General features: G+C 76.5%; 54 protein-coding genes (1 of these 54 only partly in view). 20 read left to right on the forward strand and 34 right to left on the reverse strand.

What is annotated here, in order from left to right; translation table 11 throughout:
• Positions 1–121: 121 nt before the first annotated feature.
• The 4 genes from ACI79G_RS14165 to ACI79G_RS14180 form a co-directional block, all read right to left on the reverse strand.
• On the reverse strand, positions 122–286 hold the full coding sequence (locus ACI79G_RS14165; protein ID WP_456881759.1) for a hypothetical protein: 165 nt from the start codon (positions 284–286) through the stop codon (positions 122–124).
• Positions 287–378: 92 nt separating this feature from the next.
• Positions 379–615 (reverse strand): WhiB family transcriptional regulator, encoded by a 237-nt coding sequence (locus ACI79G_RS14170; protein WP_456881760.1) that lies wholly within the window; start codon positions 613–615, stop codon positions 379–381.
• 244 nt (positions 616–859) lie between these two features.
• Positions 860–1,174 carry a hypothetical protein gene (locus ACI79G_RS14175; protein WP_456881761.1) on the reverse strand — a complete coding sequence of 105 codons (315 nt, stop codon included), beginning with the start codon at positions 1,172–1,174 and terminating at the stop codon, positions 860–862.
• Between the two features lie 184 nt (positions 1,175–1,358).
• Positions 1,359–3,383, reverse strand: coding sequence for an ATP-dependent helicase (locus ACI79G_RS14180; RefSeq protein WP_456881762.1), 2,025 nt, complete (start codon positions 3,381–3,383; stop codon positions 1,359–1,361).
• 149 nt (positions 3,384–3,532) lie between these two features.
• Here ACI79G_RS14180 and ACI79G_RS14185 point away from each other — a divergent pair, with 149 nt between their 5' ends.
• The 3 genes from ACI79G_RS14185 to ACI79G_RS14195 all read left to right on the forward strand — a co-directional run bounded on the left by ACI79G_RS14185 (position 3,533) and on the right by ACI79G_RS14195 (position 5,229).
• Positions 3,533–3,796 (forward strand): mycoredoxin, encoded by a 264-nt coding sequence (locus tag ACI79G_RS14185; protein WP_456881763.1) that lies wholly within the window; start codon positions 3,533–3,535, stop codon positions 3,794–3,796.
• Positions 3,797–3,982: 186 nt separating this feature from the next.
• Complete coding sequence (locus ACI79G_RS14190; protein ID WP_456881764.1) at positions 3,983–4,582, forward strand: ANTAR domain-containing protein; 600 nt, start codon at positions 3,983–3,985, stop codon at positions 4,580–4,582.
• A gap of 95 nt (positions 4,583–4,677) precedes the next feature.
• Positions 4,678–5,229: a uridine kinase gene (locus ACI79G_RS14195; RefSeq protein ID WP_456881765.1), complete on the forward strand. Its 552-nt coding sequence runs from the start codon at positions 4,678–4,680 to the stop codon at positions 5,227–5,229.
• A gap of 58 nt (positions 5,230–5,287) precedes the next feature.
• On the opposite strand, the gene nudC is transcribed toward ACI79G_RS14195, so the two are convergent.
• The 6 genes from nudC to ACI79G_RS14225 all read right to left on the reverse strand — a co-directional run bounded on the left by nudC (position 5,288) and on the right by ACI79G_RS14225 (position 13,183).
• Positions 5,288–6,250, reverse strand: coding sequence for an NAD(+) diphosphatase (nudC, locus tag ACI79G_RS14200; protein WP_456881766.1), 963 nt, complete (start codon positions 6,248–6,250; stop codon positions 5,288–5,290).
• Positions 6,247–7,602: a M16 family metallopeptidase gene (locus ACI79G_RS14205; protein WP_456881767.1), complete on the reverse strand. Its 1,356-nt coding sequence runs from the start codon at positions 7,600–7,602 to the stop codon at positions 6,247–6,249. The genes nudC and ACI79G_RS14205 overlap by 4 nt, the downstream gene beginning before the upstream one ends.
• Before the next feature lie 73 nt (positions 7,603–7,675).
• Positions 7,676–8,986 carry a M16 family metallopeptidase gene (locus tag ACI79G_RS14210; protein ID WP_456881768.1) on the reverse strand — a complete coding sequence of 437 codons (1,311 nt, stop codon included), beginning with the start codon at positions 8,984–8,986 and terminating at the stop codon, positions 7,676–7,678.
• A 278-nt stretch (positions 8,987–9,264) separates the two neighbouring features.
• Positions 9,265–10,128 carry a DUF2510 domain-containing protein gene (locus tag ACI79G_RS14215; protein ID WP_456881769.1) on the reverse strand — a complete coding sequence of 288 codons (864 nt, stop codon included), beginning with the start codon at positions 10,126–10,128 and terminating at the stop codon, positions 9,265–9,267.
• 35 nt (positions 10,129–10,163) lie between these two features.
• Positions 10,164–11,768, reverse strand: a complete 1,605-nt coding sequence (locus ACI79G_RS14220) for a serine/threonine-protein kinase (protein ID WP_456881770.1) — start codon at positions 11,766–11,768, stop codon at positions 10,164–10,166.
• Positions 11,765–13,183 (reverse strand): M20/M25/M40 family metallo-hydrolase, encoded by a 1,419-nt coding sequence (locus ACI79G_RS14225; protein WP_456881771.1) that lies wholly within the window; start codon positions 13,181–13,183, stop codon positions 11,765–11,767. The genes ACI79G_RS14220 and ACI79G_RS14225 overlap by 4 nt, the downstream gene beginning before the upstream one ends.
• A gap of 25 nt (positions 13,184–13,208) precedes the next feature.
• On the opposite strand from ACI79G_RS14225, the gene ACI79G_RS14230 reads away from it, so the two are divergent.
• A complete protein-coding gene (locus ACI79G_RS14230) occupies positions 13,209–14,045 on the forward strand; it encodes an alpha/beta fold hydrolase (RefSeq protein ID WP_456881772.1) in 837 nt (278 codons plus the stop codon).
• A 4-nt stretch (positions 14,046–14,049) separates the two neighbouring features.
• Here ACI79G_RS14230 and ACI79G_RS14235 read toward each other — a convergent pair whose 3' ends face one another.
• Both ACI79G_RS14235 and ACI79G_RS14240 read right to left on the reverse strand, forming a co-directional pair.
• A complete protein-coding gene (locus ACI79G_RS14235) occupies positions 14,050–17,481 on the reverse strand; it encodes a UvrD-helicase domain-containing protein (RefSeq protein ID WP_456881773.1) in 3,432 nt (1,143 codons plus the stop codon).
• Positions 17,478–20,666 (reverse strand): ATP-dependent helicase, encoded by a 3,189-nt coding sequence (locus tag ACI79G_RS14240; RefSeq protein WP_456881774.1) that lies wholly within the window; start codon positions 20,664–20,666, stop codon positions 17,478–17,480. The genes ACI79G_RS14235 and ACI79G_RS14240 overlap by 4 nt, the downstream gene beginning before the upstream one ends.
• A 187-nt stretch (positions 20,667–20,853) precedes the next feature.
• Between ACI79G_RS14240 and ACI79G_RS14245 the strand changes: the two genes are divergently transcribed.
• Positions 20,854–21,699, forward strand: a complete 846-nt coding sequence (locus ACI79G_RS14245; RefSeq protein WP_456881775.1) for a phosphotransferase — start codon at positions 20,854–20,856, stop codon at positions 21,697–21,699.
• 170 nt (positions 21,700–21,869) lie between these two features.
• On the opposite strand, the gene ACI79G_RS14250 is transcribed toward ACI79G_RS14245, so the two are convergent.
• The 6 genes from ACI79G_RS14250 to ACI79G_RS14275 all read right to left on the reverse strand — a co-directional run bounded on the left by ACI79G_RS14250 (position 21,870) and on the right by ACI79G_RS14275 (position 26,822).
• Positions 21,870–22,211 carry an MGMT family protein gene (locus ACI79G_RS14250; protein ID WP_456881776.1) on the reverse strand — a complete coding sequence of 114 codons (342 nt, stop codon included), beginning with the start codon at positions 22,209–22,211 and terminating at the stop codon, positions 21,870–21,872.
• A gap of 20 nt (positions 22,212–22,231) precedes the next feature.
• Positions 22,232–22,810 carry a TIGR03086 family metal-binding protein gene (locus ACI79G_RS14255; RefSeq protein WP_456881777.1) on the reverse strand — a complete coding sequence of 193 codons (579 nt, stop codon included), beginning with the start codon at positions 22,808–22,810 and terminating at the stop codon, positions 22,232–22,234.
• A 124-nt stretch (positions 22,811–22,934) separates the two neighbouring features.
• Positions 22,935–24,095, reverse strand: a complete 1,161-nt coding sequence (moeZ, locus tag ACI79G_RS14260; RefSeq protein ID WP_456881778.1) for an adenylyltransferase/sulfurtransferase MoeZ — start codon at positions 24,093–24,095, stop codon at positions 22,935–22,937.
• Positions 24,096–24,269: 174 nt separating this feature from the next.
• Positions 24,270–24,464: a hypothetical protein gene (locus ACI79G_RS14265; protein WP_456881779.1), complete on the reverse strand. Its 195-nt coding sequence runs from the start codon at positions 24,462–24,464 to the stop codon at positions 24,270–24,272.
• A gap of 70 nt (positions 24,465–24,534) precedes the next feature.
• Positions 24,535–25,326 carry a DUF3152 domain-containing protein gene (locus tag ACI79G_RS14270; RefSeq protein WP_456881780.1) on the reverse strand — a complete coding sequence of 264 codons (792 nt, stop codon included), beginning with the start codon at positions 25,324–25,326 and terminating at the stop codon, positions 24,535–24,537.
• Positions 25,327–25,763: 437 nt separating this feature from the next.
• Complete coding sequence (locus ACI79G_RS14275; protein WP_456881781.1) at positions 25,764–26,822, reverse strand: alpha/beta fold hydrolase; 1,059 nt, start codon at positions 26,820–26,822, stop codon at positions 25,764–25,766.
• Between the two features lie 69 nt (positions 26,823–26,891).
• Here ACI79G_RS14275 and ACI79G_RS14280 point away from each other — a divergent pair, with 69 nt between their 5' ends.
• Both ACI79G_RS14280 and ACI79G_RS14285 read left to right on the forward strand, forming a co-directional pair.
• Positions 26,892–27,542: a TetR/AcrR family transcriptional regulator gene (locus ACI79G_RS14280; protein ID WP_448617698.1), complete on the forward strand. Its 651-nt coding sequence runs from the start codon at positions 26,892–26,894 to the stop codon at positions 27,540–27,542.
• A gap of 153 nt (positions 27,543–27,695) precedes the next feature.
• Positions 27,696–27,932 (forward strand): DUF3107 domain-containing protein, encoded by a 237-nt coding sequence (locus ACI79G_RS14285; protein ID WP_091212895.1) that lies wholly within the window; start codon positions 27,696–27,698, stop codon positions 27,930–27,932.
• Between the two features lie 56 nt (positions 27,933–27,988).
• On the opposite strand, the gene ACI79G_RS14290 is transcribed toward ACI79G_RS14285, so the two are convergent.
• Positions 27,989–28,639 carry a ferritin-like fold-containing protein gene (locus ACI79G_RS14290; RefSeq protein WP_456881782.1) on the reverse strand — a complete coding sequence of 217 codons (651 nt, stop codon included), beginning with the start codon at positions 28,637–28,639 and terminating at the stop codon, positions 27,989–27,991.
• Positions 28,640–29,076: 437 nt separating this feature from the next.
• Here ACI79G_RS14290 and ACI79G_RS14295 point away from each other — a divergent pair, with 437 nt between their 5' ends.
• The 4 genes from ACI79G_RS14295 (at position 29,077) to ACI79G_RS14310 (ending at position 33,697) form a co-directional block, all read left to right on the forward strand.
• Positions 29,077–30,597 (forward strand): DEAD/DEAH box helicase, encoded by a 1,521-nt coding sequence (locus tag ACI79G_RS14295; protein ID WP_456881783.1) that lies wholly within the window; start codon positions 29,077–29,079, stop codon positions 30,595–30,597.
• A 111-nt stretch (positions 30,598–30,708) separates the two neighbouring features.
• Positions 30,709–31,797, forward strand: a complete 1,089-nt coding sequence (locus ACI79G_RS14300; protein WP_456881784.1) for an outer membrane protein assembly factor BamB family protein — start codon at positions 30,709–30,711, stop codon at positions 31,795–31,797.
• An 83-nt stretch (positions 31,798–31,880) separates the two neighbouring features.
• Positions 31,881–32,828 carry an alpha/beta fold hydrolase gene (locus ACI79G_RS14305; protein ID WP_456881785.1) on the forward strand — a complete coding sequence of 316 codons (948 nt, stop codon included), beginning with the start codon at positions 31,881–31,883 and terminating at the stop codon, positions 32,826–32,828.
• Complete coding sequence (locus tag ACI79G_RS14310; protein WP_456881786.1) at positions 32,825–33,697, forward strand: oxygenase MpaB family protein; 873 nt, start codon at positions 32,825–32,827, stop codon at positions 33,695–33,697. Before ACI79G_RS14305 ends, ACI79G_RS14310 begins: the two co-directional genes overlap by 4 nt.
• A gap of 90 nt (positions 33,698–33,787) precedes the next feature.
• Here the strand turns inward: ACI79G_RS14310 and ACI79G_RS14315 are convergent, their stop codons facing one another.
• The 5 genes from ACI79G_RS14315 to ACI79G_RS14335 all read right to left on the reverse strand — a co-directional run bounded on the left by ACI79G_RS14315 (position 33,788) and on the right by ACI79G_RS14335 (position 37,174).
• Positions 33,788–34,648: a RecB family exonuclease gene (locus ACI79G_RS14315; protein WP_456881787.1), complete on the reverse strand. Its 861-nt coding sequence runs from the start codon at positions 34,646–34,648 to the stop codon at positions 33,788–33,790.
• Between the two features lie 10 nt (positions 34,649–34,658).
• Positions 34,659–35,534: a PHP domain-containing protein gene (locus tag ACI79G_RS14320; RefSeq protein ID WP_456881788.1), complete on the reverse strand. Its 876-nt coding sequence runs from the start codon at positions 35,532–35,534 to the stop codon at positions 34,659–34,661.
• Complete coding sequence (locus tag ACI79G_RS14325; RefSeq protein WP_456881789.1) at positions 35,534–36,262, reverse strand: PH domain-containing protein; 729 nt, start codon at positions 36,260–36,262, stop codon at positions 35,534–35,536. The genes ACI79G_RS14320 and ACI79G_RS14325 overlap by 1 nt, the downstream gene beginning before the upstream one ends.
• Before the next feature lie 6 nt (positions 36,263–36,268).
• Positions 36,269–36,421, reverse strand: a complete 153-nt coding sequence (locus ACI79G_RS14330) for a hypothetical protein (protein ID WP_456881790.1) — start codon at positions 36,419–36,421, stop codon at positions 36,269–36,271.
• Between the two features lie 129 nt (positions 36,422–36,550).
• The gene (locus ACI79G_RS14335) at positions 36,551–37,174 is read right to left on the reverse strand and encodes a DUF6758 family protein (RefSeq protein ID WP_456881791.1); all 624 of its coding nucleotides are present in this window, start codon (positions 37,172–37,174) and stop codon (positions 36,551–36,553) included.
• A 76-nt stretch (positions 37,175–37,250) separates the two neighbouring features.
• Between ACI79G_RS14335 and ACI79G_RS14340 the strand changes: the two genes are divergently transcribed.
• The gene (locus tag ACI79G_RS14340; protein ID WP_456881792.1) at positions 37,251–37,676 is read left to right on the forward strand and encodes an NUDIX domain-containing protein; all 426 of its coding nucleotides are present in this window, start codon (positions 37,251–37,253) and stop codon (positions 37,674–37,676) included.
• Between the two features lie 25 nt (positions 37,677–37,701).
• Here the strand turns inward: ACI79G_RS14340 and ACI79G_RS14345 are convergent, their stop codons facing one another.
• Positions 37,702–38,211 (reverse strand): MaoC family dehydratase, encoded by a 510-nt coding sequence (locus tag ACI79G_RS14345; RefSeq protein ID WP_456881793.1) that lies wholly within the window; start codon positions 38,209–38,211, stop codon positions 37,702–37,704.
• A gap of 137 nt (positions 38,212–38,348) precedes the next feature.
• On the opposite strand from ACI79G_RS14345, the gene ACI79G_RS14350 reads away from it, so the two are divergent.
• Both ACI79G_RS14350 and ACI79G_RS14355 read left to right on the forward strand, forming a co-directional pair.
• Positions 38,349–38,849, forward strand: coding sequence for a hypothetical protein (locus ACI79G_RS14350; protein ID WP_456881794.1), 501 nt, complete (start codon positions 38,349–38,351; stop codon positions 38,847–38,849).
• Positions 38,846–39,772: an MFS transporter permease gene (locus ACI79G_RS14355; RefSeq protein ID WP_456881795.1), complete on the forward strand. Its 927-nt coding sequence runs from the start codon at positions 38,846–38,848 to the stop codon at positions 39,770–39,772. The genes ACI79G_RS14350 and ACI79G_RS14355 overlap by 4 nt, the downstream gene beginning before the upstream one ends.
• A gap of 34 nt (positions 39,773–39,806) precedes the next feature.
• Here ACI79G_RS14355 and ACI79G_RS14360 read toward each other — a convergent pair whose 3' ends face one another.
• Positions 39,807–40,100 carry a WXG100 family type VII secretion target gene (locus ACI79G_RS14360; RefSeq protein ID WP_456881796.1) on the reverse strand — a complete coding sequence of 98 codons (294 nt, stop codon included), beginning with the start codon at positions 40,098–40,100 and terminating at the stop codon, positions 39,807–39,809.
• Between the two features lie 150 nt (positions 40,101–40,250).
• On the opposite strand from ACI79G_RS14360, the gene ACI79G_RS14365 reads away from it, so the two are divergent.
• Entirely contained in the window at positions 40,251–44,420 is a 4,170-nt protein-coding gene (locus tag ACI79G_RS14365; protein ID WP_456881797.1) for an FtsK/SpoIIIE domain-containing protein, read from the forward strand.
• A 19-nt stretch (positions 44,421–44,439) separates the two neighbouring features.
• On the opposite strand, the gene ACI79G_RS14370 is transcribed toward ACI79G_RS14365, so the two are convergent.
• The 4 genes from ACI79G_RS14370 to ACI79G_RS14385 all read right to left on the reverse strand — a co-directional run bounded on the left by ACI79G_RS14370 (position 44,440) and on the right by ACI79G_RS14385 (position 48,753).
• Positions 44,440–44,952 (reverse strand): DUF6912 family protein, encoded by a 513-nt coding sequence (locus ACI79G_RS14370; RefSeq protein ID WP_456881798.1) that lies wholly within the window; start codon positions 44,950–44,952, stop codon positions 44,440–44,442.
• A gap of 72 nt (positions 44,953–45,024) precedes the next feature.
• A complete protein-coding gene (locus ACI79G_RS14375; protein ID WP_456881799.1) occupies positions 45,025–46,404 on the reverse strand; it encodes a WS/DGAT/MGAT family O-acyltransferase in 1,380 nt (459 codons plus the stop codon).
• Positions 46,405–46,489: 85 nt separating this feature from the next.
• A complete protein-coding gene (locus ACI79G_RS14380) occupies positions 46,490–47,788 on the reverse strand; it encodes an AAA family ATPase (protein ID WP_456881800.1) in 1,299 nt (432 codons plus the stop codon).
• Positions 47,788–48,753 (reverse strand): SAF domain-containing protein, encoded by a 966-nt coding sequence (locus ACI79G_RS14385; protein ID WP_456881801.1) that lies wholly within the window; start codon positions 48,751–48,753, stop codon positions 47,788–47,790. Before ACI79G_RS14385 ends, ACI79G_RS14380 begins: the two co-directional genes overlap by 1 nt.
• Positions 48,754–48,934: 181 nt before the next feature.
• Here ACI79G_RS14385 and ACI79G_RS14390 point away from each other — a divergent pair, with 181 nt between their 5' ends.
• Positions 48,935–49,210: a helix-turn-helix domain-containing protein gene (locus ACI79G_RS14390; protein ID WP_456881802.1), complete on the forward strand. Its 276-nt coding sequence runs from the start codon at positions 48,935–48,937 to the stop codon at positions 49,208–49,210.
• A 120-nt stretch (positions 49,211–49,330) separates the two neighbouring features.
• Here the strand turns inward: ACI79G_RS14390 and ACI79G_RS14395 are convergent, their stop codons facing one another.
• Positions 49,331–49,900 (reverse strand): hypothetical protein, encoded by a 570-nt coding sequence (locus ACI79G_RS14395; protein ID WP_456881803.1) that lies wholly within the window; start codon positions 49,898–49,900, stop codon positions 49,331–49,333.
• Positions 49,901–50,001: 101 nt separating this feature from the next.
• Between ACI79G_RS14395 and ACI79G_RS14400 the strand changes: the two genes are divergently transcribed.
• Both ACI79G_RS14400 and ACI79G_RS14405 read left to right on the forward strand, forming a co-directional pair.
• Positions 50,002–50,730 (forward strand): hypothetical protein, encoded by a 729-nt coding sequence (locus tag ACI79G_RS14400; RefSeq protein WP_456881804.1) that lies wholly within the window; start codon positions 50,002–50,004, stop codon positions 50,728–50,730.
• A gap of 41 nt (positions 50,731–50,771) precedes the next feature.
• Entirely contained in the window at positions 50,772–51,368 is a 597-nt protein-coding gene (locus ACI79G_RS14405; protein ID WP_456881805.1) for an Rv3235 family protein, read from the forward strand.
• Between the two features lie 87 nt (positions 51,369–51,455).
• Here ACI79G_RS14405 and secA read toward each other — a convergent pair whose 3' ends face one another.
• A complete protein-coding gene (gene secA, locus ACI79G_RS14410; RefSeq protein WP_456881806.1) occupies positions 51,456–54,602 on the reverse strand; it encodes a preprotein translocase subunit SecA in 3,147 nt (1,048 codons plus the stop codon).
• Positions 54,603–54,656: 54 nt separating this feature from the next.
• On the opposite strand from secA, the gene ACI79G_RS14415 reads away from it, so the two are divergent.
• Positions 54,657–55,049, forward strand: a complete 393-nt coding sequence (locus ACI79G_RS14415) for a pyridoxamine 5'-phosphate oxidase family protein (protein WP_456881807.1) — start codon at positions 54,657–54,659, stop codon at positions 55,047–55,049.
• Positions 55,050–55,059: 10 nt separating this feature from the next.
• Positions 55,060–55,620 (forward strand): GNAT family N-acetyltransferase, encoded by a 561-nt coding sequence (locus ACI79G_RS14420; RefSeq protein WP_456881808.1) that lies wholly within the window; start codon positions 55,060–55,062, stop codon positions 55,618–55,620.
• 42 nt (positions 55,621–55,662) lie between these two features.
• Here ACI79G_RS14420 and hpf read toward each other — a convergent pair whose 3' ends face one another.
• Complete coding sequence (gene hpf, locus ACI79G_RS14425; RefSeq protein WP_091212969.1) at positions 55,663–56,346, reverse strand: ribosome hibernation-promoting factor, HPF/YfiA family; 684 nt, start codon at positions 56,344–56,346, stop codon at positions 55,663–55,665.
• Between the two features lie 38 nt (positions 56,347–56,384).
• Positions 56,385–56,445, reverse strand: partial view of a ComF family protein gene (locus ACI79G_RS14430; protein ID WP_456881809.1) — the final stretch only. The gene runs 707 nt beyond the window's last position; 61 of the gene's 768 nt are visible here — the last part of the coding sequence; the start codon falls outside the window, past its right edge — the gene reads right to left on this strand; it ends in the stop codon at positions 56,385–56,387.

Raw genomic sequence — 56,445 nt, forward strand, 5'->3', positions numbered from 1 at the left:
CCCCCCCCCCCCCCCCACCCCCCCCCCCCGCCCCGCGCCGCCCCGCCCCGGCCCCCGGGCCCCCCCCCCCCCCCCCCCCTCGGCCGGGCGGCGGCGATCGCGCCGCCGCAGGGGGTCGCCGTCAGCGGACGGCGGCGCTGGCCCGTGCGGCACGCCGCGTGGCGTACTCGGCACGGCGGGCCCAGCGGCGGGCGGCCCGCAACCGGCGGGCGCGCGCCGCGGCGTCGGCCTCGGCACGCAGGTCGCGCAACCGGTCGACGGCCAGGTCGTACTCGAAGTCGTACACGTCAGGTCCTCACGTCGTCGTGGGTGGCCCGCCGTCGGCGGACCGGGGTGGGCCGGCTCGGGTGGGCCGGCTCGGGACTGCGTGCCGGTCGCTCAGGCGGCCGCCACCTTGCGGGGGCGACCCCGCGGGCGCTTGCGCGGGATGACCACACCCCGCTCGAAGATCTCCCCGCCCCAGACGCCCCACGGCTCGCCGCGGCGGAGCGCCCCGGCCAGGCAGGCGTCGCGGACCGGGCACTCCGTGCAGCGGACCTTGGCCTCCTCCAGCCCCGCCGGGGTGTCGGCGAACCAGAGGTCGGGGTCGGTCCGGCACGGCAGGGGACGCCGCACCGGTGCCGGCGCCAGCGGGGGCGCCGGCCGTCGGGGAAGGGAGCCGCCGGTCCGGGGGAGCCCGGTTCGGCGGTGGGACGTCGGACGGTCGGCCGTCGACTGCACTGCCGCTCCTCCTCGTACTCGTCGTCTGCGGCCGGCGGGGGCCCGCCGACCGGGAGTCGGGGCGGGTGCCGCGGCGGAGATGAGAGAGGCCGCGGAACCCGGTTCGGGTTCCGCGGCCTCGAGGAGGTCCTGTCGAGCGCTAGCTCGAGGGTCTCCTCGAGGAGTGGATCCCGAGGGTGGTGCCGTTGTGCTCGGTGGTGGTGCGCGTGCTGATCTGCTGCGCGTAGCCGGTGGTGCCGAAGGCGCCGGTCGCCGGGGTCACGAAGACGTCGATGCCCGAGAAGTCGAGGCCGGGGACACGGGTGCCGGGGCGCGTGGGAACGGCCGGGGTCACCGGGAGGGCGCGCAGACGCGCGACCACGGGCGGCTCGATGGCGCAGGCAGCCGTGCGCACGGCGAGGCCCACCGGGCCACGAGCCCCGGCGGGGGCGAGGGTCCACATCGTGCTGATCACGTCGCCCACCTCCTCCGGGGGTCGCATCCCGGCCGTGCGGCCGGTCTCGGGTCCTGGCGCGCTCGAGCTGTCCTCCGAGTGCGATCAGGACAGTAGGGGGCGGCCGCGGAGGCGGTCAACGCAATTAACCGGCCCGGGTTCGAGTGGCTCAGGACGTCCGACCGCCGTGACCGAGCGCGACGGCTCAGGAGCCGAGGGTGCTCAGCACGTCCTCGCCGTAGAGCTCGAGCTTGCGAGCGCCGATGCCCGGCAGGGCGGCCAGTTCGCGCAGCGACGCCGGCCGGGTCTCCGCGATGGCCTGCAGCGTCGCGTCGGTGAAGACGACGTAGGCGGGGACCGACGCCGACGCGGCCGTCTCGCTGCGCCAGGCGCGCAGCCGCTCGAACAGCTCCCCCGCCTCGCCCTCGAGCACGACCTTGGCGCGCTTCTGCCGCCGCTGGGGAGGCGCTGCGGTCGGTGTGGACCCGGGGACCAGCCCGTCGAGGAACCGGCTGCGCGGCCGGGACCGGCGGCCGCCGGGGTTGCGGGCCAGCGACCACGACAGCGTCAGCTGCTCCCGGGCGCGGGTGACGGCGACGTAGAGCAGTCGCCGCTCCTCCTCCACCGCGTCCGGCCGGGACAACGACTGCGAGATCGGCAGCACGCCGTCGACCAGGCCGACGACGAAGACGGCGTCCCACTCCAGGCCCTTGGCCGCGTGCATCGAGGCCAGCGTGACGCCCTGCACGGTGGGGGCGTGCTGCGCGTCGGCGCGGGCGGCCAGGTGCGACACGAAGCCGGCGAGGTCCATCGTCGGGTCCTCGGCGACCAGGTCGACGGCGAGGTCGACCAGCGCGGCGAGGGACTGCCAGCGGTCCCTCGCCGCTCCCCCGGGCGGGGGGCGGTGCTCGACCCAGCCGGTGGAGGCCAGCACGTCGCGCACGGTGGGCACCAGCGCGCCCGGCTCGGTGCCGCCGGCCGCGGCGCCGCGCAGCAGCAGGACGGCCTCGCGCACCTCCGGACGCTCGAAAAACCGCTCGCCGCCACGCAGCACGTAGGGCACGCCCACCGCGGCGAGCGCGTTCTCGTAGACCTCGGACTGCGCGTTGATCCGGAACAGGACGGCGATCTCCGCGGCCGGCGTCCCGGCCTCGACGAGTGCTCGGCAGGCCTGGGCGACCGCCGCGGCCTCGGTGGGCTCGTCGGGGTGCTCGAAGAAGCGGGGCGCGGGGCCCTCGGCGCGCTGGCCCAGCAGCCGGAGCCCGGGCAGCCCCTTGCGCGGCGGCGCCTGCCCGATCAGCTTGTTGGCCAGGGCCACGACCTGCGGCGTGGAGCGATAGTCGCGCTCCAGCTTGACCACCTCGGCGTCCGGGTACCGGTCGGCGAAGCCCAGCAGGTAGTCGGGGTCGGCGCCGGTGAACGAGTAGATGGTCTGGTTGGGGTCGCCGACCACGCAGACGTCGGCGCGACCCCCCAGCCAGGCGTCGAGCAGCCGCTGCTGCAGCGGGTTGACGTCCTGGTACTCGTCGACCACGAAGTGCCGGTACTGCCCGCGCACCTGGCGGGCGACGTCCGGGTGCTCCTCGAGGGCGAAGGCGGTGACCAGCAGCAGGTCCTCGAAGTCCAGCGCGCCGTCGCGCTGCTTGGCCGACTCGTAGCTCGCGTAGACCCGCGCCACCGCTGCGGGCTCGAACGGGGGCTCGCGGCCGGCGGCCTGGGCGCGGGCCGGGTAGTCGTCGGGCGTGGCCAGCGTGGTCTTGGCCCACTCGATCTCGCTGGCCAGGTCGCGCAGGCTGGTGCGGTCGGTGGACAGCCGGGACCGGGAGGCGGCCGCCGCCACCAGCCGCAGCTTGTTCTCGACCAGCTCCGGCATCGGCCCGCCGAGCACCCGGGGCGCGAAGTAGCGCAGCTGGCGCATGGCCGCGGCGTGGAAGGTGCGGGCCTGGACACCGCCCACCCCCAGGCCGGCCAGCCGGGACCGCAGCTCGCCCGCGGCGCGGGCGGTGAAGGTGACGGCGAGGACCTGCTCGGGCACGAACGCCCCGGTGTGCACGCCGTAGGCGATCCGGTGGGTGATCGTGCGGGTCTTGCCGGTGCCCGCACCGGCGAGGATGCAGACCGGCCCGGACACCGCCTGCGCGGCGGCGCGCTGCTCGTCGTCCAGCTGCGCGAGCACCGCCTCGGCGCCCTGCACCCGGACGTCCCCGGGCGCACCGGCGATCTGCGACATCGGCCTCCCCGTCTCCCGTCGATGGCCGTGACCCATCCTCCCAGCCCCCAGCGACAGACGGGGGAAGCATCCCCAGGGGCGCGGCGTTGTCGCCCCGTGACGGCCGGGCACGCGTGCCCGGACCCCGACCGACCAGGAGGAACGCCTCGATGACCGCCGCTCCCGCCGCCGTGACCATGTACACCACCACCTGGTGCGGGTACTGCCTGCGGCTCAAGAAGCTGATGCAGCGCGAGGGCATCGAGTACGCCGAGGTCGACATCGAGCGCGACCCGGCCGCGGCCGAGCTGGTCATGCAGGCGAACGGGGGCAACCGCACCGTTCCCACGCTGCTCTTCCCCGACGGCAGCGCCCTGACCAACCCCAGCATCGACCAGGTGAAGGCCCAGCTGGAGCAGTCCGCAGGGGCATGACGGCGGGTGGTCCCTCCGCTGCGCTGCGCGAGGGGGCATAGTCGTCGAGGACGGCTCGTTACCGTAGCCCCCTGCCCCCGGCTACCCGCCGGGCCCAGCCCCTCGCGGAGGCCGCCCAGTGAGTGAGCGCACCACCCCAGCGGAGTGCCCGCCGACATCGACGTCCTCCGGTGCCGGGGAGACGTCGTGAGTCCCGGACTGGAGCACGTCACGGCGGCGGACGACCCGTCGGGCGCGGAGCCCACCGTGGTGGTCGCCCGGACCGGTCGCGGCTGGTCGGTGTTCGCCCCCGGCCGAGCCGAGGACGTCGACGACCTCGTCGAGGGCATGACCCTCGCCGACCTGGTCAGCGAAGAGCTGGGCGCACGGGTCGAGCCCGACCGCGGCGCGCGTCGGGCCGCCCGCGGTGCCCCCGGGGACGCCGACCCCGACGCCGACCCGCGGGACGCCCGGCTGGCCGCGCTCGAGCGCACCGTCGCCCAGCTCGAGCACGCCCTGGCCGCCCGGGTCTCCACCGAACGCGCCATCGGGGTGCTCGCCGAGCGGCAGGGCACGACGCCGCAGGCCGCCTTCGAGCAGCTGCGACGGAACGCCCGCTCGCAGGGGCGGCCGGTGCCCGAGCTCGCCCGCGAGGTGCTCGACGACCTGGTGGCCCGGGCCGCCCCGGCGGGCGCCGAGGTCCCGGCCGCGCTGGCGCCGGTGCCGCGCACCCTGGTGCGGGACGCCGGCCGGGCGCCCCGCACCCGCAGCCGCGCCGGACGCGGCCCCGCGGAGGGCCGGTCCTGACCCGACCGGAGCCGCTCACCCCCGAGGCACTGGCCGACCGGCTGGCCGCACTGCTCGCCGGCACCGACCCCGAGCCCGGGGCGACCGCCCTGCGCGTGGCGGTGGACGGGCCCGACGTCGCCGCGCCGGCCGAGCTGGCGGCCGCGGTCGCCGAGCGGTTGCCGCCGCTGGGGCGCCCCGCCGTCGTCGTCCCCGCCGGCGGGTTCCTGCGTCCGGCGTCCCTGCGGTTCGAGCACGGCCGCACCGACCCCGACGCCCGCTACACCGACTGGCTGGACTCCGGCGCGCTGTCCCGCGAGGTGCTCGACCCGGTCGGTCCCGGCGGCTCTGGGCAGTACCTGCCGGTGCTCTGGGACGTCGACCGCGACCGGGCCGCCCGCGCCGTCCCCCGGCCGATGCCGCCCCGCGGGGTGCTGCTGGTCCCGGGTGCGCTGCTGCAGGGGCTCGGGCTGGCCTTCGACGTCGTCGTCCACCTGCGGGTGGCCCCGGCGGCCCGTCGCCGTCGCACGCCTCCCGAGCAGGCCTGGGAGCTCCCGGCGTTCGACCGCTACGACGACGAGGTGGACCCGGTGTCGCTGGCCGACGCCGTGGTGCTGGCAGACTCCCCGGACCACCCCGCGCTGGTGCTCCGGAACCGTTTCGGTTGACGGCCCGCCTGCAGGGCCCCGCCGCGAGCCTGCGAGTGGTGGGGGGCAGTCGGGTCCTTCAGTCGTCCTCCACCCAGCGGTCGATGATGTGCCGGGCGATGGAGACCGCCGGGGGCAGCGCCTGCGGGCCGGCGCCCGAGCGCAGCTCGTCACGGGTGAACCAGCGGGCCTCCTCGATCTCGGTCGGGTCCAGCCGCAGCGTCAGGTCGCCCTCGGCGCGGGCGGTGTAGCCGAGCATCAGCGACTGCGGGAACGGCCACGGCTGGCTGCCCACGTAGCGGATGTCGGTGACCCGCAGGCCGACCTCCTCGGCCACCTCCCGCGCCACCGCGCCCTCGGCGGACTCCCCGGGCTCGACGAAGCCGGCGAGGATCGAGAAGCGTCCCGGCGGCCACACCGCCTGGCGGCCCAGCACGCAGCGGTCGCCGCCGTCGTGGACCAGCATGATCACGGCCGGGTCGGTGCGGGGGAACAGCTCCGCGCCGGTCTGCGGGTCGCGCTGCACCCAGCCGGCCCGTTCGATCGTCGTCCGCGCGCCGGACAGCGGGCTGAACCGGTGCCGCTCGTGCCACTCGACCATGGCGACCGCCTCGGCGAGCAGGCCGGCGTCGAGGTCGTCGAGGTCGGCGCCGAGGTCGCGCAGGCCGGCCCAGGTGTCCGCGGGGCGGCCGCCGACGGTCAGCCGCCGGTCGCCGCGGACGGCGGCGTAGGGCACGCCGTCGGCCTCGCCGAGGTAGATCGCGCCCTCGGGCAGCCCGGTCCGCTCCTCCCAGAGCAGCCGCGGCCGGCCCCCGTCCTCCTCGACCGGCACGGTGCGCCGCTCGTCGACCGTGAGCACCCGCACCGCGCGGCCGCCGGTCGGGTCGGGCAGCGACCGGGCCAGGTGCCTGCGGTCGTGCGCGGAGCGCGACAGCACCGGGACCGCGCCGGCCGGCGAGGGACTGCTCTCCGGCCAGGGGACGCCGTCGCCCGACGGCGGCGGGTTGTCCGCCGGCGTGCTGCCGCCGTCCGGGACGCTCATGCCGCGTCCGCCGACGAGACGACCTCGACCGGGCCGAACGCGCGCAGCGGCTCGGCCACCTGCCCGGCGTCGCCGACGACGACGGCGGTGAGCCCGCTGGGCTGCAGGAACCGGCGCGCGGCCTCCTGCACCTCCTCGACGGTGACCCGGGCCAGCGCCTGCTGGTGCTCGGCCAGCCACTGCGGCGGCAGGCCCGACCCCGTGAGCGCCGACAGCGTGCTGGCCAGCCCGGCGTGGGTGGCGGTGGACAGCGCCATGCTGCCGAGCACGTAGCGACGGGCGGCGTCGAGCTCCTCCGCGCTGACCGGTGTGAGGGCCATGCGGCCCAGCTCGTACCAGGTCTCGAGGAACGCCGGCCCGGTGACCTCGGTGGCGACGTCGGCCTCGACGAGGAACGAGGAGGCGGCGGCGAGGTGGTCGACCGAGCTGCGCGGGCTGTAGCTGTAACCACGCCGCTCGCGGACGTTCTCCACCAGCCGGGAGGAGAAGTAGCCGCCGTAGACCATGTTGGCCAGCCGGACCGCGGGCAGGTCGGGGTCGGTGCGGCGGGGCGCGGTGCCACCCAGGCGCAGGTTGGACTGCACGGCGCCGGGCCGGTCGACGACCTGCAGCGCCCCGGGGGCCAGCTGCGGCACCGGTGGGGCGGCGACCGCCGTCCCCTCGCCGGTCCAGCCGGCCAGCGCGGTGCCGACGGCGTCGACGGCCGCCGCCGGGTCGAGGTCGCCGACGAGCACCAGCGTGCTGCCGGCGGGCAGCACCCGCTCGCGGTGCAGCTTGCGCAGCGCCTGGCTGCGCACCGCGGTGACCAGCTCGGCGGCGGGCAGCTGCTCGGCGTACGGGTGGGCGCCGTAGCGGCGGGCGGCCAGGGCGGTGCGCGCGATGACGCCGGGCTGGGAGCGGGCGATGGCGATCCGCTCGGCGACGCGCGCCCGCTCGGCCTCCACCCGGTCGGCCGGGTAGGTGGCGTCGGTGAGCACCTCGGCCAGCACGCCGAGCACGGGCGCGAGACCCTCGGCGAGCAGCGTGGTGGCGAACAGCAGCCGGTCGGGGTCGGTGGAGACCGACAGCTCCCCGCCGTGGGCCTGCAGCGCCTCGGCGATGCCGGTGGCGTCGTGCGCGCCGGTGCCGAGCAGGACGGCGCCGGAGAGCACCGAGGCGCGGGCGGTGTGCTGCGCGGCGGCGCGCGCGGTCGCGGCGGCGAAGGGCACCCGCAGGCGCAGCTCGACCAGCGGGACGCCGGGCCGCGGGACGACGACCAGCCGCAGTCCGTTGGGCAGCGTCTCCTCGGTGACGGCCAGCTCGGGCTGGGGCCGGGGCTCGCCCAGCGGCGGGATCAGCACGGGGGCGCTCACGAACCCTCCTCGCCGGCGCTCGTCGGCCGCGTTCGCGGCGCTGCTGTGTCCATGGAGGAGCTCCCGAGCTCGCTCATCGACGTCCCCCCGTGGCGCGCAGCTCGAGGACCGCGACGGTGCCGGGGTCCAGGCCCCGGGCGGCGGTCCGCACCTGCTCGGGGGTGACGGCTGCCAGCCGGGCGGCGAGCTCGCCGGCCAGCTCGGCGCGGCCGTGGATGAGTTCGGCGTTGGCGAAGGCCAGCGTGCGGCCGAGCACCGAGTCGGCCTGACGCAGCAGCTGGGCCTCGGTGCGGGCCTGCACCCGGGCGAGCTCGTCGGCGCCGACGCCGTCCTCGGCGATCCGGCCGATCTCCTCGTGCACCGCGGTGCTCACCTTCTCCGTCGGGACCGACGCCGGGTGGTGCACCTGCGTGGTGAGCAGCGTCGCGTCCCGGACGTCGAAGGGGTCGCCGAACAGGCCCACGTAGCTGCTCTGCGCGATGGCGAGCTGGTCGTCGTGGACCAGCCGCCGCTCCAGCCGGGAGGCGTCGCCCTCGCTGAGCAGCTCGGCCAGCAGCACCGTGCCGAGGTAGGAGTCGAGGTCGCCGACCGGGTCGGGCACCCGCCAGCCGAGGGCGACCGCGGGCGCGGGGGCGAGCGGGTCCTCGACCACGCCGGAGCGGACGGTGGTCGGCGAGGGCTCGCCGGTGGGCGGCGTCGGCGGGACCTCGCGAGCGGTGATGGGACCGAACCAGCGGCGCACCAGTTGCTCGGCCTCCGCGACGTCGAGGTCGCCGCCGAGGCACAGGACGGCGTTGCCCGGCGCGTAGTAGCGGTGGGAGAAGTCCGCGGCGTCGTCGACGGTCGAGGACTCCAGGTCGACGAAGGAGCCGTAGCCGTCGTGGGTGTTGGCGAAGCTCTCGAAGGCGATCGCGGGCAGCTGCAGCCACGGGAAGGCGCCGTAGGGACGGTTGAGCACGTTGACCCGGATCTCCTCCTTCACCACGTCGATCTGGTTGCGGAGGTTCTCCTCGGTGATGGCCGGCGCCGCCATGCGGTCGGCCTCGAGGAAGAGGGCGCGCTCGAGGGCCTCGGCGGGGAGGGCCTCGTAGTAGTTGGTGTAGTCCTGGTGGGTCGAGCCGTTGAAGGTGCCGCCCGCGGCCTGGACCAGGCGGGCGTGCTCCATCTTCGGGACGTTGGCCGAGCCCTGGAACATCAGGTGCTCGAAGAGGTGGGCGAACCCGGTGCGGCCCTGGGGCTCGTTGCGCATCCCGACGTCGTAGGAGACGGTCACGGCGACCACCGGGACGCTGCGGTCCGGCGCCAGCACGACACGCAGCCCGTTCTCGAGTCGGAAGCGCTCCACCGGGTGCCGGAGGGTGAGGTCGGCCCCAGCTGCAGTCACGTGCCCGACAGTAGCTGCGCCCGGGGACGCCGCGCCGGGCGACGCCGGAGGCTGCGACGTCGGCCACCCGCGGGTCCCTGGGAGCGGGGCCCGGAGGCTCCCCCGAGCAGGGACGGGACTCACCGGCTCAACGGCGGCCCGGGGACGGCACGTGGCCGCGGTGCGGGTCCCTGGGAGCGGGGGCCCGGAGGCTCCCCCGAGCAGGGACGGGACTCACCGGCTCAACGGCGGCCCGGGGACGGCACGTGGCCGCGGTGTCGGCCGGTAGGCCGACGATGTCACAGCACGTCGATGCCGTCGATGACGCGGTCGATGACCCCGTACAGCTCCGCGTGGGTGTTGGGGATGGAGAGGTAGAGCAGCGCGGGGACGGGCCGGCCGACGTCGACGAGCAGCAGCGCGGCCCGCTCCCCCGTCGCCTCGTAGCCCTCGACGTCCCAGGAGAGGTCGAACTCCAGCAGGTGCGCGGGGGCGCCGTCGACGGTGCGGGCCTCGTCGCGCAGGACCTCTCGCTCGTTGGGTCCCGGGTAGTAGTTCAGCCGCACGCTGTCGGCGACCTGGGCGAGGGTCGGCTGCAGGCCGCCCGCGGGGTCGAACAGCGGCGACAGCGGCCCGGACGTGCACTGTGCGATGAAGGGCCCGCCGTCGGGCGTGGACTCCTGGGTGACCGTGTACTGCCCGGCGACCGAGGTCGTCTCGGCGACGTCCTGCAGGTCGTACTCGAGCCAGCCCTGGCCCAGGTAGGGGTAGGCGATCCCGGCGGCCTCGTCGACGATCCGGAGCGTGCCGGGCGGGAAGGCCGGCCCGCTGGGCGCCGGCAGCGCGGTCGGGCCCGTGTCGTCGACGGAGCTGCTGGGCCGGCCGACGAGGAAGCCGATGAGGACGACGAGCACCAGCCCGAGCACCGACAGCCCGACCACCCACCCGGTGCGCCGCGGGGTCCGTCCCGGGCCGGGCGGTGGGGGCGGCGCGGCCGGCTCGGGCACGGGAGCCGGTGCGGTGGCGGGCGCCTGCACGGCCACGCCCGGACCGACGGGGGTGGTGACGTCGGACCACCCGCCGCCGTTCCACCACCGCACCATCCCGGGGACGCCGTCGGGGTCGGGGTACCACCCCGGTGGCGCGCTCGACGTACCGGTCACGGCGCCACCCTAGGTGCGCCGGCTGGGAGCCCCGGTCAGCGACGGTCGGCGGCGTCGTCCCACCACGAGACCAGCTCGCGCAGGCCGTCGTCCCCGCCGCCGCGCACCTCGGCGACGGCGAGGGTGCCCGTGTCGTCCCAGGTCCAGCGCAGCTGCGCATCCCCCTCGGCGTCGAGGGAGCAGGCCAACCGGCCCACCACCCGGTCGTCGTCGCGCAGCTGCAGCCAGCCCTCCGGGTCCGCACCGCGGCCGCACTCGCGCTCGCTGTCGAGCAGCCGCAGCCCCTGGGACTCGACGTGCGCGGCGAGGGCGGCGGCCGCGCCGTCCCCGGCGTACAGCGTGTGGGTGCTCGCCGGGGCGCCGTCCTCGTCGGGGTCCCCGGGCGGGCAGTCGAGCCGTCCCAGGGTCCGGCCGTCCCCGGGTGCGGCCGTGCAGTCGGCAGGGTCGACCTGGTCGGGCAGGCCCAGGGCGAGCAGGCGCTCGGCGACGCCGGAGACGTCGCCGGCGGCCGCGTCGGCCCGGCGGTCGGCGGCGACGAGGAGCCCGGCGAGGACCAGCGCGGCGACCGCCGCGGCCGCGGCGAGCACCCACGGCAGCCAGCCGAGCCGGCGCCGGGACCGACCGGCGGGAGGAACGCCGACGAGGGCCGGCGCGGACGGCGCCGGGGCGGCGACCGGCACCTGCCGGGTGGTCGAGCGGCCACCGTCCGCCGGGAGGGGGCCGACCGCCGTCGGGACGTCGTCCGGCCGGGGCACCGGGACGCCGCTGCCCGTCAGCGCTCCCCGCGCCGCCTCGGCCAGGTCGCCGGCGCGCTGCCAGCGCCGGTCCGGGTCCTTGGCCAGGCCCCGCAGGACGACCTCGTCGAGGGCCGCGGGCAGCCCCGGGCGCAGGGACGACGGCCGCGGCGGGGGCTCGTGCAGGTGCGCGGCCATCACCCGCGCCGGGTCGCCGGGGCCGAACGGACGGCGGCCGGTGAGCAGCTCGAACAGCAGGCAGGCCAGGGAGTAGACGTCGGCGCGGGCGTCCGGCGGGGTCGGGCCGAACCGCTCGGGGGCCATGTACTCGGTGCTGCCGACCGCGGTGCCGACGGCGGTCAGGGCCGGCCCGGGGCCGTCGTCGGCACCGCGGGCGACGCCGAAGTCGGCGAGGTAGGCGAAGTCCTCGCCGGGGGCCGAGGTGGCCAGGTCGCGCCCGTCGGCGCGGCCGACGAGCAGCACGTTGGACGGCTTGACGTCGCGGTGCACCAGCCCCCCGGCGTGGGCGGCGTCGAGCGCGCGGGCGACCTGGCCGACCAGGTCGACGGCGCGAGCGGGGTCGACCGGGCCGGTGCGCCGCAGCAGCGCGTCCAGGTCCTCGCCCTCGACCAGCCGCATGTCGAGGAAGAGCTGGCCGTCTATCTCCCCGTAGCGGTGGATGGGGACGACGTGCGGCTCGGTCAGGCGGGCGGCGATGCGCGCCTCGCGCCGGAAGCGGTCGCGGTACCCCTCGTCCTGGGCCCACTGCGGGTGCAGCACCTTCAGGGCGACGTCCCGCTCGTGGTCGTCGTCGTGCGCCCGCAGCACCTGCCCCATGCCGCCGCGGCCGAGCACGCCGAGGACCCGGTAGGGGCCGAACCGACCGCCGTCCTGCGGCGCCGTCACCGTGGGCGCAGCGGCACGGCCGCGAGCTCCCGCCACAGGTGCGCGGCCGCCTCGGCGCCGCGGTGCAGCATCGGCAGCAGCACCCGCTCGTTCGGCGAGTGGATGCGGTCGGTGGGCAGCCCGGCGCCGAGGAAGAGCAGCGGGGCGCCGAGGACGTCGACCAGGTCGGCCTCCGGTCCGCTGCCGCCCTCGCGGGTGAACAGCACGTCGGCGGGGTCGCGGTCGAAGGCCTGGCCGATCGCGGTGAGCAGGGCGGCCATCGCCGGGGAGTCCAGGTCGCTGGCGCAGGGCGAGACGCCGCCGGCCGGGACGTGCACGTCGGCCTGGATGCCCTCGGGCAGGTTGGCCGCCACCCAGCCGCGCACCTGGTCGGCGAGGTCGGCGGGGCGCTGGTCGGCGACCAGCCGGAAGGTGATCTTGGCGTGCGCCTCGGCCGGGATGATCGTCTTGTGCCCGGGGCCGGTGTAGCCGCCCCACATGCCGTTGACCTCCGCGGTGGGCCGCGCGCCGATCCGCTCCAGGGTGGTGAAGCCCTCCTCACCGGTGGCGACGCGGGAGGCGGCGGGCCCGGCCAGCCAGGCGGCCTCGTCGAAGGGCACGCGGGCCATGAGCTCGCGCTCGCGGTCGGTCAGCGGCCGGACCTCGTCGTAGAAGCCGGGCAGGGTGACCCGCCCGTGCTCGTCGTGCAGGCTCGCCAGGAGGGTGGCCATGGCGTGCAGCGGGTTGGGGACGCCGCCGCCGAAGGAGCCCGAGTGCAGGTCGACGGCCGGCCCGCGCAGGGTGATCTCAGCGTCGGCCAGCCCGCGCATGGCGACCACGGCGCTGGGGACGTCGGGGGCGGCCATCCCGGTGTCGCTGACCACGACGACGTCGCAGCGCAGCCGGTCGGCGCGCTCGCGCAGCAGCGCGGCGAAGTACGGCGACCCGGACTCCTCCTCGCCCTCGACCAGCACCTTCACGGTCACCGCCGGGGTGTCCCGGCCGGTGGCGGCCAGGTGCGCGCGCATGCCGAGCAGGTGCATCGCGACGTTGCCCTTGTCGTCGATGGCGCCGCGGGCGTGCAGCTCCGGGCCGTCGGGACCCTCCACGCGGGTCGGCTCGAACGGCGGGTGCTCCCACAGCTCCAGCGGATCGACCGGCTGCACGTCGTGGTGGCCGTAGACGAGGGCGACCGGCGCGCCGTCGTCCACCGACGGCCACTCCGCGTAGACGGCCGGCGCCCCGGCGGTCTCCCACACCTCCACGACCGGGAAACCGGTGCGGCGCAGCGCGTCGGCCAGCCACTCCGCACTCGCGGCGACGTGGGGCGCGTGGGCCGGGTCGGCGGAGATCGACGGGATCCGCAACCACGCGTCGAGGTCGGCGTGCAGGTCGTCGAGGTGTGCGGTGACGAAGTCGCGTTCCGGGCTGCTCACGGCTGCCGACGGTAGCGTCGGCAGCATGCCGGGACAGCTGCTGCGGGTGGACGTCGGCGACCTCACCTTCGACGTGCGGGCCGACGGGCCGGACGACGGCCGCCCGGTGCTGCTGCTCCACGGCTTCCCGGAGACGTCGGCGTCGTGGGCCGCGGTGACGCCCCGGCTGACCGAGGCGGGGCTGCGCACCTACGCCGTCGACCAGCTGGGCTACTCCCCCGGCGCCCGCCCGGCCGAGGTCGACGCCTACGCGCTGACCAACCTGGCGCAGGTCACCGCCGACCTGATGACCGCCATGGACGTGCCGGTGGCCGACGTCGTCGGGCACGACTGGGGCGCGAACGTCGCCTGGGCGCTGGCCGCGTGGCACGAGGACCGGGTGCGCTCGCTGACCGCCGTCTCGGTGCCGCACCCCACGGCGTTCACCACGGCCTTCCGCTCCGACCCGGAGCAGAAGGAGCGCTCGGCCTACATCCGGCTGTTCTGGCAGCAGGGCAAGGCCGAGGAGGTGCTGCTCGCCGACGACGCCCGGCGACTGCGGCGGATGTTCGGGGACGCCGTCCCGGCCGAGGCCGTCGACGAGTACGTGGCCGTGCTGTCGGCGCCGGGCGCGCTGACCGCCGCGCTCAACTGGTACCGGGCGATGAGCTCGGCCACGCCGGTCGACGACGTGACCGTGCCGACCACCTACGTCTGGAGCGACGACGACGTCGCGATCGGACGACGGGCCGCGGAGGGCTGCGCCGAGCACGTCACCGGCGACTACCGCTTCATCGAGCTGGCCGGGATCTCCCACTGGGTCCCCGAGCAGGCCCCGGACCAGCTGGCCGTGGCGATCCTGGACCGCATCGCCTCCAGCTGAGGGCTCAGTCCACCTCCGGCGGAGGGGGCAGGTCGTCGTCCGGGGGCCCGTCGGGGAGGTCGTCGCCCTGCCCGGTGACCAGGGCGAGCAGGCCGGCCTCGTCGAGCAGGTCGACCGGGCGCACGGTGACGCCGGCGGCGACGTGGTGGAACCCGGCGCTGACCCGCTCGACCGGGACGCCGGTCAGCCGGGACCAGCCCAGCCGGTAGGCGGCCAGCTGCACCGCCGCGGCGGCGAGCGCCGCGCCCGACGGGGGCGGGCCGGTCTTCCAGTCGACGACCTCGAAACCTCCGTCGCCGTCGTCGAAGACCGCGTCGATGCGCCCGCGCAGGGTCAGCGGGCCCAGGGGCGTCTCGAAGGGCACCTCGACCTCGACCGGCTGCCGGTCGGCCCAGGAGCTGGCCAGGAACGCCTCCTGCAGCGCGGCCAGCGCGCCGTCGGGGGCGGCGGACTCGTCACCGGAGCCGGGCAGCTCGTCGAGGTCGAGCAGCCGGGCGACGCCGAAGCGCTCCTCCAGCCAGGCGTGGAAGGCGGTGCCGCGGCGGGCCAGCGGTGCCGGCGCGGCGGGCATCGGCCGGCGCAGCCGCCGGGCGAGCTCGGCCGGGTCGCGGCGCAGCGCGACCAGCTCGGACACCGACAGGTGGCTGGGCAGCGGCACGTCGACGGTCGGGGAGGTGGTGCGGCGCCGCTCGCGCAGCAGCAGGTCGGCGTCGCGCACCCACCGCTCCACCTCCGGGTCGCCGGTGCCGAGCGCGGCCTCGGCGTCCAGCGGGTGCGGGGCGGCGCCGGCCACCAGCTCGGCGGCGGCGGTGAGCGCCCGGCGGCGCGGCGGGGAGAGCGGGTCGGCCGGCCACACGCCGACCGGCCACTCCTCCAGCGCCGGGTTGGGAGCGCCCGCCTCGGGGCGCTCGGCCCACGCGACGACGGCGCCGGCGCCGGCGGTGCAGGCGCGGCGGACGGTGTCGAGCAGCACCGAGGGCCCGCACGGCTTGACGCCGTCGCGCCACCAGCTGCCCGAGCACAGCAGCAGGTGCTTGGCGCGGGTGACCGCGACGTAGCCGAGCCGGATCTCCTCGGCCTCGCCGAAGCGCTTCCACTCCTCGACGTAGTCCTCGAGCGCGGCGCGCACCGCGGCCTGGTCGCCGGAGCCGGGCACCGGCAGGCGCAGCTGCGGCAGCTCCGCGCGGTCGGTGGTGCGCAGGTCGACCGGGACCGCACCGGGGTCCCTGACCCACGAGTCGCTGGTGTCGGTGCGGGCCGGGAACTGGTCGGCCGTCATGCCCGGCACGGCGACGACGTCCCACTCCAGGCCCTTGGCCGAGTGCCCGGTGAGCAGCTGGATCGACTCGGGGTCGACCGCGACCTCGCCCGGCTCCAGGCCCCGCTCGCGCTCCTCGGCGTCGCGCAGGTAGCCGAGGAAGGCCGGCAGCGAGGGCAGCTCGGCCAGCTCGGTGAACTCCGCGGCGACCGCGTGCAGCGCGTCGAGGTGCGCCCGCGCCGCGCCGGGGCTGACGCCGGGCGCGCTGGCCAGCTCGGTCTCCAGGCCCAGCACCCGCGCGACGTCGTCGACCAGGTCGGGCAGCGACTCCCCCAGCCGGCCGCGCAGGTGCGCCAGCTCCGCGCCCAGCCGGCGCAGCCGCCGAAAGGCCGCGGGTGAGTAGGCCGACGGGTCCCCGAGGTCGTCGAGCGCCTCGACGATGCTGCCGCGCTCGGACGGGCGGGGAGCGGGATCGTCGTCGTCCTCGCGTTCGGGACGACGGGAGTGCACCAGCGCGCGGGCGCGGGACTCGAGCGCGGCGAGGTCGCGGGGACCGATCCGCCAGCGGGCGCCGGTGAGCAGCCGGCCCATCGCGTCGCCGGCGGTCGGGTCGACGAGCACGGTCAGCGTCGCGACCACGTCGGAGACCTCGGGCACCTCCAGCAGCCCGCCCAGACCGACGACGGTCACCGGCAGGCCGCGGGAGCGCAGCGCGGCGGCGATGCCGGGCAGCTGCTTGCGGGTGCGCACCAGCACCGCCGTCGTCGGGGGGCGGCCGTCGGCACGCGGCGGCAGCGCCGGGTCCTGGCCGCGCCAGCAGGCGGCCAGCCGGTCGGCCAGCGCCTCGGTCTCCTCGGCCACGGTCGCGTACAGGCCGGCGGTGACCAGCCCGTGCCCGGCGGTGGGGGCCGGCGCGAGGTCGGGCAGCGGCACCTCGGGCGCCGGCAGCAGCCCGGCGACGTCGTTGGCGACGGCGAGCACCGCGCCGTCGTTGCGCCAGCTGGTGGCCAGGGTGAGCCGCTGCGCCGCCCGGCCGCGGACGCCGGGGAAGGTGCGGTCGAAGCGCTCGATCGTCCCCGCCGACGCGCCGCGCCAGCCGTAGATCGACTGCCTCGGGTCGCCGACGGCGAGCACCGCGTGCCCGGTGGTGCGGCCGAACAGCGCCTCCAGCATCCGCAGCTGACCGACGCTGGTGTCCTGGTACTCGTCGAGCAGCACGATCCGCCAGCGGGCGCGCTCGCGACGGCCCACCTCGGGCGCGCTGACCGCGACCCGCGCGGCCAGCGCCACCTGGTCGGAGTGGTCGATCGCCCCGGCGGCCCGCTTGCGCGCCTCGAACGCCTCGACCAGCGGCAGCAGCGCCACGCGGGCGCGCTGGCGGGCCAGCATGTCCAGCACCGGCTTGTACGGGCCGCGCTTGCCCTTCGCGTCGGGGTAGCCGGCGATCTGCCGCTCCAGCTGCGCGGTCCACGCGCGCAGCCGGTCGGCGGAGACGTCGTGCTCCCCGAGCTCGCCGGCCAGCGCCAGCACGTCCTCGACGGTGGTCAGCGGGCTCAGCTGGACGTCGTCCATGTCGCCGGTCCAGCCGGAGACGACGGAGGACGCCTGCCCCCAGCACATGGCCGGTCCGAGCACACCGGCGCCGGGCTCCACGCCGATCCGCAGCCCGTGCTCGCTGACCAGCGAGGCGGCGTAGCCGTGGTAGGTCGACACCGTCGGCATCGCGACGGCCAGCCGCTCCCTGAGGTCCGGATCGGTCTCCGGGTGCCGCGCCAGCGCGCCCAGCCGGATCCGGATGCGCTCGTTGAGTTCGCTGGCCGCCTTGCGGGTGAAGGTCAGCCCGAGGATCGCGTCGGGGGCGACCAGCTCGTTGGCCACCAGCCAGCAGACGCGGGCGGCCATCGTCTCGGTCTTGCCCGACCCGGCCCCGGCCACGACGACCAGCGGCCGGTCGGCCGGCGCCGACACCACCCGCGCCTGCTCGTCGGAGGGTGCGTAGGACAGCCCGCACCGCGCGGCGACCTCGGCGGGGGTGAGCAGCCGGCGCTCCTGGACCGGTTCGGGTGCGGCACCGAACAGGGCGTCGTCGAAGGAGAGCTGTTGAAGGACCCCGTTCCCCCCTCCACTCGCAAGCTCGCGAGGGAACCCTGAACGGGGCCGCGTGCCGCGAGGACTCACGAGGTGACCTGCCGGCCGCGCTCGTGCAGCGGGCAGCTGCGCCGGGCCGGGCACCGGGAGCAGTGGCTGCCGGTGCGCACCTCGAAGGTGGCCGCGCCCATGCCGTCGCCGACCTGCGCCACCAGCTCCCCGGCCCAGGTCTCCCCCACCGGGACGTCGGCGGGCAGCGGCTCCTGTGCTTGCTCCTTGGCCCTGGTGCCGGAGCCCACCTGCAGCAGCGCCGCCCCGCCGGGGGCGTCGCCGTGCGGGCCGAACGCGCCGGCGGCGACGGCCACCTGGTAGGCGGCCAGCTGCCCGTGGGTGTCGATGTCGCGCGCGGCGGTGCGGCCGGTCTTGAGGTCGACGACGACCAGCCGGCCGGCGCCGTCGCGCTCGAGCCGGTCGACCTGGCCGCGGATGCGGGCCCGCCCCACGGTGACGTCGAAGTCGGCCTCGGCAGCCACCAGCTCGCGGCCGTTGGCGGCGTGCCAGCGCAGGAACCGGTCGAGCATGTCGCGGGCGGCGGTCCGCTGCCGCTGGTCGGCCCAGCCCGGCCCGAGGTCGAGCTGGTCGAGCTCCTCGGCCAGCGCGGCGGGCGCTTCGGCGGCGGGCAGCCCCTCGGCCACCTGCTGCGCGACGGCGTGCACCGCCGAGCCGACGGTGCGGGTGGCGTCCGGCGAGGCCTCGGCGCCGACCGCGCCGAGCACCCACTTCAGCGGGCAGCGCTGGAAGGTCTCGATCGCCGACGGGCGCACCCGCACCGCCTCGCCGTCGGGCACCAGCGGGGCGTCGTCGGACAGCGGCGCCAGCCCCCACCAGTCGGCCGGGGAGGCGCCGGGCACGTTCTCGTCGACCAGCCGGCGCAGCACCGCGGCGGCGGCCGACCGGCGGGCCGGCTCGGTCTGCGGGTCGCTCACCGCCCGCCGCAGCTCGGCGACCAGCGCCGGCAGCGTGAGCGAGCGCGGCAGCGGCGTCAGCGGCCGGCCCTCGTCGGGCGGGGCGACGACGAGGTCGAGGAACCGGGAGGCGGTGGCGCCGGCGTCGGGACCGTCCAGCGCACCCTCGACGGCGGTGACCAGCAGCCGGCGGCGGGCCCGGGTGCAGGCGACGTAGAACAGCCGCCGCTCCTCGGCCAGCATCTGCACGCGCCGGTCGAGCACGGCGCCGTCGATGCCCGCCACCCGCTCGACCAGCAGCTCGGTGCCCAGCAGCGTGCCGCGGTCGCGGAGGTCGGGCCAGACGCCCTCCTGCACGCCGGCCACGCAGACGACGTCCCACTCCAGGCCCTTGGACGCGTGCGCGGTGAGCAGCCGGACGGCGTCGGTCGCCGACTCCCGGCCCGCGCCGGTGACCCCGGGCAGCTCCTGTGCCGACAGGTGCTCGACGAACGCGCCGACGGTGGCCGAGGGCAGCCGGTCGACGAAACCCGCCGCGGCGTCGAACAGCGCGACGACGGCGTCCAGGTCCCGGTCGGCGACCGCTCCGGCCGCCCCGCCGGCGGCGCTGGCCCGCGCCCACCGGCCGGCCAGGCCGCTGCGCTGCCACATCGCCCAGAGCACGTCCTCCGCGGAGCCGTCGCGGGCCAGCGCCACCCGGCCGGCGGCCAGCACGTCCGCGACCCGGCGCGCGGGGCGGGCGACGGCCTCGGGCAGCTCCTCGAGCAGCGCCTCGTCGGTGAGCGCGGTGGCCAGCGGCGCGCCCCGCTCGTCGGCGTCGACCCCGCGCCGGGCCTGCGCGATCCGCACCGCCCGGCGCAGCCGGCGCAGGTCCAGCACGGTCGCGCCGCCCAGCGCAGAGGTCAGCAGCGCCTCGGCGCCGGGCTCGTCGAGGGCCGGCGTGCCCGGCTCGGCGCCCGGCTGCGGCAGCAGCGCGCCGAGCGCGGCCAGGAGCGGCGCGACGGCCGGCTGGGCGGCCAGCGGCAGGTCGTCGGTGCCGACCTCGACCGGGACGCCGGCGGAGGTGAGCGCCCGCCGCAGCGGCCCGATGGCCAGCGCGGCGCGGACGACGACGGCCATCTCCGACCACGGGACGCCGTCGACCAGGTGCGCGCGGCGCAGGGTGTCGGCGACGTAGGCGGCCTCGACCGCCGCCGAGCCGAAGACGTGCACCTCGGCGACGCCCTCCTCGGCGCCCTCGACCGCGGCCAGCCGGCGGTGCTCCCACGGGCCGGGCAGCGCCTCGGCGACCCGCCGGCTCACCGCCAGCAGCGCCGGGCCCGAGCGCCGGCACACGCCCAGCGACAGCCGCGGTGCGGGCCGGCCGGTGACGGTGCGGAACCGGTCCGGGAACTCGACGATGCCGCGCGGCTCGGCGCCCCGGAAGGCGTAGACGGCCTGGTCGGGGTCACCGACGACGACCAGGTCGCCCCCGCCGCCGGCGAGCAGCTGCAGCAGCTCCACCTGTGCGGGGTCGGTGTCCTGGTACTCGTCGACGAACAGCCAGCGGGCCCGCTCCCGCTCGGCGCGCAACAGCTCCGGGTCGTCCTCGAGCTCGGCGATCGCGGCCCGGACCAGCTCGGCGGGGTCGTAGCCCGACGCGTCACCGCCGCCGGCGGTGGAGAAGGCGGTGACCGCCTCGTACTGCTCCTGGAAGGCCGCGGCGTGCAGCCACGCCTCGTTGCCGGTCTCGCGGCTCCACGCGGCCAGCAGCTCGGGGTCGACCCCGCGCTCGGTGGCCCGGAGCAGCAGGTCCCGCAGCTCGCCGCGGAAGCCGGCGGTGGTCAGCGCCGGGAGCAGGGACTCCGGCCAGCGCACCGCGCCCTCCCCGGCCAGGTCACCGCGCAGCAGCTCGGCGACGACGGCGTCCTGCTCGGCGGCGGTGAGCAGCCGCGGGGGCGCCTCCCCGCGCAGCAGCGCCGCCCGTCGCAGCACGCCGTAGGCGTAGGAGTGGAAGGTGCGGGCCAGCGGCTCACGGATGGTGCGCGCCACCCGCGCGGTGACGCGGTCGCGCACCTCGGCGGCGGCCCGGCGGCTGAAGGTCAGGACGAGGATCTGCTCGGGGTCGACGCCGCGGTCGATCCGCGCGGCGACCGCCTCGACGATCGTCGTCGTCTTGCCGGTGCCCGGGCCGGCGAGCACCAGCAGCGGGCCGCCCGCGTGGTCGACGACGGCCTGCTGGGTGGGGTCGAGCAGGGGCCGTCGCACCGACGCCACGGCCGGCTGCACGAGGCGGTAGACCGGCGCTGACTCGTCCCCCCGCAGTGCCACATCCCGATGACACCACGAGCGGCCGACGATCTCCGGATGGATCGGGTCACACGGCGCGGCCCGCAGCGCCGCGCAGCGACCGTGGAGTCCCCTGGCGTCGGTGCCGGGCGCTGCGCCGAAATGCGATGGCGGTCAGGACGCGGTCTCGACAGTCTGTCCGCCCGGGGACCAGCGGAGGGCGGGGCTGATGACGGTCCAGGACGCTGCATCGGCGGGCGGCGGAACCGGTGGGGAGCCGCTCGCCGGGGGCAGGACCACGCCGGGGGTCGTCCGCATCGGGAACGCGGTGCACCGCCCGGTCCGCCGGTGGACGACCACGGTGCACGCGGTGCTGCGGCACCTGGAGCGGGTGGGCTTCACGGAGGCGCCCCGGGTGCTCGGCTTCGACGACCAGGGACGCGAGGTGCTCACCTACCTGGAGGGCGAGACGGTCGCAGGCGCGCACCCCTGGCCGGAGTGGACCTCCTCGGACGAGGCCCTGACGCAGGTCGGCTCCTGGTTGCGGCGGCTGCACGACGCCACGGCCGACTTCGTGCCCCCGGAGGACGCGGTGTGGTTCGCCGGTCAGCGCTGGCGACCGGGTCTGGTCATCGGGCACCACGACGCCGCGCAGTACAACGCGGTCTGGCGGCGGGGACGGCTGGTCGGCTTCGTGGACTGGGACGTCGCGGGGCCGTCCACGCGGGAGTTCGACCTGGCGTACTCGGCCCTGATGTGGGTGCCCCTGCTCGCCCCGGGATCCGCGTGGCCGGTCGCGTCCCGCTCGGTGGAGGAGCGGCACCGGCGCCTGCACCTGGTGCTCGACGCCTACGGGTACGACGACGACCGCGCCGCGCTGCGGGCAGCCGTGGCCACGCGCGCCCGGCGGAACGCGGAGGTGACCCGTCGGCTCGCCGACGGCGGCGACCCGGTGTTCCAGGCGCTCCGTGCCCAGGCCGCCGACCTGGACCGATCCGCGCAGCAGGTCGACGAGTTCCCCGCGTCCTTCTGGCGGCGGCCCCCAGCGGACCCCGCCCGCCGACGACGGGAGTGACCTGCGCGGGGCACGTCGACCGGGTGGGCGGCCGCCGGACGCCCGAGGTCCTCAGGGGCTGCGGCTGTGACCGGGACCGTTCCCGGGTCCGCCTCCGGGCGACGGTCGCCGCGTGCACCGAGCCGGACGCCACCGCCTCACCGGAGGCACCCACTGCCGACCGACCGCACTCAGGGCCAGCCGACCGCGGCCAGGTCGACCCGGCCGGAGCGCACCGGCACCCCCTCGGCGGCGAGCAGGGCCAGCTGCTCGACCCGGACCGGCTCGGCGGCCGAGCCGTCGGCGCGGACCACCCGGTGCCAGGGCACCGCTGCCCCGCCCCGGGACAGCGCGCGGGCGACCCGCCGCGGCCCGACGCCGACCAGCCGGCCGATCGCGCCGTAGGTGCTCACCCGCCCCGGCGGGATGCGCTCGACGGCGTCGAACACCGCCTCGTCGACGTCCAGCGACGAGGCACCCGGGGAGAGCGGCCCGCCGCTGCCGCGGGTACGGGGCCGCGGGTCGTCGTCCACCCCTGTCGTACCGACGGGGGTCAGCCCCGGCGGCCGTACCTGCCCAACAGCCGAACCTGCGGTGAGGCGGTCCGCGGCACGTCCAGCGGCGGGTCGAACAGGCCGGGCACGCCGTCGGCGGGGAGCCGGTCGGCGACCACCAGGGCCGCGGTGACCAGCGCCGGGTCCAGCTCGGTGTCGCCGTCGGTGGCGCGGGCGAGGTCCCAGGAGTGCACCGTGAGGTCGGCGGTCAGCTCCTCGATGTACTCGGCCGCCGAGGTGGGGCCGCGCTCCAGGTGCACGGTGTGCAGCAACGCGCGGTCCTGCGCGAAGGCGGCCAGCGCGCCGTCGGCGGCGGACTCCCAGCCGGTCAGGGGGTCGTCGCCGAGCAGGTCGCTGGTGTCGTCGGGGAAGCGGCCGTCGGTGTACGGCTCGCCGGCCAGCAGCGGCGGCGCCCAGAGCGCCTCGGTCACCAGGTGCGCGACGAGGTCGGCGACGGTCCAGCCGGGCAGCGCCTCGTCGTCCCACTGCTCCGGTTTCACCGCGTCGACGCGGTCGGTGAACGCAGCCTGTGCGCGCTGGAACAGCGCGAGCAGCTCGGTGGGGGCGAAGTCGGCCATGCGATCAGTAGACAGCGCGACGGCCCGGTCCGCCCCCGAACGGGAGCGGACCGGGGCGAGGACCACCCCACCCCCACCGCTGCGGGACCCTGCAGGGCGGCCGGGGGGAGGGTGGTCCTCCCGCTCAGTAGGTGGGCAGCGTCTTGTCGATGCGCGTGGCCCAGGCCGTCACGCCACCCTGCACGTGGACGGCGTCGGAGAAGCCCGCGTTCTTGACCGCGGCGAGCACCTCGGCCGAGCGGACGCCGGTCTTGCAGTGCAGCACGATCGGCTTGTCCTGCGGCAGCTGCGACAGCGCCCGGCCGGAGAGGATCTCGTCCTTGGGGATGAGCTTCGCGCCGGGGATCGACACGATCTCGTACTCGTTGGGCTCCCGGACGTCGATGAGCTCGAAGTCCTTGCCGGCGTCCATCATGTCCTTGAGCTCGTCGACGGTGATCGTCGAGCCCGCGGCGGCCTGCTGGGCCTCGTCGGAGACGACCCCGCAGAAGGTCTCGTAGTCGATGAGCCCGGTGATCGGCTCGGCCTCCGGGTCCTTGCGCACCTTGATGGTGCGGAAGGTCATCTCCAGGGCGTCGTAGACCATCAGCCGGCCGAGCAGCGTCTCGCCGATGCCGGTGATCAGCTTGACCGCCTCGGTGGCCTGGATGGCGCCGATGGTCGCGCACAGGACGCCGAGCACGCCGCCCTCGGCGCAGCTGGGCACCATGCCGGGGGGCGGCGGCACCGGGTACAGGTCGCGGTAGTTCGGGCCGTGCTCGTTCCAGAAGACCGAGACCTGGCCGTCGAACCGGTAGATGGAACCCCACACGTACGGCTTGCCCAGCAGCACGCAGGCGTCGTTGACCAGGTAGCGCGTGGCGAAGTTGTCGGTGCCGTCGACGATGAGGTCGTACTGGCCGAAGATCTCCATCACGTTGTCGCTGTCCAGCCGCGTCTCGTGCAGGCGGACGTCGACGTAGGGGTTGATCTCCTTGATGGAGTCGCGCGCGCTCTCGGCCTTGGACCGGCCGACGTCGGACTTGCCGTGGATGATCTGGCGCTGCAGGTTCGACTCGTCGACGACGTCGAACTCGACGATGCCCAGCGTGCCGACACCGGCCGCGGCCAGGTACATCAGCACGGGCGAGCCGAGGCCGCCGGCGCCGACGGCGAGCACCTTGGCGTTCTTCAGCCGCTTCTGCCCATCCATCCCGACGTCGGGGATGATCAGGTGACGGCTGTACCGGCGGACCTCGTCGATCGTCAGGTCCTCGGCGGGCTCCACCAGGGGTGGCAGGGACACGAGCTGCTCCTCAGTACTCGACAGCGGCCCAGCGCAGGCCGGCGTTCGTCGGGTCAACAGCCTGGCACGCAGGACGATTCCCACGGCAGGGCGGGCTGTCGGACGACCGACCGCGGCCGACCAGTGCGCGGAGGCGCTCGTCGCAGCAGGAGGACGGGACGAGACGCCCGGACCTCAGCTCCCGGCGGCCAGCCGCTTGAGCGTCTGGCCCACGTAGACGACCGAGAGCACGAAGAAGGCAGCGCCGACCGCTGCCCTCACCTGGTCGGCGGTGAGACCGGAGTTCCGGGCGACCGGGTCGGCCACCGCGTCGGCCAGCTTCGCGCGCCACCCCTGCAGACCGGCCTTGCCCAACGAGATCGCGTCCATGCCCGCCCCCTACCCGGGGACGGGCGCGCGGACGCGCACCCGTGGCGGTGCCGCCGGTGGCCCGACCGTGTCAGGGGTACGGCCAGGCGTTCTTGGCGCAGCCCTCGAGCCCGAGGGTCTGCTGCTGCATGACGGGGGCCGGCTGGTCGGGACCGGGGCACTGCTGGTGGCCGTTGCCGAGAGCGTGGCCCACCTCGTGGTTGACCACGTAGTGCCGGTAGGTGGGGATGTCGCCCTGGTAGTCGGGGACGGCGGTCGCCCAGCGGGCCAGGTTGATGACGGCGCGGTCGCCGTACCGGCAGGAGGTGTAGCCGCCGGTGCCCACGCCCGGGCAGTACCGCTCCATGTTGCCGGGGCTGATCAGGGTCACCTTGAACGCGAAGTCCCCGGCCGCGGCCTCGGCCTCGCCCACCCGCTGGAACGACATCCGCCCGCCGTTGCCCCAGGAGCGCGGGTCGCCCAGCGTCTCCTCGACCGCGGCGGCGAACGAGGGCCCGTCCACCTCGATGCCGTCCTCGACCTCGACGACGAAGCGCTGCAGCGGCCCGGTGCCGTGGACCTGGGAGGTGCCGGGGACGACGGTCACGGTGCCCGCGCCCCGCTGGACGAAGCCGGGGGCTCCCGCGGCGGTCTCCGGCGCCTCGGTCGGTGCGGCGTCGACCTCGACCGGCGCCGTGGGCGTCACCGTCGGCGTCGCCGTGGGCTCGACGGTGCCGGGGGCCACGGCGGCGACCGACGGCTCCGGCGCGGCGGTGGCCGACCCGCTCGTGCCGGTGTCGCCGAGCACCAGGTCGACGAGGGTGACCACGGTGGCGAGGGCGAGCAGCGGGATGGCGTAGGCCCGCCATCCCCAGCGGGTCACGAAGCGGCGGAACCGGCCGCCTCCGCCGCTCGGGGGTCCCGACCGGGCGCGGTCGCGCACGACGACGCGGGTCCCGCCGGTGCGCGGCGCGCCCGGTCCCTGACCCGGCGCGGTACCGGTCGCCGCGGGACGACGGCCCTGCGGACGGTCGGTGCGGCTCGCGGACCCCGACCGGGTCAGGACCGGGTTGGTGTCGGCGGACCGCGGGGACTCGTGCGGCTGGGCGCGACGGGCCGCGGGCGGGGGCACGCGCGGCAGCCCGCGCGCGGGTTCCTCGGCACGCGCAGGACGACCGGGCGGGCCGGCGTCCGGGGCCGGTCGCGTGCGCCCGTTCGGTCCGCGGCCGGGGGAGGCGTCCGCGGGACTCACCTCAGCAGACTCTCACGCCCCGGCGGTCCCGGCGGAGACCGCGCGGGAACGGCGTGTACGCAGGTGGGTCAGGAGGCCCGGGCCGCGTCGCCGCGCTCCAGGACCGCCTCGGCGGCGTCCTCGGCCAGCCCCAGCACCGCCCGCGCCGTCGGCTCGGGCGCCTCGAGCATGGCGACGTGCCCGACCCCCTCGAGGACCAGCAGCCGCGCGTCGGGGACGGCGTCGGCCAGCCGCGGTGCGAGCGCCGGGTCGACGAGCCGGTCGCGGTCGCCCCAGACGACCAGGGTCGGCGGGCGCAGCGACCGCACCAGCCGCCAGGCGTTGCGCGGGCCCACCCGCAGGTAGGAGGTGATCAGGCCGCGCATGCTGCGGGTCAGCGCCTGCGTCGCCCACGGCTGCCCGGCGCGCTCGCGCATCTCCTCCAGCGCCTGCTCCAGCCGCACCCTCGGCACCCGGCGCGGGTCACCGAAGCACACCTGCACCATGCCCCGGACCTGCTGCTCGGGCGTCACGCCGGAGAGCCGGCGCTCGGCCAGCGCGGGGATGCCCGGCAGCAGGAGCAGCAGCAGGGTGCGGTTGAAGGCGCCGGGCACGCGGTAGACCGGCATCGCCGGCGACACGAGCGTCAGGGTGGCCACCAGGTCGGGGCGGCCGGCGGCGACGAGCACCGAGACCAGGCCGCCGAGGGAGTTGCCCAGCAGGTGCACCGGCCGGCCGGCGGCCTCCCCCGGCTCGGCGACGATCCGCTCCAGGACGTCGACGACCGCCGCCACGTGCCCCCGCACCGAGTAGGAGGTGCGCGCCGGCGGCCGCGAGCGACCGAAGCCGGGCAGGTCGAGGGCCCAGCCGTCGAAGCGGACGGCGAGCAGCGCGGCCAGGTCGGTCCAGTTCGTCGAGGCGCCCCCCAGCCCGTGCACGTAGAGCGCCCGCTCCCGCGGCGCACCCTCGCGGGGGCCGTCCACCGGGCCGGTCCACGGCGTCCGCCGGACGAAGACCTCTCCCCCGCGGACGGCGACCTGCTCCCCGGGCCACGGCGGCGGGACGGCGTCGGTGCCGGGCAGCGCGGCCGTCGACAGCCGGGCCGGGCGCCGCTCCGGGGCGATGGGGGTTGCGGGACCCTCGGGCACCCGGCCGACGGTAGGTCAGGGCCCACGACGGCGCGCGAGCGGGTGACCGGTCGGTAACATCTGCCCGCCATGCACCCATCCCGCCCAGCTCCCGCGCCCGTCCGCCGCTCGTCCCGCCTGCCGCGGGGCGCCCGCCGGGCGCAGCTGCTGCAGGCTGCGCAGGAGGTGTTCGTCGCCAACGGCTTCCACGCCGCGGCGATGGACGAGATCGCCGACCGGGCCGGGGTCAGCAAGCCGGTGCTCTACCAGCACTTCCCGGGCAAGCGTGAGCTGTACCTGGCGCTGCTGGAACAGCAGGTCACCCTGCTCACCGACCGCGTGCGCGAGGCGATGGAGGGCACCGACGACAACCGCACCCGCGTCAACGGGGCCGTCGGTGCCTACTTCGACTTCATCAACGCCGACGGCGCCGCCTTCCGGCTGGTCTTCGAGTCCGACCTCAACAACGACGACGACGTCCGCGAGCTCGCCGACCGCGGGCACCGCGCGTGCGTGGAGGCCATCGGCGAGGTCATCGCCGCCGACACCGGCCTCGACCGGGAGCGGGCCCTGCTGCTGGCCTCGGGCCTGACCGGGTTGTCCGAGACCAGCGCCCGCTGGTGGCTGCCCCGCAAGGGCACCGTCTCCCGCGACGAGGCGGTGGCCCTGCTGACGGCGCTGGCCTGGCGCGGCATCTCCGGCTTCCCGCGGGTCGAGGGCGGCGAAGGCACACCGCGCTGAAGAAGGGACCCCGCTGCCCCCTTACTCGCGAGCTCGCGGCGGGACCCTGCAGCGGGGCCTCGTTCGCTGACGGCGCACCTGCACCGCAGGTCGGCGGTTCTCCGGCTGCACTAGCGTGGGGAACAGCCGCGCAACTCTGAGGAGGCATCCCCCGTGGAAGTCAAGATCGGTGTCCAACACTCCCCCCGGGAGCTGGTCATCGACAGCCCCCAGTCCCCCGACGAGATCGCGACCGAGGTGGCGAAGGCCATGTCCGGCGCGACCAAGGACGGCCTGCTGACCCTGGTCGACGAGCGCGGACGTCGGGTGCTCGTGCCCGTCGACCGCATCGCCTACGTCGAGATCGCGCAGGCCGACCAGCGACGCGTGGGCTTCATCGCCGGGGCCTGACGGTCCGCACGTCCCGACGGGGCGCCTCCGCACCAGCGGGGCGCCCCGTCGTCGTGTCAGGGGTTGAGACCGAGGGTCTTCATCCGCTCGGTGTGCGCGGTGGTGATGCGCTCGACCAGCCGGCCGATGCCGGACAGGTCGCCGGTGCCCTCCAGGATCAGCTCGGCGAGCTGGTCGCGCTCGGCGATGACCGCCTGTGCCTGCCGCATGGCCTCGCCCACCAGCCGCCGTCCCCACAGGGCCAGCCGGCCGGAGAGCGTGCGGTCGGTGGCGATGGCCGCCCGCACCTCACGGACGGCGAAGTCGGCGTGCCCGGTGTCAGCGAGGACGTCGAGGATCAGCCCGCGGTCGGGGTCGGGCAGGAAGCCGGCGATCTCCCGGTAGAACTCCGAGGCCAGGCCGTCACCGACGTAGGCCTTGACCAGGCCCTCCAGCCAGGTGCGCGGCCGCGTGCTCTCGTGGAAGGCGTCGAGCGCGGGGACGAACGGGCTCATCGCCGCGGTCGGCTCGGCGCCGAGCTCGGTGAGGCGCGCGGTCAGCCGGCAGTGGTGGTCGATCTCCGCGGCGGCCATCTGCGCCAGCGCGGCCCGGCCGTCCAGGGTGGGCGCCAGCCGGGCGTCCTCGGCCAGCCGGTCGAACGCGGTCAGCTCGGCGTAGGACAACACGCCCAGCAGGTCGATGACGGCCTGCTTGTCGACGGTGTCCACTGGCAGCTCCCGGGGTCGGTGGGACGGTCGGCGACTGCCCCGGACGGGTGGCACGGGGGTCCGGACAGCGCGGCGGAGGGAGGCTAACCGCCGCGCACGGTAGACTGGGAATCGGCGAGCCCTCCGGTTCGCTGTGTATCTGTGCGCTGACGACCGCTGGAGACGACACCCCGAGGGGTCTCCTCCCGGGCCGACATCGAGGTGCGGTCCGGTTTCTGCTGGCCGCGTCGGCGCTGGAACTGATCCCGCGACACCCGACCGGGACAGCTGCGGAGCGGCGCGAGCGCGCCCCGGAGCCGGCCCCCAGCAGACCAGAGGCGAGAGCACTGACCTCCACCGAGAACACCCCCACCACCCCCGAGATCGAGCACGCCGAGACCGGCGCCCCCGCGCCCGAGCAGCTCGAGCAGGCCGTCGAGGAGCTCGGCGGCGCCCCCGTGGCCGACGACGCCCCGCTGTTCAGCGACTTCGACGTCCACCCCGACGTCGTCGCGGCGCTGGCCGAGGTCGGCATCACCCGGACCTTCGCCATCCAGGAGCTCACCCTCCCGCTGGCCCTGGCCGGCAACGACCTGATCGGCCAGGCGCGGACCGGCACCGGCAAGACCCTCGGCTTCGGCGTCCCGCTGCTGCAGCGGGTCGTCCCGGCCGCCGAGGGCGGCGACGGCGTGCCGCAGGCGCTGGTCGTCGTCCCCACCCGTGAGCTGTGCGTGCAGGTCGCCCGCGACCTGACCACCGCCGGCGCCAAGCGCGGCGTCCGCGTGCAGGCCATCTACGGCGGCCGGGCCTTCGAGCCGCAGGTGCAGGCGCTGCAGAGCGGCGTCGACGTCGTCGTCGGCACCCCCGGCCGGCTGCTGGACCTGGCGCAGCAGGGCCACCTGATCCTGGGCAAGGTGCGCGTGCTGGTCCTCGACGAGGCCGACGAGATGCTCGACCTGGGCTTCCTGCCCGACATCGAGCGGATCCTCGCGATGGTCCCGGAGAAGCGGCAGACGATGCTGTTCTCCGCGACGATGCCCGGCCCGATCGTGACGCTGTCGCGGTCGTTCATGACCCAGCCGACGCACATCCGGGCGCACGGCAACGACGAGGGGTCGACGGTCCCGCAGACCACCCAGTTCATCTACCGGGCGCACAACCTGGACAAGCCCGAGCTGCTCGCCCGGGTGCTGCAGGCCCGCGACCGCGGCCTGGCGATGGTCTTCTGCCGCACCAAGCGCACCGCGCAGAAGGTCGCCGACGAGCTGGTCGAGCGCGGGTTCGCCGCGGCGGCCGTGCACGGCGACCTCGGCCAGGGTGCCCGCGAGCAGGCGCTGCGCGCCTTCCGCAGCGGCAAGGTCGACGTCCTGGTCGCCACCGACGTCGCCGCCCGCGGCATCGACGTCACCGGCGTCAGCCACGTCGTGAACTACCAGTGCCCCGAGGACGAGAAGACCTACGTGCACCGGATCGGCCGCACCGGCCGCGCCGGCAGCAGCGGCGTCGCGGTCACGCTCGTCGACTGGGACGACATCCCGCGGTGGCAGCTGATCAACAAGGCGCTGGACCTGGAGTTCACCGACCCGCCGGAGACCTACTCGACCTCGCCGTGGGTCTACGCCGACCTGGACGTGCCCGAGGGTGCGACCGGCCGGCTCCCCCGCGCGCAGCGCACCCGTGAGGGCCTGGACGCCGAGACCCTCGAGGACCTCGGCGAGACCGGCAAGCGGACCCGCTCCGGCGGCGGCCACGGGCCGGCCCGGTCGGACGGCGAGGAGCCGGCCGCGGCCCGCAAGAGCCGTCCGCGCCGGCGCACGCGGGGTGGCGGTGCGGCCGCGACCGGTGCCGCCGCCGCGACCGACGCGCCCGTCGAGGCGCCCTCCGGTGAGGGCGCCGCGTCCGGCGAGGCCCCGGCCCGCAAGCGCCGTCGGCGTCGCCGCGGCGGCTCCGGTCGCAGCTCGGCCGAACCCGCCGCCTAGATGAAGGACCACCTCCTCCCCACCCCTCGCGAGCTCGAGGCGGGCCCCTGGAGGTGGCCGAACCGCCCGCCACTGCGGGTGTGGGTGTGGACGGCGGCCACCCTCGCGCTGGTGGTCGTCGCCGCCCTGCTCTGGCGGGGCTCGGACGCGGCGGCCACCGACAGCACCACCGCAGCACCGGCCGACGTCCCCACCGGGACGCCGGCCGGTGCCGTCTCCCCGGCCTGGACGGCGCCGACCACGGCGTCCGGCGGCGCGACCCGGGCGACCGTGGACGGCGGTCGCGTCGTCGTCGGCGACGAGCACGGGGTGCGCGCGCTCGACGTGGTCACCGGCGAGGAGGCCTGGCGCTACAGCCGCGCCAACGCCCGGCTCTGCGACTGGACCCTCGTCGGCGGCCGCATCGTCGCCGTCTCCGGGACCGAGGACCGCTGCGACGAGGCGGTCGCGCTGTCGGTCGACACCGGCGTCCGGCTCTGGACCCGCAACCTCGACCTGCGCCCCGACGCGGTGCTCACCAGCACCGAGGGCATCGTGCTGGCCACCAGCCCGACCGGCGTGCTCACCCTCGACCCGGTCGGCGACAGCATCCGCTGGCGAGCCGCCCCGGAGGAGGGCTGCACGTTCGCCGACGGCGACGTCGGCGGGGCCGGCGTCGCCGTCCTCGAGCAGTGCGGCGGGTCGACGCGGGTGCGTCTGCTCGACGGCTACGACGGCAGCCCGCAGTGGACCCGCGACACCGCCGAGGGGACGGCGCTGGCCGGCGTCCAGCAGGCGGTCGTCGTCAGCGGGGACGACGGCGTGCAGCTGCTCGCCGGTGCCGACGGCGCCCCGCTGGGCGCACCCCTCGCCAGGTCCGTCGACGATCCGGCCGCCGGCGAGGTGCTCGTGGCCGCGGTCGGCACCAGCGCGCTCGTGTGGGCCGACGGCACGCTCACCGTCGTCGACCAGGCCACCGGCGCGGTGTCCTGGCGCACCCCGGCCACCGGCCTGCCCGTCGGCACCGTCGACCGGGCGCTGCTCGCCGCGGGGACGTCGGTGCCGGTGCCCGAGGGCGACGCCGTCGTCCTCCGCGACCTCGTGACCGGCGAGGAGCTGCAGCGCGTCGGCACCCCACCGCTGCCGGCCGGCGGGCTGCTCACCGTGGCCGGCCCGGTCGTCGTCCACCAGCTGCCCGACCGCGTCCTCGCCTACCGCTGAGACAGGGGCCCCCTGCCCCCCACCACTCACAGGCTCGCGGCGGGTCGACTGCAGGGGGGCCGCCGCCGAGGTTGACTGGGGGCATGGTGATGCCCGGCGGCCCGGACGACCGCGCTCCTCTCTCGATCGCCCCCGACGACCTCCGCCAGCTCGCCGACCACGACGCCCGGCACCGCACGTTCGACGGCGGCGCGGGTCCGCTGACGGCACTGGACACGGGGAGCGACGGCGAGCGCGGCACCGTCCTGCTGGTCCCGGGCTTCACCGGGAGCAAGGAGGACTTCGCGCCGCTGCTGCGTCCGCTGTGCGCCGCCGGCCACCGGGTCGTCGCGCTCGACCAGCGCGGCCAGTTCGAGTCCCCCGGCCCCGACGACCCGGCCCGCTACTCGGTCGCCGAGCTGGGCCAGGACCTGGTCGCCGTCGCCCGGCAGCTGCGCGCCGAGGGCGTCGGCACGCTGCACCTGCTCGGGCACTCCTTCGGCGGGCTGGTCGGCCGGGCCGCCGTCCTGGCCGAGCCCGCGGCGTTCAGCAGCCTCACCCTGCTCGGCTCCGGTCCGTCGCGGTTGGGCGGCGCCCGGGCGGAGCTGCTCGAGCACCTGATCCCGCTGCTGGACGCCGGGGGCGTGCCGCTGGTGCACGAGACGCTCGAGCAGCTGGCCATGACCGACCCGAGGGCGCAGCTGGTGCCTGCGCGGACCCGCGAGTTCCTGGCCCGGCGGTTCCTCGCCACCAGCGCCGCGAGCCTGCGCGGGATGGCCGACGCGATGACCACCGAGCCCGACCGGGTCGCCGAGCTCGCGGCCACCGGCGTCCCGGTGCTGGTGGCGCACGGGGTGGCGGACGACGCGTGGACACCGGCCGCCCAGGAGGACATGGCGCGCCGGCTCGGCGCCCGGCACGAGGTCATCCCGGGCGCGATCCACTCCCCCGCCATCGAGAACCCGGCCCGCACGGTGGAGGTCCTGCTGGAGTTCTGGGCCTCGGTCCCCGCTGCCGGCCGCTCCGCCGAGGACGCCGGGGCGCTGCGGTGAACCGGACGCCGTCGATCCGCGACTTCACCGCCGAGGAGGACCTGCTCGGCTTCTTCGGCCCCGACAGCGTCAGCTGGCGCATCCACGCCGACCCGGCCTTCTCCGTCGGCGGCATCCGGGCGCTGCTGCTGCAGGCCCTGCACCCGGTGGCGATGGACGGCGTCGCCCGCTTCTCCACCGCCTTCACCGACGATCCGTGGGCGCGGCTGACCCGCACGGCCGAGTACGTGGCCACGCTGACCTTCGGCACCCGCCGGGACGCGCTGCGCTCGGTGCGCCGGGTGCGCGGCATGCACCGCGGCAACACGGCGGTCGAGGAGACCACCGGCCGCCGCTACGCCGTCGACGACCCCGACCTGCTGCTGTGGGTGCACTGCTGCGAGGTCGACTCGCTGCTGTCGGTCGCCCGCCGCGCCGGGGTGCCGCTGACCGACGGGGACGCCGACCGCTACGTCGCCGAGCAGGTGACCGCCGCGGTGCTCATCGGCTGCGAGGCCGACGACGTGCCGGCCAGCGTGGCCGAGCTCGACGCCTACCTGCAGCGCACCCGCCCCCAGCTGACGGTCACCCCGGCGGCGCGGGACGCCTCGCTCTTCGTCCTGGTGCCCCCGATGCCCGGGTGGGTGCAGCTGCTGACCCCCGCACGGCCCGCGTGGAGCACCCTGGCGGCCATGGGGGCCGCGACGCTGCCCCGGTGGGCACGCCGGTTGTACGGACTGCCGGGCTACGGCCTGACCGACACCGCCGCGACCGCCGCCGTGCGGGCGTTCCGCCGCGCGGCGCTGGCGGTGCCGGCACAGGTGCGGGAGTCACCCATCGCGCGGGCGGCCCGGGAGCGCGTCGCGTCCGCCGCACCACTCATCGCCTGAAGCAGGACCCCGTCCTCCCCTGGAGGGCCCCGCTGCCCCCCACCGCTCGCGAGCTCGCGGCGGGACCCTGCAGCGGGGCCGGATGCGGGGTCAGGCCGGAGGCGCCTGCACGACCTCCTCGGCGAGGAAGCTCCACGTCTCCCGCGACGGGGTGGCCGCCCGGCCGACCGCGCAGCTGGGCCGGAAGTCGCACCAGCCGCACTGCCGGCCGGGGACCGCGGGGAACGCGGCGTCCGGGTCCTCCCCGTCGTCGACGGCCGCGGTCGCCGCGGTGATGTCGGCGGCGACGTCCTCCGCTCGGCGGACGTGGTTGGCCAGCGACCGGTCGGTGTGCTCGAAGGCGGCCACCGTGCCCGACGGCAGGTGGTGCAGCTCGACCCGGCTGCACGGCCGGCGCAGGGTGCGACGCACGCCGAGCACGTACGCGGCCAGCGCGGGTGACCCGCGGGCCTCGTCGTCGGTGCAGACCGAACGCCCGGTCTTGTAGTCGACGACGACCAGCTCGTCGCCCCGCTGGTCGATCCGGTCGACCCGGCCGGACAGCGCCAGCCGCTCGGTGGTGGCGGCCACCTGCCGTTCGGTGCCGACCGGCTCGTCGGCGGGGTCGAGGCCGCCCACGTAGTCGGTGAGCCAACCCGCGGCCCGGGCGCGCCACCGGTCGGACTGCTCGGCGTCGCGGAAGCCCGCGGTCGACCAGACCCCGTACAGCAGCTGGCGGGCCGCGGCCGGCGTGCGCTTGGGCAGCGGCAGCTCCCACCACGAGCGCAGCGCGGCGTGCACGGCCGAGCCGACGCTGTTGTGCGCCCACGCCGGGCCCTTGGCCGGGGTGGGCCGGTCGACGTAGGCGTGCCGGTACCGGCGCGGGCAGTCGCTGAAGGTGGCCAGCTTGCTCGGCGTCGCCGGGAACAGCCGCCGCGGCATGCCCGGCATCTCCAGCTGTGCGCCTCCCACGCCGGTCACGCTAACCGGCGGTGCCGCCGGTCCCGGGGAACGGCACGGCGCCCGTCCCGGCGGCCAGCAGCGCCTCGTACTGGTCCGGCGCGGTGGTGCAGACGGCGATCGGCGTCGTCTTGTTGCTGCCGTGGTAGTCGCTGGAGCCAGTGACCAGCAACCCGAGCTCGCCGGCCAGCCCCCGCATGTGGGCGCGCTCGTCCGGGTCGTGGTCGGGGTGGTCGACCTCCAGGCCGAGCAGCCCGGCCTCGGCCATCGCCGCGATCGCCTCGTCGCCGACCACCCGGCCGCGCCGGGTGGCCAGGCCGTGCGCGAACACCGGCACCCCGCCGGCCGCGCGCACGAGCGCGATGCCGGCGAGCACGTCGGTGTCGGCCTTGGCGACGTAGAAGGGGCTGCGGTGGTGCAGCAGCGTGGCGAAGGCCTGGTCGACCGAGTCGACGACGCCGGCCTCCACCAGGGCGCGGGCCACGTGCGGCCGCCCCACCACCCCGCCGCCGGCGCGCTCGACGATCTCGTCCCAGACCACCGGGTGCCCGGCCTCGGCGAGCCCGGCGACGATCCGCTCCCCGCGCCCGAGCCGCTCCTCGCGCAGCCGTGCCCGCTCCGCGGCCAGGCCTGGGTGCTCGGGGTCGAACAGGTAGGCGAGCAGGTGCACGCTGATGGGCGGCGCCTGCGCCGGGAACCAGCGGCAGGACAGCTCCATCCCCGGGACGACGGTCAGCCCCTCGGGGCGGGTCCGCTCCGCCTCGGCCCAGCCGGCGGTGGTGTCGTGGTCGGTGAGCGCGACGACGTCCAGGCCCGCGCCCCGCGCCGCGGCGAGCAGCTCGGCGGGACTGTCGGTGCCGTCGGACACCGACGAGTGGGTGTGCAGGTCGATCCGCATCAGCGCCCAGCCTGCCGCATCCTGCGGCCGGCCACCCGCGGCGAGCGGGGACGCCGCGGCGGCAGCGGCGGGATCGGCTGGGTGTCCCGCCTCTCGTCGATGGGGGCGCCCCGCGCGGGGTGGTCCGACGACGGGGGCGACGGCCGGCGGGGTTGCCGCGGCGACGGTTCGGCGTCGCCCTCGTCGTCCCCCTTGTCGGCGCCGTTGCCGCCGAACAGCAGGTCGCTCACGTCGCGGTAGAGCACGTCGGCCCGCGGCAGGTAGGTGATCTCCGAGAGCGCCTGCTGCTGGCCGGCCGACTCGAAGCGGAACGTGCCGTAGCCGAGCAGCTGGCCGAACAGCGTCTCCTTGTACGTCAGGTCGGTGATGCGGCGCAGCGGCAGCAGGGCCACGGTCCGGACGATGATCCCGCTGGTCAGCAGCACCCGGCGATTGGTGACGATGAAGTGCCGCATCCACCACTCGCCGACCCGCAGCGCGAGGTACACCAGCGCGCCGACGAGCACGAGGAAGCCGGCGGTGGTCGGCAGCCGCTCGTCCGGGTCGAGCAGCATCAGCCAGAGGCCGGCGACCAGCGCCGGGGCGGCCTTGGCCACGGGGACGGCGAGCCCCGCCCAGTGCCGGCGGGTGGCGATGACGGGCGGCAACTCATGCGGGAGCAGGTACTTGTCGGCGTCCTTGCTCCACCGCGGCCGGCGGCCGTCGGGAGGTGTCGCCGGGCCGACCACGCCGGCCTAGGCGAGGGACTCGAAGAACTCGGCCAGCGAGGACGCCGCGTCGCCGAGCGCGTGGCCGGCGGTGCGGACGAAGTCGGCGGAGCTCTCGGGCGCTGAGATGACGTAGAAGACGATGAAGGCGAGCGCCAGCCAGGTGAGGACCTTCTTCACCGTCACCTCCGCGTGGCTGTCGGACGGACGCGCGGACGGGGGCGCCCGCACGGCGAGCCCCATGCGTAACACACGCCGCAGGACCCCCACCCGGGGACACGCCGCCGGGGATGCGGTCGGTCCGGTCCGTCACGGTCCGGGCAGGAGGTGCTCGCTGGGCGGGCCGAGCGGCAGGTCGGGGTAGAGCCGCTCGCGCAGGTCGAGCAGCGTCAGCCGCTCGGCGAGCAGCCACGCGGCCGACATCGGCCACATGACCAGCCACAACCAGACGCCGTAGGCCTCCCCGACGAAGGCGGCGCGGTCGTCGGAGGTCGGCACCGCCCACAGCGGCGCGCGCTGCCCGGCGGCCTCGACGTCGGCCGACGAGGGGCCGGCGATGACGTCCCCGGGGTCGAGGCCGGGCAGCCCGGCGTACCCGCAGCCGACGCCGGTGCCCGGCTCCTCGGCGACGAGCACCAGCTCGGCCGAGCCGCCGAGCGGCGCCGGTCCGGCGCAGTCGACGACGATCGCGCGCGCCCCGGGCTCCCCGCCCCACGCCAGGCCGGTGACCGTCCAGCCCGGTGGCATCGGGTCGGGCACCCACGCGGGCACCCGGGCGTCGGCGGTCACCGCGGCGATGGCGTCGTGCGCCACCAGCAGCGTGTGGTGCAGCGGCGTCACCGCACCGTGCACGTGGCACCAGGCCTGAGCCGAGTTCCCGGGGCGGACGACCACGCGTTCGCCGCAGCGGGGACAGACCGTGGTCGCAGTCATCGGGCATCACCGTCCTGTGACCGGACGGGTTCGTCAAGCGCTGGCCGCTGCCGGGTGCGTGCGTACCGTTCGGGGCGTGCCGCCCGCCGCCGACGCCGCCCTGCCCGTGGTCGCCTGCGTCGGTGCGGTGGTGCTCGACGCGCGCGGCCGGCTGCTGCTCGTCCGACGAGGTCACGAGCCCAGCCGCGGGCTGTGGTCGGTGCCCGGCGGCCGGGTCGAGGCCGGGGAGTCGGTGGCCGCGGCGGTCGAGCGCGAGGTGCGCGAGGAGACCGGCCTGGCGGTGCGGGCCGGTGCCGAGGTGGGCCGCGTGCGGATCCCGGGCCACGGTGTCGTCTACGACGTGGTGGACCTGGCCTGCACGCTGCTGGACCCGGCGGCCGTCCCGGTGGCCGGCGACGACGCGGACGACGTCACCTTCGCCGACGCGGCCGACCTCGAGCGGCTGACCTGCACGCCGCGGCTGCTGGAGACGCTGCGCGGCTGGGGCGTGCTGCCGTCCTGAGCCGGCCCGGCAGCACGCCCGCCGGTCAGCTGCGCGGCCCGGGCTCCGGGCGGCCGGGCTGCTCGCCGCCGCGGGACTCGCCGTAGGAGCGCTTGGGCACCATGACCTTGCGCCGGAAGACGCAGACCACGGTGCCGTCCTGCTTGTAGCCGATGGTCTCGACGTGGACGACGCCGCGGTCGTCCTTGGACCGCGACTCGGTCTTGTCGAGCACCGTCGTCTCGCCGTAGATGGTGTCGCCGTGGAAGGTCGGCGCCACGTGCCGCAGCGACTCGATCTCCAGGTTGGCGATGGCCTTGCCCGACACGTCGGGGACGCTCATGCCGAGCAGCAGCGAGTAGACGTAGTTGCCGACGACGACGTTCCTGCCGAAGTCGGTGGTCTCCGCCGCGTAGTGGCTGTCCAGGTGCAGCGGGTGGTGGTTCATCGTGATGAGGCAGAACAGGTGGTCGTCGTACTCGGTGACGGTCTTGCCCGGCCAGTGCTTGTAGACCGCACCGACCTCGAACTCCTCGTAGTACCGACCGAACTGCACGTGCTGCCTCCGCGGTGCCGACGCTGACATCGGGGCACCGGGCGGTCGCCGGACACGGACCCACCACGCCCGGCGGGCCAGCTGCCCACCACGCGTCGGTGGCCCATCTGGACGGCCGCCGATCCTACGATGCGCCCGTGGTACCGGCTCCCCCCGTTCAGGACACCGGGGAGCCCGGTGTCCTGACGCTCTCGCCCACCGGCCGCCGGGTCCGGCTCGCCGCCACCGCCGTCGTGCTCGCGCTGCTGCTCGGCGGCACGCTGTGGGGCAACGACTCCGAGTTCCCGTTCGGCCCGTTCCGGATGTACTCGACCCGCGCCGACCCCGACCGCCCGGTGGTCTCCACCAGCGTGGTGGGCGTGACCGCCGACGGCGACGAGGTGCGGCTCTCCGGCGGCGAGGTGGGGCTGCGCCGGGCCGAGTTCGAGGGGCAGCTGCCCCGCCTCGTCGAGGAGCCGCAGTTGCTGGGTCTGCTCGCCGAGTCCTACGCCGACCGCCACCCCGACGCCGAGCCGCTGGTGGCGGTGCGGGTGGTGCAGCGGCGGCACGCGCTCGACGGCGGCCGGCGCACCGGCGAGGTCACCGAGAGCGTGCTGGTCGACCACGTCGTGGCGACCGGCCAGGAGGGCACCCCGTGAGCACGACCGCCTCCCCCGCTGCGCCGTCCGTCTCGGGCCGCCGCGCGTGGTCGTACTGGTGGTTCCGGCCCGTCCCGCTGGCGCGCGTCGCCGTGTTCCGGACCATCGCCTACCTGTTCGTGCCGGTCGACGTCTTCCTGACCACGGCCTGGGTGCGGGCGCACGCCGACGTCCCCACCGAGTGGTACGCGCCCCTGACCATCGGCCGGCTGCTGCCCCTGCCGACGCCCACCCCGGCGGTCGTGTTCGTCGTGCAGTGGGCCCTCGTCGGGACCGCCCTGGTGGCGGCGACCGGCCGGGCGCCCCGCCTGCTGGGCACCGCGGTGTTCCTCCTCTACTTCGAGTGGATGGTCATCGCGATGAGCTACGGGAAGGTGGACCACGACCGGATCGCCTACCTCGTCGCGCTGGCGGTGCTGCCCACCATCGGGCGCGTGAGGTGGCGCGACAAGCGCTCCTCGGAGGCGGCCGGCTGGGCCATGGCGGCGGTCTTCGTCACCGTCATGCTCACCTACTTCCTGGCCGCCTGGGCCAAGATGCGCTTCGGCGGCTGGGACTGGGCCACCGGTTCCACGCTGGCCCGGGCCATGGTGCGGCGCGGCACCGTGCTGTCGGACTGGACCCTCGAGACGCCCGGCCTGCTGGTGGGTGCCCAGTGGGCGATGCTGGTGCTGGAGTTCGCCGCACCGCTCATGCTGCTGGTCTGGTCGGCTCGCGCGCGGATCGCGCTGGTGGTCTTCCTGCTCGGCTTCCACCTGGCCGTCTACGCCAGCGTGGCGATCATCTTCCTGCCGCACTGCGTGGCCATCCTGTCGGTCCTGCCGTGGGAGCGGCTGCCCGACGCCACCCGTCGGCTGCGCGCCCGGACCGGCGACGGGCGCCCGGCCGGGGTCTCCCCGGCCGGGGCCGCACCCCCGGGCTGAGCGGGCACGCGGGCTGTGCCGGATCCGGGGCCGATCAGATCAGCGCACCGATGCGGGCCGCCATGTCCGCTTCGTGCTGCTGGTAGGACGCCGCCACGCTGCTGAGCAGACCGCCCATGCCGGTGAGCGCGTCGCTGACCCCCTGCGCGCTGAGCCGCCACTGCTCGTAGAGCTCGGTGAACCGGGCCGCGGCCTGGCTGTCGGTCCACCCCTCGAGCACCGAGGCGTCCACGCTGCTCGACAGGGTGGTGTGCCGGGCGGTGGTCTCGGCGGCCTCGGCGCGGCACTGCCCGGCCAGCGACTCCAGGGTGGTGATCTCGACCTTCACGTGTCCTCCTCGTGGTCCGGGTCCCTCCCGGTCGGGGCGGACGGTAGGTGCCGGGCCTCTCCCGCCCACCCCGGTCGTCCACAGCCCGCCCGCCGTCCACAGATCCGTGGGCGGGCCCCGAGCGGCGGAGCGCGGGGCCAGGGTCGAGAGGTGCCCGCCCGCTCCCCCACCACCCGCTGCTGGACCCTCGTCAGGTCCAGCGGCGCCCTCGACGTGGCGGTCTGCGCCTGCGACGACGAGCGGCTCGGCGCGATCCTGCCCCCGCTGGCCGCCGCGCTGCGCCTGCCGTCCGCAGAGCTCTGGTCGGGCAGCACCCGGCTGGCTCCCGACCTCCTGCTCACCGACCCGGCCCTGCTGCACGGGGCACTCCTGGGCCTCGGCCGCCCCGGCCCCCGCCCGGGCGCCGCGGTGGGGTCCAGCGCCCTGGAACTGCACGTGGTCGGCGGCCCGGATGCCGGGGCGACGCTGCCCCTGGACCGCGGCCGGCACGTCGTCGGCCGCGGCAGTGACGCCACCGTCCGGCTGACCGACCCCGCCGTCTCCCGCCGGCACGTGCTCGTCGAGGTCGGCGCCGGGGACCTCACCGTCCGCGACCTCGGCTCCAGCAACGGCAGCCGGCTCGACGGGGCGCCCATCGACGCACAGCCGCGGCCGTGGCCGTCCGGGGCACCGCTCCGGCTGGGGTCGAGCACGCTGCGGACGACGGGACCGGGCAGCGCCCGCGCCGCCGTCCGGCCCGGAGCTGGTGGACGGCTGCTGCTGCGTCCGCACCCGCGCCTGCACCAGCCGCGCGAGGACGTCGAGATCGCGCTCCCGGCCGCGCCCGTCCCCGCACCGCCCCGGCGGCTGGCGTGGGTGGCCGTGGCCCTCCCGGCGGTCGGTGGCGTGGCCCTCGCCTGGGCGCTCGACGCTGCGCACTTCCTCTTCTTCGCCCTGCTCGGTCCGGTGGTGGCGGTGGGCACGTGGCTCTCCGACCGGTGGTCGGGCCGGCGCACGACGCGGCGTGCCCGGGCGGCCCACGCCGCGGGGCTCGCCGAGGCGGAGGAGCGGCTGGCGGCCGCGCTCCGCGCCGACGAGCGCGCGGCCGAGGCCGCCTCCCCGGACCTGGCCGCCCTCGCCACTGCGGCCCGCCGCCGGTCCACCGACCTCTGGCAGCGGTGCCGGGGGGACGCCGACGCGCTGGCCGTGCGGATCGGCACCGGCCCCGGGGAGTCCCGCGTGGTGCGGGTGGACCCCGACGGCTCCCGTGGCCGGGAGCGGTCGGACCGGCTGCCCGTCGTCGTCGAACTGGCCGCCACCGGGGGGCTCGGCGTCGCCGGTCCGCGCGAGCCGGCGGTGGGCGTCCTCGCCGGCGTCCTGGCCCAGCTGGCGGCGCTGCACGCGCCCGGCGAGGTGGAGCTGGCCCTGCTCACCACACCCGACCGGCTGGCCGACTGGGCCTGGCTGCGGTGGCTGCCGCACCTCGCCGCGGGGTCGGTGCACGTCCGCACCGCTCCCCCGGCCGACGACCCCGACGAGGACACCCTCCGGTGGCTCACCGCCCTCGGATCCCGGCGGGCGGGCGGTGAGGAGGGTGCCCGCGGCTGGGTCGTCGTGCTGGTCGACCGGCCGGTCGGGCCCCGCGTGCTGGCCGCGCTGCGCAGCGCGCACGCCGTCCGGGTCGTCGTCCTCGGCTGCGGCTCCTCGGCAGCGGACCTCCCCGGGCTCGGGGACGCGGTCCTGCTGCTCGGCGGTGAGACCGGTGAGCGGGCGACCCTGCTCCGGTCCAGTGCGGGCGAGCAGCCGGTGGGGGCCGTCGACCGGCTGCCGCGGCGGGTGGCCGCACAGCTGGCGCACGACCTGGCCGTGCTCGCCCCCGCCGCCCCCGACGCCGCGCTCCCCCGGCAGGTCCGGCTGCTGGACCTGGCGGCCGCCGCGGTCGGCGGGTGGTCGCGGGCGCGCGACTCGCTGGTCGCGACGCTGGGCCGCACCGCGACCGGGGACCTGTCGGTCGACCTGTGCCGGCACGGGCCGCACGCGCTGGTGGCCGGGACCACGGGTTCGGGCAAGTCCGAGCTGCTGCGGGCGCTGATCGCCGGCCTGGCCCTGGCCCACCCGCCGGACCGGTGCTCGTTCCTGCTCGTCGACTACAAGGGCGGAGCGGCGTTCGCCGAGGCGGCCGAGCTCCCGCACACCGTGGGGCTGCTGACCGACCTCGACGGCGCGACGACCGCCCGGGCGCTGCGGTCGCTCACCGCCGAGCTCACCCGCCGCGAGGCACTCCTCGCCGCTCACGGCGTCCCCGACCTGGCGGCCCTGCCCGAGGCGGTCGAGCTGGCCCGCCTGGTGATCGTCGTGGACGAGTTCGCCGGGTTGGCCGAGGACCTGCCCGCCTTCCTGTCCGGCCTCGTCGGCATCGCGCAGCGGGGGCGCTCGCTCGGCGTGCACCTGGTACTGGCGACCCAGCGTCCCGGCGGCGTCGTCTCCCCGGAGATCCGGGCCAACTGCACGCTGCGCATCTGCCTGCGGACGACCGACGAGGCCGAGTCCCGCGACCTGCTCGGCTCGGCACACGCCGCCGTCCTGCCGGTCGACGTCCCCGGCCGCGGTTACCTGCGGACCGGTGGCGGCGCGCCCGTGCCGTTCCAGGCGGCACGGGTCAGCGGCGGGTCGCACGGTGTCCGGGTCGCCGGACCGCGGGTGACCCCGTGGGGCTGGCCGGTCCCCGTCGTCCCGGTGGCGGAGGAGGTGCCGGCCGGGTCCAGCGACCTGGCCCGGCTCACCGCAGAGCTGGCGCGCCGGGCCGTCGAGACGGGCCTGCTGCGGCCGCACCGGCCGTGGCGTCCCGCGCTGCCCGACCACCTGACCGCCGTGGACCTGCGGGACCTCGCGGGGGACGGTACGAGCCCCCGGCTGCGGCTGGGACTGCTCGACCGTCCGGACGCGCAGACACAGGAGCCGCTGGAGCTGGACCTGGACCGAGCCGGCGGCTGGCTCGCGGTCGGCGGTCCGCGCAGCGGGCGGACGACGTTCCTGCGGGCCGCGCTCGCCGAGGCGGTCACCGCACTCGGCCCCGACCGGCTGCACCTGCACGTGCTCGACCACGGCGGCGGCGGGCTGGCCGCGGCGGGAACCGGCCTCCCGCACACCGGCACCGCGGTCGGTGGGGACGACGCCCTGCGGACCGTGCGGCTGCTGGACCGGCTGGCGCAGGAGGTCGCCGCACGGCGCGCGGCACCGCCCGGTGGGCCTCGCCCGCACCTGCTGCTGCTCGTCGACGGTGTGGAGTCGGTCATGACGCAGCTCGACGAGTCGGATCCCGGCCGGGGGTCGGCGGCGCTGCTTCGCCTGGTCCGGAACGGCGGGGCGGCCGGGCTGACGTGCCTGCTCACCGCTGATCGCGCCGTCCCGGGCGGTCGGCTGGCCAACGCCGTCGGCACCCGGCTGGTCCTGCCGCTGCCCGACCGCGCCGACTACGCCGTCGCCGGCATCCCGGCCCGCGACGTGCCCGGACACCGGCCACCCGGTCGGGCGCTGGTCGGGGAGGAGGCCCGGGAGTGCCAGCTCGTCCTGCCCCGTGAGCTGCCCAGCACCTGGCCCGACCCACCCCGCCACGGGGGCCCGCTGTCGATCCCCGAGCTGCCGACCGCCCCCGTGCTGCCGCTGCCGGGACCGACCGAGGGCGCGCACCCGCTGCTGCTGCCGGTCGGGCCCGGCGGTGACGACGGCGGCGTCCTGACCGTCGACCTCGCCCGCACCGGCGGCCTGCTCGTCACCGGGCCGCCCGGCAGCGGACGGACCACGGCGCTGGCGTGCGCGACGCGCCACCTCGCCGCCGCGGGGGCCGCGGTCCTGCAGGTCGTCCGGGACCCGGACCGCGCGTCCGCGGGGAGCACCCCCGCCCTGTCCCGGCTGGACGCCACGGACCTCGCCGGCTGGCAGGAGTGGATCGCCGGGCTGCGCGGCACCCCCGGCGCCGTGGTGGTCGACGACCCCGCCGACCTGGCGGACTCCGCCGTGTTCGGCGCGCTCACCGCGGCCGAGGCCGTGCCGGACGTCGTCCTCCTCGTGGCCGGGACGGCGGCCGAGCTGTCAGCGGCCTACCGGGGCCCGGTGCCCGCGCTGCGGCGGCGACGCAGCGGCCTGCTGCTGTCGCCGGGACCCGGGGACGCCGACCTGCTGGGCATCCGGCTCCCCCGCACACCGGTGCCCGCCCGGCCCGGCTCGGGCTGGCTGGTGGTGGCGGGTGCGGCCGAGCGGGTGCAGGTCGCCCGTCGCGACCCGCCGCTGGACCGGGTCCCGGCCGCGGTGGGCAGCGGAGCCTGCGGTGCAGCGTGGTGACCGGCCGCCCGCCCCGGGATCACAGCAGCTCGAGCAGCGTCCCGATCTCCTGGGTGGCGTACCAGGCGAGCTCGTGACCCTCGGCCTGGTCGACGACGAACTGGGCGTCCTCGCTGCCGAGGTCGGCCTCGAGCACGACGTCGACCGCCGCCCGGACGTCGTCCTCGGCCTCCGCGCCGTCGACGTGCGCGCTGGCGACCTCGGCCAGGGCGATGTCGCCGGTGATGCGGACGGCACCGCGGTCGGCGTCCGGGTCCTCGACCTCGGCGACCGCGGAGTCGGGGACGTCGGCGGCCAGCACGACCCGGCGGCGGGCGGCGGAGGGGTCGACGTCGACCAGCCGGAGGCTGGCCCGCGCGGCCGCGAGGAGGGCGGCGTACTCGAGTTCCTCCTCGTCGGCCCCGGCGTCACTGAGGGCGTAGAACTCGCGCAGGCCCGGAGTGACCGCGAAGGCCGTGAGCGGCCCGGTCAGGCGCCCCTCGTCCACGAGCGTCCGCAGGACGTTGGTCGTGGCGGGCAGGTACACACGCACCGGGCTGGCTCCTTCGCGCCGAGGGGACGCACGACGGTATCCCGGCGCGGATACGGCCCCGCGGGCCGCGGGTCAGCCCGCGGTCTCGACCAGGACGGCGAGCTCCTGCTCGATGAGGTCGGCGAGCACGTCGACGTCCCCGACGCCGTCGCGGTCGGCGTTCAGGCCGAAGAAGACCCGACCGTCGTAGCTGGTGATGCCCACTGACAGCCCCTGCCCCGGGGCGAGCGGGACCACGGGGAAGACCTCGAGCATCCGGGAGCCGGCGGCGTACAGGGGCAGCTGCGGCCCCGGCACGTTGGTGACCACCAGGTTGGCCATCCGGCGGGACAGGCCGCGCGCCGCCCGGGCGCCGAGGGCGTGCAGCGTGGGCGGGGCGAAGCCGGTGAGCGCGATGAGCGCGTCCGCGCCGACCGACCGGCCGTGCTGGCTCACGCCGCGCATGGCGAAGCTCAGCCGGGTCAGGCGCACGCGCGGGTTGGGCTCGCCGACGGGGAGGTCGACCAGGTAGCTCGACACCCGGGTGCCCGGGGCCTCCTCCTCGTCGTCCTGCACCGACACCGGCACCAGCGCCCGCACCGAGGTGGACCCGACGACCGCCTGGCCCCGCGAGAGCAGCCAGTCCCGCAGTGCTCCGGTCACCACGGTCAGCAGCACGTCGTTGACCGTCCCGCCGTACGCCTTGCGGACCCGCTTGACGTCGTCGAGGTCGGCCCGTGCGACCGCCACACGACGCTGGCTGCCGTGCGTCGCGTCGAGGGGCGTGTGCGGAGCCGGGAACAGGGCCGACCGCGCCGCGCGCGCGGCACCCTGCGCGGCGCCGGCCAACCACGCGCCGGTGGCCCGCGCGTCGGTGAGGGCGCGCCGCGCGGTCTCGACGCCCGCCGTCGGGCGCGCCGCGTACTCCGCCATGGCCTCGCCCACCAGCTGCAGCGCGCCGGGCAGCCGGCGGGGTCGCCACGGGCCGGGTGCGGGGACCGTCGCGTCGGGTGAGTCGTCGAGCAGGACCTGGCCGATGTCGACGGTGCCCAGTCCGTCGACCAGCGCCGGGTGCGTCTTCGTGACGACCGCGACCCGGCCCTCGGCCAGGCCCTCCACGAGGTACACCTCCCACAGCGGCCGCCCCCGGTCCAGCGGGCGGGCGACCACCCGGGAGACGAGGTCGAGCAGCTGGGCCTGCGTCCCCGGCCGGGGTACCGCGGACCGGCGGACGTGGTACTCGATGTCGAAGTCCGGGTCGTCGGCCCACACCGGGTTGGCCAGGTGCCCCAGCACCTCGAGGACCCGCTGCCGGTAGCGCGGTACCAGCGGGAGCCGGGCCTCGATCAGAGCGGCGATCGCGTCCAGGCCGCCCGCCGGCGGCTCGAGCACGAGGACGCCGGCCACGTGCATCGGGTTGTCCGGCTTCTCGAGGTAGAGGAACGACGCGTCCAGGGTGGTCAGGCGCTCCACCTTCGGTCTCCTCCCGGTCGGTGTGCTCACGCTACGGCGCGGCACCGCCGGACCGACAGCCCCGCGTGGAGTGGCCCCCGTCGCCTCATCCGGCGCGTCGGCGCAGTCGGGGACGTCCCCGGCCGGACGCCGCCGGCACCGGCACGCCGGTGAGCGCGGCGGCCATCGCCCGCAGCTCCGTGCGCAGCGGAGAGGACGGCGCGACCTCGGCCAACGTGCGCCCATCGGCCAGGGCCGCGTCCGTGGCGCGTCGATCGGCGGGCAGGAAGAAGCCCACCTCGCGGCCGGCGAAGCGCGCCAGAGCACCGCCGATCTCGCGGCGGGGGTCGCCGGGCACCGGTCCACGCCGCACCTGGTTGACGACCACCACCGGTTCGACACCGGGCAGCACGTCGCGCAGCTCGCCGAGGGCCCGGATGCTGCGCTGCAGCGCCACGGGGTCCGCCCCGCTGACGCACAGCACGGTGTCCGCGGCCTCCAGGACGGTGAGCGTCACGCCGTTGCGCCGGGGCGCCGCGGTGTCGAAGGACAGCTCCTCGTCCTCCTCCAGGCTGAAGGCGCAGTCGACCACGGTGAGCTCGGCGCTGCGGCGCACCTCCTCCAGGACGGCGGCGACGGCGTGCGGCCGCAGCTCGGGCCAGCGGTCCGCGCGCGCCAGCCCGGTGAGGACGCCCAGCCGCGGGCGCACCGCCCAGGCCAGCCGGCCGAGCGCTGCCTCGTCGAGGGTCCCGGCGGCTGCCTGCCGCGCCGCACCGGCCAGCCCGGGCGACTCGTCGAGCAGGCCGAGCACCTGGGCCACCACGCCGCCGTAGACGTCGGCGTCGACCAGCAGGGTCGACACGTCCAGCCGGGCGGCCTCGTCGGCGAGCCCCACGGCGACGGTGGTGCGGCCGGGTGCTCCGGTCGGCCCCCAGACCGCGATCACGCGGCCGCGGCCGGCCGACCGTTCCGGCGCCGGCTCCGGCAGCCCGGGCGCGGGCAGCGCCGCCCGCGGGTCGGCGATGTCCCGGCCGGCGGGCGGGCCACCGGCCACCGCCTCGCGCAGTGCCCGGGCGATGGCCTCGGGCTCGGCGTCGGCCGGCAGGACCCGGCCGATCCCCAGGCCGTGGAGCCGGTCGGTGGCGCGCTCGTCGCCCGGGTCGACCAGTCCCACGACGGCCACGCCGGCTGCCGCCAGCCGGGCGACGGCGTCCCCGTCGAGCCGGCGCAGGTCGGCCGACAGGAGCGCGGCCTGCGCGGTCCCGGTGGCCGCGGCGGCCAGCAGCTCGGAGACGTCCACGCACCGGCGGACGACGGTGATGCCGTGGTCGGTCCGGTCGAGGGCACCCACCAGCGCGGACTCCCACCCGGCACCGGTGACGGCGGTGAAGACCTGCAGCGCCATCAGGGGGTCCCGGCCGCCGGGACGCTGCGCGCCTCGGTGCCCGGCCGGGACGGCGGGACGGCCGAGGGCTCGACCGACGGCACAGCCGCGCCGGGGGTCGGCCCGGCGGCTCCGGCCGGGGGTGGCGCGGACCCGGCCGGTGCGGCGGCCGGCGGGGTCGCCGCAGGGGCCGAGGGCGCAGCGGTCGACGGCGCGGACGCCGAGGTCGAGGGCGTGGACGCGGGGGGCGCGGCGGTCGTCGGGCCCGACGCCACCACGCCGGCGCCGTCCACCGAACCGTGCACGACGACCACCAGTGGGCGGCCACCGATCGCCCCGAGCACCGCCGGTGCCTGGTCGGCCGGCACCGAGACGACGACCTGCACGGTGGTCGTGGCCGTCGACAGCACCCCCTCAGCACGGCCCGAGATCGCCTGCACCGGGGCCGCCGCCACGACGAGGGTCACGCTCCCGTCACCGGCCCCGGTGGCACCGGCCGCGGGGTCGGCGACGGCGTAGACGTCGACGACCTGTCCGCGGTCCAGCCCCGGTGGCACGTAGCCGGCCTGCACCGGCAGCGCCAGCTGCACCAGCTCGGCCGGCTCCTCCAGCGCCGTCCGGGGCAGCAGCTCCCCGCTGCGCACAGCACGGGCGAGGGTCCGGCCCTCCGGTCGCGTGCTCGTCGCGAGGTAGGCGCCGGCGATGTCGTCCAACCGGACGTCGACGGCCACGAGGTCACCGGCGGTCAGCACCGTCCCGGCCGCGAGGTCGCCCGCGGCCGACCACACCGGCACCGTCGCGTCGGCGGCGGCGACCACGCGGGCGCCGAGCAGGACCGAGCCGAGCACCAGCAGGACGCCGAGCACCAGCCGGAGGTCGAGCCAGCGCGGCGGCCGGACCCGTCGCGGTGCCGCCCCCGGCACGGGGGCGGCGGTGCCCGGGGTGGTCGCCCCCGGGGCGGTCGGCACGGTGCGCGTGGCGCTCACAGCCGGCGGTCCTCCATCTGCGCGGGAGCCGTGGACGGCCCGGGTGGGCCCACGGTCGGACGGGAATGATGGGACAGGTGCGCCGCTGCGCGCAGGCGCTGTCCACACGTTCGGGGCTGTGGACGGCGCGCATGCCACCCGGACGGGGCTGCCAGACTGTCCGGGACCGGACGGAGACCTGATGCCCACACCGCGGTTCCTGACCCTCGACGACGTCGCCGAGATCCTCAACGTCTCGTGGTCGCAGGCCTACGCGCTGGTGCGCCGCAAGGAACTGATCGCCATCCAGATCGGCGGCCGCGGCCAGTGGCGGGTCGAGAACGAGGAGCTCGAGCGCTTCATCGCGCAGAAGTACGCCGAGGCGCGCGCCGGCACCGTGCCCGCGGAGTCCACCGCCGAGGAGCAGGCCGAGCAGGACGACGCGTCGACCAGCCCGGGAGGGCGCCGCCGGGGCTGAGCTCGCACGGCGCCCGCACGGCGCCCGGGCGGAGTCCGGACCCCGCACCGCGCCCGGGCGGAGTCCGGACCCCGCACCGCGCCCGGCCCGGCTCGGATCCCCCCGGCCGCAACCGGCCGGTCAGTCCAGCCCGGGTGCCAGCGTCCGCACGACCGCCACCGCCGGCAGGGCGATCGCGCGCACCCCTCGCACGGCTGCCGCCCGGCGCGGCTGGTCGGCGGCGTGCTCGGCCAGCTCGACGTGGTCGGCACCCACGCCGTCCACGGTGCCGACGTACGCCGCTCCGTCGTCCAGGACGACCTGCACGACGCTGCGGTCGCGGGCCAGTCCGCGCAGCGCCCGCCGCAGGTCCAGCCGCGCACGCACCGGGCCGGCGTCCTCGGCCGGAGCCGTCGCGCGTCCCAGGCCGGCGACCGTCCGCACGGTCGCCGTCGCCACGAGCACCTCCCGCCGCCTGTCGTCGATCAGCAGCAGCCAGTCGGCGCCCACCTCGACGAGGACACCGGTCACGTCGCCGGCGCCGGAACACCGCAGGGTCAACGGCCGGTCGAGGGCGCCGGCCAGCCGGTCGGCCAGCCGGACGGCACCGGTCTCCACCCGCCGGCGTGAGGCGTCCTCGGCCCGCTCGGCCGCGGCCTCCGCCTCGTCGAACTCCGCCTGCAGGTCGGCGAAGAGCCGTTGCCACCGCATCGCCACCTCCTCGATTTCCACACTACTGGTGCCCATCCTTGCGTTTGCATGCGTTTGCTTGCTTTAGTCACGCGGCGACACCGACCAGTCGAGGAGGAGACATGTCGATCCGGCGCCTGTTCGGGACGGCGACGGCGATGGCCGCTGCCGCCGCCGGCCTCCGCGCGGTCACCCCGGACCTCGGGGCGGTCGCGGACGCCGGCCTGGACCTGCAGCGCGTCGTCGACGCGTCCGGCGCCGAGACGGTCCTGCTCGCCGGCGTCGCGGCGCTCGCCTGGGCCGTCTGGCTGTGGGGCGCTCTCGGTCTGACCCTCACCGCACTCTCCGCGCTGCCGGGGCTCGCCGGCACGATCGCGCGGACGCTCACCCGGCGCCTGCTGCCCGCCGGCGCCCGGCGGGCAGCTGCCCTCGCCCTGGGCGTCGGCCTGGTCACCGGCGCCCCGCTGGTGGCGGGCTGCACCTCGGCGCCGGGCGCACTCCCCCAGGCCGTCGCCGTCGCCTCCGCCGAGGGTCCCGCCGCTCCGGCACGCGGTCCCGTCGCCGACTGGCCGGAGACGCCCGCGCCGACGCCCGCTCCACCGGCACCGAGCGCTCCCGCCGCGGTGCCCGACTGGCCGGCACCGGTCCGGGACGAGCACGTCGTCCTGCGCGGCGAGTGCCTCTGGGACATCGCCGCCGCCGACCTCGCCCGGCAGACCGGCGGCAGCCCGGCGGACGGCGAGGTGGCCACGGCCGTCGACGCCTGGTGGCACGCCAACGCCGCCGTGATCGGCCCCGACCCCGACCTCCTGCTCCCGGGCCAGGTGCTGCGCCCGCCCCCGGCGTCCTGACGCCGCCCGCCCCTCGCCCACCCCGGACCCCGGAGCCCCTGATGACCGCGCCCGGCGCCCCCGCCCGCCCCGCCGCCACCGACACCGCAGCCGACACCGCGCCCGGGGCCGGCCCGCAGCCACTGCGCGCGGCTCCGCTGCGGCTCACCGTCGTCCCGACGCCGCAGCCGCCGCTGGACCCGCAGCCGGTGCTGCGGCTGGTGCTCCCGGGCGTCGCCGTCCCGCGGGCACCGCACCGGCCGGGTCCCCGGCCGCGTCCGGAGGAGCCGCCCGCGGGGTTCGTGCCGGGCTTCGAGCCGACGTGGTCTGCCCGGGCGGACCTCCCCGACCCGCGCGTCGCCGGACGCCGGCTGCTGCTGCTCGCCCTCGAGGGGCTGGCCGGCCACCGTCCGCTGAGCCAGGTGCAGCCGCTCGCCGCTCTCGGCGTCTACGCGGCGCTCACCAGCGGCCGCCGACCCCGGTGGTGCGCCGGCGGCACCGCCCCGGTGCTGCTCGGCCCGGTGCACGTCTGCGAGCCGGTCGACGGGGTCGCCGAGGTCAGCGCGGTGGCCCGCCGATCCGGCCGCGCGCACGCCGTCGCCGCGCGGCTCGAGGGCATCGACGGCCGGTGGCGGTGCACCGCGTTGCAGATCGGGTGAAGGTCCCCCTGCCCCCCACCACTCGCAGGCTCGCGGCGGAAGCCTGCAGGGGGCCGAACCGGGACGGGGCCCGCCCGCGCCGGTTCCTCAGGCGCGGGAGGGCGCGCCGTGGCAGACCTTGTACTTCTTGCCCGAGCCGCAGGGGCAGGGCGCGTTGCGGGACGGCTCCTTGGTGCCGGTCACGGTCGCGGTCTTGGCCGCCTTGGTCCGGCCGCTCTCCTTGGGGGAGGCGTCCAGGCCGGGGGCGGAGTAGCTGAGCTGGTCGCTGCGGTGCGGGTCGTCGAGGCCCGCGACCGAGAGCTCCGGCCCGGCGCCCGAGGACACCGGCTCCTCCACCTCGGGTGCCGCCGGCTCGACCTCGGGCGCGGCGTGCCGCCCCCGCCGCGCCGAGGAGCTCCGGCGCGCCGCCGGCGCAGGAGCGGGAGCCTGGGCGGCAGGAGCCGGCGCCTGCGCGGCAGCCGGAGCGGCCCCGTCCTCCTCGGCCGGAGCGGGGGCCGGCCGGGCGGCGGCCGGCGCACCGGGAGCCGGAGCCGAGGCGGTCGGAGCCGGGGCCGGGGTCGACGGCGCCGACGGGGCGGGCGCGACCGGCGGAGCGGGAGCCGCCGCGGCCTGCGCCGCCCGGGCAGCGGCCGCCTGCCGGGCCAGCACCCGCGCCGTCCCCTCCTGGGCCGCCGCCAGCGCCTTGGCCTCGGCCTCGGCCTGCTTGGCCCGGGCCTCGGCGTCCTGCTGCTCCTTGGTCTTGACCTCCAGGTTGAACAGGAAGCCGACCGACTCCTCCTTGATGCCGTCGAGCATCGACATGAACATGTCGTAGCCCTCGCGCTGGTACTCCACGACCGGGTCGCGGTTGGCCATCGCGCGCAGGTGGATGCCGGCCCGCAGGTAGTCCATCTCGTAGAGGTGCTCGCGCCACTTGCGGTCGAGGACGCTGAGCAGCACCCGCCGCTCGAGCTCGCGCATGACCTGCGAGCCGAGGGCGGCCTCGCGCTCCTCGTAGGCCCGGTGGACGTCGTCGAGCAGCTCGCGCTTGAGGACGTCGGCGGAGAGCCCGGCCTGGTCGCCGTCGGCGACGCGGTCGATCAGCTCGTCGCGGTCCAGCCCCACGGGGTAGAGGGCCTTGAGGCCGGTCCACAGCTGCTCGAGGTCCCAGTCCTCGGCGTAGCCCATCTCGGTGGCGCCGTCGACGTAGGCGCTGATGACGTCGTCGACCATCGACCGGACCTGCACGTGCAGGTCCTGGCCGTCGAGCACCTTGCGCCGCTCGGCGTAGATGACGGTGCGCTGGCGGTTGAGCACCTCGTCGTACTTCAGGACGTCCTTGCGGACCTCGAAGTTCTGCTGCTCGACCTGGGTCTGCGCCGACAGGATCGCCCGGCTGACCATCTTGGACTCGATCGGCTGGTCGTCGGGGACCCGCAGCGTGGTCATCATCGACTCGAGCATCGGGCCGTTGAACCGCCGCATGAGGTCGTCGCCCAGCGACAGGTAGAACCGCGACTCACCGGGGTCGCCCTGCCGACCGGAGCGGCCGCGCAGCTGGTTGTCGATGCGCCGGCTCTCGTGCCGCTCGGTGCCCAGCACGTACAGGCCACCGGCCTCGGTCACCTGCTCGTGCTCGGCCCGGACCTGCTCCCTGGCCTTGTCGACCGCGCTGTCCCAGGCGGCCTCGTACTCCTCCGGCGTCTCCGCCGGCGACAGGCCGCGGGCGCGCAGCTGCTCGTCGGCGATGAACTCCGGGTTGCCGCCCAGCTGGATGTCGGTGCCGCGGCCGGCCATGTTGGTGGCCACGGTGACCGCGCCCAGCCGCCCGGCCTGGGCCACGATGTGCGCCTCACGCGCGTGGTTCTTCGCGTTGAGCACCTCGTGCGGGATGCCGCGGCGCAGCAGCAGCTTGGAGAGGACCTCGGACTTCTCCACGCTCGCCGTGCCGACCAGCACCGGCTGGCCGGCCTCGTGCCGCTCGGCGATGTCGTCGATGACGGCGTCGAACTTGGCCTTCTCCGTCTTGTAGATGACGTCGGAGCGGTCCTCACGGATCATCGGACGGTTCGTCGGGATCGGCACGACCCCCAGCCCGTAGGTCTGCGAGAGCTCGGCCGCCTCGGTCTGGGCGGTGCCGGTCATCCCGGAGAGCTTCTCGTAGAGCCGGAAGTAGTTCTGCAGGGTGATCGTGGCGAGCGTCTGGTTCTCGTCCTTGATCTGCACCCGCTCCTTGGCCTCGATGGCCTGGTGCATGCCCTCGTTGTAGCGCCGGCCCGACAGCACGCGGCCGGTGAACTCGTCGACGATGAGCACCTCGCCGTTGCTGACGATGTACTGCTGGTCGCGGTGGTAGAGCTCCTTGGCCTTCAGCGCGTTGTTCAGGAAGCTGATCAGCGGGGTGTTGGCCGCCTCGTAGAGGTTCTCGATGCCGATCTGGTCCTCGACGAACTCCACGCCCTCCTCGGTGATGGCGACCGTGCGCTTGGCCTCCTCCACCTCGTAGTGGACGTCGCGCTGCATGAGCGGGGCCAGCCGCGCGAACTCGCCGTACCAGCGCTGCATCGCCGGGTCGCCGGCCGGACCGCTGATGATCAGCGGGGTGCGGGCCTCGTCGATGAGGATCGAGTCGACCTCGTCGACGACGGCGAAGTGGTGCCCGCGCTGCACCAGGTCGGAGTTGTTCCAGGCCATGTTGTCGCGCAGGTAGTCGAAGCCGAACTCGTTGTTCGTGCCGTAGGTGATGTCGCAGGCGTACTGCTCACGGCGGTGCGCCGGGCGCTCGCCGGAGAGGATCACGCCGACCGAGAGGCCCAGGAAGCGGTGCACCCGGCCCATCCACTCGGCGTCGCGCTTGGCCAGGTAGTCGTTGACCGTGACCACGTGCACGCCCCGGCCGGTGAGCGCGTTGAGGTACGCGGGCAGGACGCCGGTCAGCGTCTTGCCCTCACCGGTGCGCATCTCGGCGATGTTGCCCAGGTGCAGCGCGGCGCCGCCCATGAGCTGCACCCGGAAGTGCCGCTGGCCCAGGGTGCGGGTGGCGGCCTCGCGGACGACGGCGAAGGCCTCCGGCAGGAGGTGGTCGAGGGTCTCCCCCTCCTCCAGGCGCTCCTTGAACTCGTCGGTCTTGGCGCGCAGCTCCGCGTCGGTGAGGTCGGCGACGTCGTCCGCCAGCGACTCGACCGCATCGGCGATCTTGTTCAATCGCCGGAGGGTCTTTCCCTCACCGGCTCGGAGGATCTTGGAGAACACCACCGTTCCAGCGTAGGCGGTGTCCGGCGTCGGATCCGGTACCCGACAATCCAGCCCGTGGCGCACGACCTCGACGACCTGCCGGACGGCCTGCTCGCCCTGCTCACCGAGCGGCACCTGGCCACGCTGACCACGCTGCGCGCCGACGGCAGCCCGCACGTCGTCCCGGTCGGGGTGACCTACGACGCGGTCACCCGCACCGCCCGGGTGATCACCTCGGGGACGTCGGCCAAGGCGCGGCACGTCCGCGCCGGACGCTCCCGGGTCGCGGTGTGCCAGGTCGACGGCCGCCGCTGGGTCACCCTCGAGGGGACGGCGGTGGTGCGCGACGACGCCGCCGCGGTCGCCGACGCCGAGGCCCGCTACGCCCGGCGTTACCGCACCCCACGGGAGAACCCGGCGCGGGTGGTCCTGGAGATCTCGGTCGACCGGGTGCTGGGCAACCCCTGACCATGGGCTGATGGCCCTCGACCTCACCGGCGTCGACCTGACCACCGAGGTGGTCCGCACCGCGCGGCTGGTGCTGCGCCCGTTCCGCCCGGACGACGTCGACGCGGTGTTCCGCGCCTGCCAGGACCCGGAGCACCGGCGGTGGATGCCGAACCTCCCGGAGCCCTACACGCGGGCCGACGCCGAGGAGTTCGTCACCCGCTCCGCCGCCCGCGGGCGCGCCGAGGGCACCGCGCTGGACACCGCGGTGGAGGCCGACGGCGAGTTGGTCGGCGCCTGCGGCGTGCGGCACCTGGAGGCCGGCCTGCTGGGGCCGGACATCGGCTACTGGACCGCGTCCTGGGCGCGCGGCCGGGGCTTCGCCGCAGAGGCCGCACGCGCGCTCGCCGACTGGGCCTTCCGACACGGCGTGGCGCGGGTGCACCTGTTCACCGACGTGCAGAACGCCGCGTCGCAGGCGGTGGCGGTGCGGGCGGGGTTCGCCCGCGAGGGCGTCGTCCGTTCCTGTCTGGCCTACCAGGACGGCTCGCGCGCGGACGCGGTGCTGTTCGGACGCTTGCGGGACGAGTGAGCGGGGCGGGGGTGCGGGGTCGGCCGCACCCCCGCCCCGGCGTCAGGCCCCCGCCGCCGCGGGCTCGGCGGCCGAGGTGGACTGCCGGGCGGCGCCGTCCAGCGGCGCGTCGACGAGCCGGATGAGGCCGTAGTCGTACGCGTGCCGGCGGTAGACGACCGTCGGCTGCCCGGTGTCGGCGCACAGGAAGAGGAAGAAGTCGTGGCCGACCAGCTCCATCTCGTGGAGGGCCTGGTCGACGTGCATCGGAGTGGCCGGGTGGTGCTTCTCTCGCACGATCCGGCCGGGGAGGTGCTCATCGAGGTCGGTGACGTGCGGCCCCTCCGCGAGCTCCCGGTCGCGGTCGAGGGACTCGGCGACAGCGGTGTCGGGGGCGCCACCGCCCACCCGCACGCTGGCCGGGGTCCGTCGTCCGTGGTGGACGCGGCGGCGGTCGGCGGCCTTGCGCAACCGGTGGTCGAGCTTGCCGGCGGCCAGGTCCAGCGCCGCGTAGAAGTCCGGTGCGGCGGCCTCGGCCCGGATCACCGGCCCCTTGCCTCGGAGCGTGATCTCCACGCGCTGGCACTTGCCGGACTGGCGCGGGTTCTTCTCGTGGAAGAGCTCCACGTCGATGCGCAGGATCTTGAGTTTCCCGTCGAACCGGTCGAGACTGCCGACCTTGTCCTCGACGTGCTGTCGGTAGTGTTCGGGGACTTCGACGTTCCGGCCACGGACCACGATCTCCATGAGACCTCCCGGTCGTTCGGGTTGTGATCGAACCCACGCTAGTCCCGGTCGCCGGGTCCCGACAGTCGATCTGCCGGACCCCCGCCGACCTGCGTCGGG

It is taken from the genome of Geodermatophilus sp. SYSU D00779, from assembly GCF_054050595.1.

What these genes read in the sequence shown, in the direction of transcription:
- ACI79G_RS14180 (WP_456881762.1), bottom strand. Translation starts at nt 3,383, where the DNA reads ATGTCGCAGATCGCCGGTGCGCCCGGGGACGTCCGGGTGCAGGGCGCC.
- ACI79G_RS14185 (WP_456881763.1), top strand. Translation starts at nt 3,533, where the DNA reads ATGACCGCCGCTCCCGCCGCCGTGACCATGTACACCACCACCTGGTGC.
- nudC (WP_456881766.1), bottom strand. Translation starts at nt 6,250, where the DNA reads ATGAGCGTCCCGGACGGCGGCAGCACGCCGGCGGACAACCCGCCGCCG.
- ACI79G_RS14230 (WP_456881772.1), top strand. Translation starts at nt 13,209, where the DNA reads ATGCCGGGACAGCTGCTGCGGGTGGACGTCGGCGACCTCACCTTCGAC.
- ACI79G_RS14245 (WP_456881775.1), top strand. Translation starts at nt 20,854, where the DNA reads ATGACGGTCCAGGACGCTGCATCGGCGGGCGGCGGAACCGGTGGGGAG.
- ACI79G_RS14255 (WP_456881777.1), bottom strand. Translation starts at nt 22,810, where the DNA reads ATGGCCGACTTCGCCCCCACCGAGCTGCTCGCGCTGTTCCAGCGCGCA.
- ACI79G_RS14265 (WP_456881779.1), bottom strand. Translation starts at nt 24,464, where the DNA reads ATGGACGCGATCTCGTTGGGCAAGGCCGGTCTGCAGGGGTGGCGCGCG.
- ACI79G_RS14280 (WP_448617698.1), top strand. Translation starts at nt 26,892, where the DNA reads ATGCACCCATCCCGCCCAGCTCCCGCGCCCGTCCGCCGCTCGTCCCGC.
- ACI79G_RS14305 (WP_456881785.1), top strand. Translation starts at nt 31,881, where the DNA reads ATGGTGATGCCCGGCGGCCCGGACGACCGCGCTCCTCTCTCGATCGCC.
- ACI79G_RS14320 (WP_456881788.1), bottom strand. Translation starts at nt 35,534, where the DNA reads ATGCGGATCGACCTGCACACCCACTCGTCGGTGTCCGACGGCACCGAC.
- ACI79G_RS14335 (WP_456881791.1), bottom strand. Translation starts at nt 37,174, where the DNA reads ATGACTGCGACCACGGTCTGTCCCCGCTGCGGCGAACGCGTGGTCGTC.
- ACI79G_RS14380 (WP_456881800.1), bottom strand. Translation starts at nt 47,788, where the DNA reads ATGGCGCTGCAGGTCTTCACCGCCGTCACCGGTGCCGGGTGGGAGTCC.
- ACI79G_RS14390 (WP_456881802.1), top strand. Translation starts at nt 48,935, where the DNA reads ATGCCCACACCGCGGTTCCTGACCCTCGACGACGTCGCCGAGATCCTC.
- ACI79G_RS14395 (WP_456881803.1), bottom strand. Translation starts at nt 49,900, where the DNA reads ATGCGGTGGCAACGGCTCTTCGCCGACCTGCAGGCGGAGTTCGACGAG.
- ACI79G_RS14400 (WP_456881804.1), top strand. Translation starts at nt 50,002, where the DNA reads ATGTCGATCCGGCGCCTGTTCGGGACGGCGACGGCGATGGCCGCTGCC.
- ACI79G_RS14405 (WP_456881805.1), top strand. Translation starts at nt 50,772, where the DNA reads ATGACCGCGCCCGGCGCCCCCGCCCGCCCCGCCGCCACCGACACCGCA.
- ACI79G_RS14420 (WP_456881808.1), top strand. Translation starts at nt 55,060, where the DNA reads ATGGCCCTCGACCTCACCGGCGTCGACCTGACCACCGAGGTGGTCCGC.
- hpf (WP_091212969.1), bottom strand. Translation starts at nt 56,346, where the DNA reads ATGGAGATCGTGGTCCGTGGCCGGAACGTCGAAGTCCCCGAACACTAC.